Source organism: Duganella paludis (genome assembly GCF_054461335.1).
This window is the reverse complement of record NZ_CM136922.1, coordinates 5,055,948-5,111,220: the sequence shown is the minus strand read 5'-3', so window position 1 is coordinate 5,111,220 and position 55,273 is coordinate 5,055,948. Positions and strand designations below refer to the sequence as shown.

General features: G+C 60.3%; 58 protein-coding genes, 3 tRNA genes and 1 riboswitch (2 of these 62 only partly in view). Of the genes, 34 read left to right on the top strand and 27 right to left on the bottom strand.

Going from position 1 to position 55,273, the window contains the following annotated elements:
• Nucleotides 1–1,148, bottom strand: the 5' portion of a protein-coding gene (gene ubiD / locus ACXZ1M_RS22560; RefSeq protein ID WP_373991289.1) for a 4-hydroxy-3-polyprenylbenzoate decarboxylase. Its footprint begins 337 nt before the window's first position; only the first 1,148 of its 1,485 coding nucleotides appear in the window; it begins with the start codon at nt 1,146–1,148; its stop codon lies beyond the left edge, outside the window.
• A 464-nt stretch (nt 1,149–1,612) separates the two neighbouring features.
• Between ubiD and ACXZ1M_RS22555 the strand changes: the two genes are divergently transcribed.
• Nucleotides 1,613–2,506, top strand: a complete 894-nt coding sequence (locus ACXZ1M_RS22555; protein WP_459049850.1) for a transglycosylase SLT domain-containing protein — start codon at nt 1,613–1,615, stop codon at nt 2,504–2,506.
• A gap of 72 nt (nt 2,507–2,578) precedes the next feature.
• Here the strand turns inward: ACXZ1M_RS22555 and ACXZ1M_RS22550 are convergent, their stop codons facing one another.
• The 5 genes from ACXZ1M_RS22550 to ACXZ1M_RS22530 all read right to left on the bottom strand — a co-directional run bounded on the left by ACXZ1M_RS22550 (nt 2,579) and on the right by ACXZ1M_RS22530 (nt 6,355).
• Entirely contained in the window at nt 2,579–3,238 is a 660-nt protein-coding gene (locus tag ACXZ1M_RS22550; protein ID WP_459049849.1) for a hypothetical protein, read from the bottom strand.
• A gap of 128 nt (nt 3,239–3,366) precedes the next feature.
• The gene (gene nusB / locus ACXZ1M_RS22545) at nt 3,367–3,837 is read right to left on the bottom strand and encodes a transcription antitermination factor NusB (protein WP_459049848.1); all 471 of its coding nucleotides are present in this window, start codon (nt 3,835–3,837) and stop codon (nt 3,367–3,369) included.
• A 31-nt stretch (nt 3,838–3,868) separates the two neighbouring features.
• Nucleotides 3,869–4,357, bottom strand: coding sequence for a 6,7-dimethyl-8-ribityllumazine synthase (gene ribH / locus ACXZ1M_RS22540; protein WP_373991285.1), 489 nt, complete (start codon nt 4,355–4,357; stop codon nt 3,869–3,871).
• A gap of 27 nt (nt 4,358–4,384) precedes the next feature.
• Entirely contained in the window at nt 4,385–5,497 is a 1,113-nt protein-coding gene (ribBA, locus tag ACXZ1M_RS22535) for a bifunctional 3,4-dihydroxy-2-butanone-4-phosphate synthase/GTP cyclohydrolase II (RefSeq protein WP_459049847.1), read from the bottom strand.
• Nucleotides 5,498–5,629: 132 nt separating this feature from the next.
• The gene (locus tag ACXZ1M_RS22530; protein ID WP_459049846.1) at nt 5,630–6,355 is read right to left on the bottom strand and encodes a hypothetical protein; all 726 of its coding nucleotides are present in this window, start codon (nt 6,353–6,355) and stop codon (nt 5,630–5,632) included.
• A gap of 131 nt (nt 6,356–6,486) precedes the next feature.
• On the opposite strand from ACXZ1M_RS22530, the gene ACXZ1M_RS22525 reads away from it, so the two are divergent.
• A complete protein-coding gene (locus tag ACXZ1M_RS22525) occupies nt 6,487–7,101 on the top strand; it encodes a cysteine hydrolase family protein (protein WP_459049845.1) in 615 nt (204 codons plus the stop codon).
• A gap of 70 nt (nt 7,102–7,171) precedes the next feature.
• The gene (locus ACXZ1M_RS22520; RefSeq protein ID WP_459049844.1) at nt 7,172–7,543 is read left to right on the top strand and encodes a c-type cytochrome; all 372 of its coding nucleotides are present in this window, start codon (nt 7,172–7,174) and stop codon (nt 7,541–7,543) included.
• Nucleotides 7,544–7,579: 36 nt separating this feature from the next.
• Here ACXZ1M_RS22520 and ACXZ1M_RS22515 read toward each other — a convergent pair whose 3' ends face one another.
• The 11 genes from ACXZ1M_RS22515 to glyA all read right to left on the bottom strand — a co-directional run bounded on the left by ACXZ1M_RS22515 (nt 7,580) and on the right by glyA (nt 16,955).
• The gene (locus ACXZ1M_RS22515; RefSeq protein WP_459049843.1) at nt 7,580–8,065 is read right to left on the bottom strand and encodes an FxDxF family PEP-CTERM protein; all 486 of its coding nucleotides are present in this window, start codon (nt 8,063–8,065) and stop codon (nt 7,580–7,582) included.
• 106 nt (nt 8,066–8,171) lie between these two features.
• The gene (locus tag ACXZ1M_RS22510) at nt 8,172–8,810 is read right to left on the bottom strand and encodes a riboflavin synthase (RefSeq protein ID WP_459049842.1); all 639 of its coding nucleotides are present in this window, start codon (nt 8,808–8,810) and stop codon (nt 8,172–8,174) included.
• A gap of 14 nt (nt 8,811–8,824) precedes the next feature.
• Nucleotides 8,825–9,919: a bifunctional diaminohydroxyphosphoribosylaminopyrimidine deaminase/5-amino-6-(5-phosphoribosylamino)uracil reductase RibD gene (ribD, locus tag ACXZ1M_RS22505; protein WP_459049841.1), complete on the bottom strand. Its 1,095-nt coding sequence runs from the start codon at nt 9,917–9,919 to the stop codon at nt 8,825–8,827.
• 44 nt (nt 9,920–9,963) lie between these two features.
• A complete protein-coding gene (locus ACXZ1M_RS22500; protein WP_459049840.1) occupies nt 9,964–10,650 on the bottom strand; it encodes a GspH/FimT family protein in 687 nt (228 codons plus the stop codon).
• The gene (locus tag ACXZ1M_RS22495; protein ID WP_459049839.1) at nt 10,647–11,093 is read right to left on the bottom strand and encodes a type IV pilin protein; all 447 of its coding nucleotides are present in this window, start codon (nt 11,091–11,093) and stop codon (nt 10,647–10,649) included. Before ACXZ1M_RS22495 ends, ACXZ1M_RS22500 begins: the two co-directional genes overlap by 4 nt.
• Complete coding sequence (locus tag ACXZ1M_RS22490; protein WP_459049838.1) at nt 11,090–13,141, bottom strand: pilus assembly protein; 2,052 nt, start codon at nt 13,139–13,141, stop codon at nt 11,090–11,092. The genes ACXZ1M_RS22495 and ACXZ1M_RS22490 overlap by 4 nt, the downstream gene beginning before the upstream one ends.
• Nucleotides 13,138–13,638: a pilus assembly PilX family protein gene (locus ACXZ1M_RS22485; RefSeq protein ID WP_459049837.1), complete on the bottom strand. Its 501-nt coding sequence runs from the start codon at nt 13,636–13,638 to the stop codon at nt 13,138–13,140. Before ACXZ1M_RS22485 ends, ACXZ1M_RS22490 begins: the two co-directional genes overlap by 4 nt.
• Nucleotides 13,639–13,641: 3 nt before the next feature.
• The gene (locus tag ACXZ1M_RS22480) at nt 13,642–14,508 is read right to left on the bottom strand and encodes a PilW family protein (protein WP_459049836.1); all 867 of its coding nucleotides are present in this window, start codon (nt 14,506–14,508) and stop codon (nt 13,642–13,644) included.
• Nucleotides 14,505–15,041, bottom strand: a complete 537-nt coding sequence (pilV, locus tag ACXZ1M_RS22475; protein WP_459049835.1) for a type IV pilus modification protein PilV — start codon at nt 15,039–15,041, stop codon at nt 14,505–14,507. The genes ACXZ1M_RS22480 and pilV overlap by 4 nt, the downstream gene beginning before the upstream one ends.
• A gap of 93 nt (nt 15,042–15,134) precedes the next feature.
• Complete coding sequence (gene nrdR, locus ACXZ1M_RS22470; RefSeq protein ID WP_373991271.1) at nt 15,135–15,608, bottom strand: transcriptional regulator NrdR; 474 nt, start codon at nt 15,606–15,608, stop codon at nt 15,135–15,137.
• Nucleotides 15,609–15,707: 99 nt separating this feature from the next.
• On the bottom strand, nt 15,708–16,955 hold the full coding sequence (gene glyA, locus ACXZ1M_RS22465; protein ID WP_110849852.1) for a serine hydroxymethyltransferase: 1,248 nt from the start codon (nt 16,953–16,955) through the stop codon (nt 15,708–15,710).
• Nucleotides 16,956–17,051: 96 nt separating this feature from the next.
• A riboswitch (ZMP/ZTP riboswitch) is annotated at nt 17,052–17,188 on the bottom strand.
• A 140-nt stretch (nt 17,189–17,328) separates the two neighbouring features.
• On the opposite strand from glyA, the gene ACXZ1M_RS22460 reads away from it, so the two are divergent.
• The 21 genes from ACXZ1M_RS22460 to ACXZ1M_RS22360 all read left to right on the top strand — a co-directional run bounded on the left by ACXZ1M_RS22460 (nt 17,329) and on the right by ACXZ1M_RS22360 (nt 34,995).
• A complete protein-coding gene (locus ACXZ1M_RS22460; protein WP_459049834.1) occupies nt 17,329–18,075 on the top strand; it encodes an SDR family NAD(P)-dependent oxidoreductase in 747 nt (248 codons plus the stop codon).
• A 232-nt stretch (nt 18,076–18,307) separates the two neighbouring features.
• Nucleotides 18,308–18,721, top strand: a complete 414-nt coding sequence (gene ybgC, locus ACXZ1M_RS22455; RefSeq protein ID WP_373991268.1) for a tol-pal system-associated acyl-CoA thioesterase — start codon at nt 18,308–18,310, stop codon at nt 18,719–18,721.
• Nucleotides 18,722–18,727: 6 nt separating this feature from the next.
• Nucleotides 18,728–19,420 carry a protein TolQ gene (gene tolQ, locus ACXZ1M_RS22450; RefSeq protein WP_459049833.1) on the top strand — a complete coding sequence of 231 codons (693 nt, stop codon included), beginning with the start codon at nt 18,728–18,730 and terminating at the stop codon, nt 19,418–19,420.
• A 5-nt stretch (nt 19,421–19,425) separates the two neighbouring features.
• Nucleotides 19,426–19,863 carry an ExbD/TolR family protein gene (locus tag ACXZ1M_RS22445; RefSeq protein ID WP_459049832.1) on the top strand — a complete coding sequence of 146 codons (438 nt, stop codon included), beginning with the start codon at nt 19,426–19,428 and terminating at the stop codon, nt 19,861–19,863.
• A 9-nt stretch (nt 19,864–19,872) separates the two neighbouring features.
• A complete protein-coding gene (gene tolA / locus ACXZ1M_RS22440; protein WP_459049831.1) occupies nt 19,873–20,793 on the top strand; it encodes a cell envelope integrity protein TolA in 921 nt (306 codons plus the stop codon).
• Nucleotide 20,794: 1 nt separating this feature from the next.
• A complete protein-coding gene (gene tolB / locus ACXZ1M_RS22435) occupies nt 20,795–22,060 on the top strand; it encodes a Tol-Pal system beta propeller repeat protein TolB (RefSeq protein ID WP_459049830.1) in 1,266 nt (421 codons plus the stop codon).
• Nucleotides 22,061–22,087: 27 nt separating this feature from the next.
• On the top strand, nt 22,088–22,618 hold the full coding sequence (gene pal / locus ACXZ1M_RS22430; RefSeq protein WP_459049829.1) for a peptidoglycan-associated lipoprotein Pal: 531 nt from the start codon (nt 22,088–22,090) through the stop codon (nt 22,616–22,618).
• A 110-nt stretch (nt 22,619–22,728) separates the two neighbouring features.
• Nucleotides 22,729–23,484: a tol-pal system protein YbgF gene (gene ybgF, locus ACXZ1M_RS22425; RefSeq protein WP_459049828.1), complete on the top strand. Its 756-nt coding sequence runs from the start codon at nt 22,729–22,731 to the stop codon at nt 23,482–23,484.
• Nucleotides 23,485–23,541: 57 nt separating this feature from the next.
• Nucleotides 23,542–23,617, top strand: a tRNA-Lys gene (locus tag ACXZ1M_RS22420).
• A gap of 29 nt (nt 23,618–23,646) precedes the next feature.
• Nucleotides 23,647–23,722 (top strand) — tRNA-Lys (locus ACXZ1M_RS22415).
• A gap of 179 nt (nt 23,723–23,901) precedes the next feature.
• Nucleotides 23,902–26,277: an EcoAI/FtnUII family type I restriction enzme subunit R gene (gene hsdR / locus ACXZ1M_RS22410; protein ID WP_459049827.1), complete on the top strand. Its 2,376-nt coding sequence runs from the start codon at nt 23,902–23,904 to the stop codon at nt 26,275–26,277.
• A gap of 45 nt (nt 26,278–26,322) precedes the next feature.
• Nucleotides 26,323–27,798 carry a type I restriction-modification system subunit M gene (locus tag ACXZ1M_RS22405; protein WP_459049826.1) on the top strand — a complete coding sequence of 492 codons (1,476 nt, stop codon included), beginning with the start codon at nt 26,323–26,325 and terminating at the stop codon, nt 27,796–27,798.
• Nucleotides 27,795–29,576 carry a restriction endonuclease subunit S gene (locus tag ACXZ1M_RS22400; RefSeq protein ID WP_459049825.1) on the top strand — a complete coding sequence of 594 codons (1,782 nt, stop codon included), beginning with the start codon at nt 27,795–27,797 and terminating at the stop codon, nt 29,574–29,576. Before ACXZ1M_RS22405 ends, ACXZ1M_RS22400 begins: the two co-directional genes overlap by 4 nt.
• 1,334 nt (nt 29,577–30,910) lie before the next feature.
• Nucleotides 30,911–31,123 carry a hypothetical protein gene (locus tag ACXZ1M_RS22395; RefSeq protein WP_459049824.1) on the top strand — a complete coding sequence of 71 codons (213 nt, stop codon included), beginning with the start codon at nt 30,911–30,913 and terminating at the stop codon, nt 31,121–31,123.
• A 406-nt stretch (nt 31,124–31,529) separates the two neighbouring features.
• Complete coding sequence (locus ACXZ1M_RS22390; protein WP_459049823.1) at nt 31,530–32,189, top strand: hypothetical protein; 660 nt, start codon at nt 31,530–31,532, stop codon at nt 32,187–32,189.
• Nucleotides 32,158–32,742: a hypothetical protein gene (locus ACXZ1M_RS22385; protein WP_459049822.1), complete on the top strand. Its 585-nt coding sequence runs from the start codon at nt 32,158–32,160 to the stop codon at nt 32,740–32,742. The genes ACXZ1M_RS22390 and ACXZ1M_RS22385 overlap by 32 nt, the downstream gene beginning before the upstream one ends.
• 16 nt (nt 32,743–32,758) lie before the next feature.
• Entirely contained in the window at nt 32,759–33,274 is a 516-nt protein-coding gene (locus ACXZ1M_RS22380; protein ID WP_459049821.1) for a hypothetical protein, read from the top strand.
• 47 nt (nt 33,275–33,321) lie between these two features.
• Nucleotides 33,322–33,789 (top strand): hypothetical protein, encoded by a 468-nt coding sequence (locus ACXZ1M_RS22375; protein WP_459049820.1) that lies wholly within the window; start codon nt 33,322–33,324, stop codon nt 33,787–33,789.
• 181 nt (nt 33,790–33,970) lie between these two features.
• On the top strand, nt 33,971–34,411 hold the full coding sequence (locus ACXZ1M_RS22370) for a hypothetical protein (RefSeq protein WP_459049819.1): 441 nt from the start codon (nt 33,971–33,973) through the stop codon (nt 34,409–34,411).
• A gap of 40 nt (nt 34,412–34,451) precedes the next feature.
• Complete coding sequence (locus tag ACXZ1M_RS22365; RefSeq protein ID WP_459049818.1) at nt 34,452–34,580, top strand: hypothetical protein; 129 nt, start codon at nt 34,452–34,454, stop codon at nt 34,578–34,580.
• Nucleotides 34,581–34,737: 157 nt separating this feature from the next.
• A complete protein-coding gene (locus ACXZ1M_RS22360; protein WP_459049817.1) occupies nt 34,738–34,995 on the top strand; it encodes a hypothetical protein in 258 nt (85 codons plus the stop codon).
• A 41-nt stretch (nt 34,996–35,036) separates the two neighbouring features.
• Here ACXZ1M_RS22360 and chrA read toward each other — a convergent pair whose 3' ends face one another.
• Nucleotides 35,037–36,371, bottom strand: coding sequence for a chromate efflux transporter (gene chrA / locus ACXZ1M_RS22355; protein ID WP_459049816.1), 1,335 nt, complete (start codon nt 36,369–36,371; stop codon nt 35,037–35,039).
• Nucleotides 36,372–36,373: 2 nt separating this feature from the next.
• Nucleotides 36,374–37,519 carry an acyltransferase family protein gene (locus ACXZ1M_RS22350; protein WP_459049815.1) on the bottom strand — a complete coding sequence of 382 codons (1,146 nt, stop codon included), beginning with the start codon at nt 37,517–37,519 and terminating at the stop codon, nt 36,374–36,376.
• A gap of 158 nt (nt 37,520–37,677) precedes the next feature.
• Between ACXZ1M_RS22350 and ACXZ1M_RS22345 the strand changes: the two genes are divergently transcribed.
• Nucleotides 37,678–37,753 (top strand) — tRNA-Lys (locus ACXZ1M_RS22345).
• A 39-nt stretch (nt 37,754–37,792) separates the two neighbouring features.
• On the opposite strand, the gene ACXZ1M_RS22340 is transcribed toward ACXZ1M_RS22345, so the two are convergent.
• Complete coding sequence (locus ACXZ1M_RS22340; protein WP_459049814.1) at nt 37,793–39,775, bottom strand: helicase-related protein; 1,983 nt, start codon at nt 39,773–39,775, stop codon at nt 37,793–37,795.
• A gap of 93 nt (nt 39,776–39,868) precedes the next feature.
• On the opposite strand from ACXZ1M_RS22340, the gene ACXZ1M_RS22335 reads away from it, so the two are divergent.
• Nucleotides 39,869–40,465 (top strand): IMPACT family protein, encoded by a 597-nt coding sequence (locus tag ACXZ1M_RS22335; protein ID WP_459049813.1) that lies wholly within the window; start codon nt 39,869–39,871, stop codon nt 40,463–40,465.
• Nucleotides 40,466–40,525: 60 nt separating this feature from the next.
• Here the strand turns inward: ACXZ1M_RS22335 and ACXZ1M_RS22330 are convergent, their stop codons facing one another.
• Nucleotides 40,526–41,701, bottom strand: a complete 1,176-nt coding sequence (locus tag ACXZ1M_RS22330; RefSeq protein ID WP_459049812.1) for a DUF418 domain-containing protein — start codon at nt 41,699–41,701, stop codon at nt 40,526–40,528.
• A 255-nt stretch (nt 41,702–41,956) separates the two neighbouring features.
• On the opposite strand from ACXZ1M_RS22330, the gene ACXZ1M_RS22325 reads away from it, so the two are divergent.
• The gene (locus tag ACXZ1M_RS22325) at nt 41,957–43,606 is read left to right on the top strand and encodes a methyl-accepting chemotaxis protein (RefSeq protein ID WP_459049811.1); all 1,650 of its coding nucleotides are present in this window, start codon (nt 41,957–41,959) and stop codon (nt 43,604–43,606) included.
• A 91-nt stretch (nt 43,607–43,697) separates the two neighbouring features.
• On the opposite strand, the gene ACXZ1M_RS22320 is transcribed toward ACXZ1M_RS22325, so the two are convergent.
• Both ACXZ1M_RS22320 and ACXZ1M_RS22315 read right to left on the bottom strand, forming a co-directional pair.
• On the bottom strand, nt 43,698–45,236 hold the full coding sequence (locus ACXZ1M_RS22320; RefSeq protein WP_459049810.1) for a methyl-accepting chemotaxis protein: 1,539 nt from the start codon (nt 45,234–45,236) through the stop codon (nt 43,698–43,700).
• A gap of 12 nt (nt 45,237–45,248) precedes the next feature.
• Complete coding sequence (locus tag ACXZ1M_RS22315; RefSeq protein ID WP_459049809.1) at nt 45,249–46,037, bottom strand: transporter; 789 nt, start codon at nt 46,035–46,037, stop codon at nt 45,249–45,251.
• An 84-nt stretch (nt 46,038–46,121) separates the two neighbouring features.
• On the opposite strand from ACXZ1M_RS22315, the gene ACXZ1M_RS22310 reads away from it, so the two are divergent.
• The gene (locus tag ACXZ1M_RS22310; protein WP_459049808.1) at nt 46,122–46,655 is read left to right on the top strand and encodes a GNAT family N-acetyltransferase; all 534 of its coding nucleotides are present in this window, start codon (nt 46,122–46,124) and stop codon (nt 46,653–46,655) included.
• On the opposite strand, the gene ACXZ1M_RS22305 is transcribed toward ACXZ1M_RS22310, so the two are convergent.
• Both ACXZ1M_RS22305 and ACXZ1M_RS22300 read right to left on the bottom strand, forming a co-directional pair.
• Nucleotides 46,652–46,795, bottom strand: coding sequence for a hypothetical protein (locus ACXZ1M_RS22305; protein WP_459049807.1), 144 nt, complete (start codon nt 46,793–46,795; stop codon nt 46,652–46,654). The two genes, ACXZ1M_RS22310 and ACXZ1M_RS22305, sit on opposite strands and share 4 nt — an antisense overlap.
• Nucleotides 46,796–46,807: 12 nt before the next feature.
• Nucleotides 46,808–47,248, bottom strand: coding sequence for a hypothetical protein (locus ACXZ1M_RS22300; RefSeq protein ID WP_459049806.1), 441 nt, complete (start codon nt 47,246–47,248; stop codon nt 46,808–46,810).
• 159 nt (nt 47,249–47,407) lie between these two features.
• On the opposite strand from ACXZ1M_RS22300, the gene ACXZ1M_RS22295 reads away from it, so the two are divergent.
• Genes ACXZ1M_RS22295 through ACXZ1M_RS22270 form a run of 6 tightly spaced genes read left to right on the top strand, consistent with a single transcriptional unit; the run spans nt 47,408 to nt 54,583 of the window.
• Nucleotides 47,408–48,655, top strand: a complete 1,248-nt coding sequence (locus tag ACXZ1M_RS22295) for an efflux RND transporter periplasmic adaptor subunit (protein WP_459049805.1) — start codon at nt 47,408–47,410, stop codon at nt 48,653–48,655.
• A 14-nt stretch (nt 48,656–48,669) separates the two neighbouring features.
• Nucleotides 48,670–49,332, top strand: a complete 663-nt coding sequence (locus ACXZ1M_RS22290; protein ID WP_459049804.1) for an ABC transporter ATP-binding protein — start codon at nt 48,670–48,672, stop codon at nt 49,330–49,332.
• Between the two features lie 9 nt (nt 49,333–49,341).
• Nucleotides 49,342–50,580, top strand: coding sequence for an ABC transporter permease (locus tag ACXZ1M_RS22285; RefSeq protein WP_459049803.1), 1,239 nt, complete (start codon nt 49,342–49,344; stop codon nt 50,578–50,580).
• Entirely contained in the window at nt 50,580–51,776 is a 1,197-nt protein-coding gene (locus ACXZ1M_RS22280) for an ABC transporter permease (RefSeq protein ID WP_459049802.1), read from the top strand. The genes ACXZ1M_RS22285 and ACXZ1M_RS22280 overlap by 1 nt, the downstream gene beginning before the upstream one ends.
• Before the next feature lie 3 nt (nt 51,777–51,779).
• Complete coding sequence (locus tag ACXZ1M_RS22275; RefSeq protein WP_459049801.1) at nt 51,780–53,183, top strand: sigma-54-dependent transcriptional regulator; 1,404 nt, start codon at nt 51,780–51,782, stop codon at nt 53,181–53,183.
• Nucleotides 53,180–54,583 (top strand): sensor histidine kinase, encoded by a 1,404-nt coding sequence (locus ACXZ1M_RS22270; RefSeq protein ID WP_459049800.1) that lies wholly within the window; start codon nt 53,180–53,182, stop codon nt 54,581–54,583. Before ACXZ1M_RS22275 ends, ACXZ1M_RS22270 begins: the two co-directional genes overlap by 4 nt.
• Nucleotides 54,584–54,679: 96 nt before the next feature.
• Here ACXZ1M_RS22270 and ACXZ1M_RS22265 read toward each other — a convergent pair whose 3' ends face one another.
• Both ACXZ1M_RS22265 and ACXZ1M_RS22260 read right to left on the bottom strand, forming a co-directional pair.
• A complete protein-coding gene (locus ACXZ1M_RS22265) occupies nt 54,680–55,174 on the bottom strand; it encodes a hypothetical protein (RefSeq protein WP_459049799.1) in 495 nt (164 codons plus the stop codon).
• Nucleotides 55,175–55,219: 45 nt separating this feature from the next.
• On the bottom strand, nt 55,220–55,273 hold the 3' end of the coding sequence (locus ACXZ1M_RS22260; protein ID WP_459049798.1) for a methyl-accepting chemotaxis protein. It continues 1,635 nt past the right edge of the window; the window shows 54 of its 1,689 coding nt (coding positions 1,636–1,689); its start codon lies beyond the right edge, outside the window; its stop codon occupies nt 55,220–55,222.

The window sequence follows — 55,273 nt, the reverse complement described above, 5'->3', positions numbered from 1 at the left end:
TTGGCGTGGCCGGCGTACTGCTTCTTGATCTGCACCACCGCCATGCGGTAGCTGCAACCTTCGGACGGCAGATGGAAATCCGTGATCTCGCTGAACTGCTTTTGCAGCAGCGGCACAAACACCTCGTTCAGCGCCAGGCCCAGCACGGCCGGCTCATCCGGCGGTTTGCCGGTATAAGTCGAGTGATAAATCGGATCGCGCCGCATGGTGATGCGGTCGATGGTGAACACCGGGAAGTAATCCTGCTCATTGTAATAACCAGTGTGATCGCCGTAGGGCCCTTCCAGCGCATGCTCATATCCGGTCGGATGGTTCTCGTCCGGATAGATATGCCCTTCCAGCACGATCTCGGCCGACGCCGGCACGCGCAGTTCGCTGCCGATGGCCTTGACCAGCTCGGTGCGGCTGCCGCGCAGCAGGCCGGCGAACTGATATTCCGACAACGAATCCGGCACCGGCGTCACCGCACCTAATATAGTAGCGGGGTCCGCCCCCAAAGCGACGCAGATAGGATAAGGCTTCCCTTTGCTTTGGATGGCGTGCTCGCGGAAGTCGAGCGCGCCGCCGCGATGCGCCAGCCAGCGCATGATGACCTTGTTCGGCCCCAGCACCTGCTGGCGATAGATGCCGAGATTCTGGCGCTTCTTATTAGGACCCTTGGTAATTACAAGGCCCCAGGTAATCAAAGGCGCCACGTCGCCCGGCCAGCAATGCTGAATCGGCAATTTCGACAAATCGACATCGGCGCCTTCCCACACGATTTCCTGGCACGGCGCACCGCGCAATTCCTTGGGCGCCATATCCCATACGGCTTTCACCAGCGAGCCCAGGCCCATCAGGTCCTTGAAATCCTTCGGCGGCTCGGGCTCTTTCAAGCGCGACAACACGTGGCCGATCTTGCGCAGTTCACTGACGCTGTCGGCGCCCATGCCCAGTGCCACGCGGCGCTGCGTGCCGAACAGATTACCAAGCACCGGCATGCTGTGGCCGGTCGGATTCTGGAACAGCAAAGCCGGTCCGCCGGCGCGCAAGGTGCGGTCGCACACCTCGGTCATCTCTAAATGTGGCGAAACGGGGGTTAAAATGGGCTTAAGTTCGCCCATCCGTTGCAGCTGGGAAATAAAATCTCGTAGATCGGAATATTTCATCGGTTTTTAATATTTTCTTACATTAAAGCGTACTGTTTAAAAATACAGGTCAAGTGATTGATTTTATTGGTTTTACGCTGGACGCAAGGCAAAATTCTAGATTTAAAAGTTATAAAGACGTCCGGTGTTAGTATTGACTTGATATAAAACGCCTTCTACAATCCACCCTACTTGATGAGGTCTGGCTTTTGTTGCCGCTCATTCATTCACGGAGTCGGGGCTCCACATGACATTTTAAGGAGTGTTTTCGAAAGGCGTCTGCCTTCCTCCCCGAAAATAGTTGTATTGCATTCTGGTTGACTTCCGAGGAAGAGATCAGCAACGAGCAAGCAATGATGGCGTTCTCGCACGCTCCCTACAGCGGCGACGAACGAGATATTTCTGATGCACGGCATTAGCACCTGTTTAGCTGCGTATTGACGCTGGCGGGGTATCGCTTTTACGGTCATTTCAGGGGAAATTCTATGATTAATCGCATCACCGGGGCAACCACGTTTGCCCGCACCATGGCTCGCCAGCCAGTCGCGTGGTTCACCACGTCGAACATTTCGGCAAAGGGCGTTTTGACCACCGCCCAGCACACCCTGACCATTGTGGGTGTGACCGCTTTAGTCGTTATGGCAGTACTGTTTGTCCGTCCAGACCTGGCCAAAGCCCTCAGCGACTCGCTGAACGGCGCACCGGAACTGGAAGCCGTCGCCGTCACCGCACCACCGCTGACGGCCCTGATGGAGGCGCCAGCCTCCGGCACGGCCACCGCAGCCAATGCACAGCTGTCGGCCGAAGAAAAAGCCCTGCTGGGCACTGAGAAGCAGCAGAAATGGGTAACCACCTGGCTGTCCAAGCGTTACCGCGTTGCCGGCGACGCCGCCAACATGCTGGTATCGACCGCCTACCTGACGGCCCGCGAGATCAAGCTTGATCCGCTGCTGATCCTGGCGGTGATGTCGATCGAATCCGGCCTGAATCCGTTCGCGGAAAGCCCGATGGGCGCGCAAGGCCTGATGCAAGTCATGTCGAAGGTGCACCATGAGAAGTTCCAGGACATGGGCGGCCTGCAAGCCGCGCTGAACCCGGTCGCCAACATCCGCGTCGGTTCGCTGATCCTGAAGGATTACGTCACCCGTGGCGGTTCGGTGGAAGCCGGCCTGAAAAGCTATGTGGGCGCAGCGGCGTTTGAAACCGATGATGGTTACGGTTCGCGCGTTCTGGCCGAATACAACCGCCTGAAGCAAGTCTCCGCCGGCAAGAAAGTGCCGACCATCACCCCTGTGATGGCAGCTGTACAGCCGAAACCGGCAGCGCCGGTCGCGGTGGCCGAGAAGTCGGTGGGCGATACGCAAATCGCCGGCCTGTAATCCCCTCAAACAAGCCACGTGGCATGCGGCGCGCAAGCGCGCTGCAGCACACGTGGTTTTTTTTCGTCCATGTTATCCAGGGCAGGCGCGCACGGTCACCCGCCCGGTGTCGCGGAACGGGTCACGGCCGCCGCTGAAGGCGTTGGAGTCCTTGTAGTAGCAGACCACGCTGCCGCCCGGCAGGCGCCATTTGGTCACGCGGCTGCCGTCCGGCGTCGTGAACTCCCCTATCGCGCCACCTGAACCACCTTTGTAGGCCTTGCCGATGGCAGTTGCCAACGCGGTTTCATCGTTGACATATTTCCTGTCGCGCTGGGTCCAGGCTTCCTTGCGAAGCTGCCGGTCGGCCGCCGCCGCACCTTTGATTGAACTTTGCTTGAGGTCGTCCTGCGGCTTGGCCGGTGCGGCAAACGGATCGGGCGGCAACGTTGCCGGCTCGGCCTCTCGCACCACCTCGGCTATCGGCCCCGGCTCGGGCGTCTGGCTGGGCGCCGGCGGCACTGTGATCGCCTCCGGCCTGGCGCGCGGCGCAGTTGCGCTCTTCGGCGGCGGCTGGCCCGGCTCAGGCCGCCGTAGCGGCTTGAATGGCGTCAGAATGTAGGTAATCGGCTCATGGGGCTCCACCGAGGCCGCCAGCGGCCGCAGGGGCGGTTTCCACGCCATGAATGCCAGCAAGTGAACGCCGCCGATCAGCGCCAGCCAGCCGCGCCGGCGCCAGCCTGGTGTGTGCAATTCGATGATGGAGCCCCAGAATTATCTGAAAAGCAATTCTGACCACCATCCCCCTCCCCGGTCAACCCATAAATAAAAAAAGCCACCGCACGCTACCGTGGGTGGCTTTCAACGATACCGAAAGACGCTTAGCGCTTCTTGTCGGCAGCAACTTCGTCCGGACGCAGCTGGGCGGCCAGTTTGTCCAGCACGCCGTTCACGTACTTGTGGCCGTCGATACCGCCGAACGACTTGGTCAGTTCCACCGCTTCGTTGATGACGACGCGGTATGGAATCTCGTGGTTGTTCTTCAGCTCGTAAGCACCGATCAGCAGCACGGCGTGCTCGATCGGCGACAGCTCGGAGATGCCACGGTCGACCAGCGGCGCAAAACTCTCGCGCAGCTCCACCGAGGAACCGATGGCGCCGTTCAGCAGCACGGTGAAGTGGTCGGCGTCGGCCTTCTCGAAGCCGTGCGCGCCGCGGATGTGGTTGACCACCGTGGAGGCGGATTCGTTATTCAGCAGCCACTGGTACAACCCTTGCAGCGCGAACTCGCGCGCGCGGTGACGCGGCGTGCGGTTCTTGCTGGGGTTGGCGTGCAAAGTCTTCTCGTTCATGGTTCTACCTGTTTTATATAGTGCTTGTTGATTACTCGTCGTCGCCCTGGTCCTGGCTCAGCTCTTCCAGAGCGATGGTCAGGTTGGCCATTTCCACGGCCACGCGCGCGGCGTCGGCGCCTTTGATGGCCATGCGGACTTCGGCCTGCTCGTCGTTCTCGGTGGTCAGGATGGCGTTGGCGATCGGGATGCCATAGTCCAGGCCGATGCGGGTGATGCCCGCGCCCGATTCGTTCGACACCAGTTCGAAGTGGTAGGTTTCGCCACGGATGATGGCGCCCAGCGCGATCAGCGCGTCGAACTGCTGCGACTCGGCCATCTTCTGCAGCACCAGCGGCACTTCCAGCGCGCCCGGCACGGTGACGTGCAGGACGTCCTCGTCGGCCACGCCCAGATGCTTGAGCTCGGCCAGGCAGGCGGACAGCAGGCCGTGGCAGATGTCTTCGTTGAAACGGGCTTGTACCACGCCGATGCGCAGGTCTTCACCGTTCAGGTTGGTTTCGTAGCTTCCTACGGTCATGATGGCCTCTTATATATGTTGGTTGAATTAGTTCGGTTTGGCGACGTAGCCGGTCACTTCCAGGTTGAAGCCCGTCATCGACGGCATCTTGCGCGGGCTGGCCAGCAGCTGCATCTTGCAGACGCCGACTTCGCGCAGGATTTGCGCGCCGATACCGTAGCTACGCAGGTCCATGCTGGCCGCGCGGCCTTTCGGTTTCGATTCTTCCGGCTTGCACAGGGCGTCGAACTGGGTGAAGAACTGCTCGGCGGTTTCCTCGCAGTTCAGCAGCACGATCACGCCGCTGTCGGCGGCCTTGATGGCGGCCATCGACGACGACAGGTTCCACGAGTGGGTGGTCGCTTCCGATTCCAGGATGTCGAGGATGGACACCGGCTGGTGCACGCGCACTAGGGTTTCCTTGCCTTTTTCGATCTCGCCGTGCACCAGCGCCAGGTGCGCCGAGCCGCTCGGCTTGTCGCGGTAGGCGATCATGCGGAAGTCGCCGTGGGACGTCTTCAGGGTGCGCTCGCCGGCTTTTTCAACCAGCGACTCGTTGCGGCTGCGGTAGTGGATCAGGTCGGCGATAGTGCCGATCTTCAGGTTGTGTTCCTTGGCAAATTCCAGCAGGTCCGGCAGGCGGGCCATGCTGCCGTCGTCCTTCATGATCTCGCAGATCACCGAGGCGGGCGTCAGGCCGGCCATGGCGGTCAGGTCGCAACCGGCTTCGGTATGGCCTGCGCGCATCAGCACGCCGCCTTTTTGCGCCTTCAGCGGGAAGATGTGGCCGGGCTGGACGATGTCCGACGGCTGCGCATCCTTGGCCACGGCGACCTGGATGGTCTTGGCGCGGTCGGCGGCCGAAATGCCGGTGGTCACGCCTTCGGCCGCTTCGATCGACACGGTGAAGTTGGTGCCGAAAGCGGTGCCGTTACGGGACGACATCATCGACAGCTCAAGCTGGTCGCAGCGTTCTTCAGTCAGCGTCAGGCAGACCAGGCCACGCGCGTGCTTGACCATGAAATTGATGGCTTCCGGCGTGACGAAGTCCGCCGCGAGCACCAGATCACCTTCGTTTTCCCGGTCTTCTTCATCGACCAGGATCACCATGCGGCCTGCGCGCAGTTCGGCGACGATTTCTTCGGTGCTGGAAATTGACATTTTTAATCCTTCAAGGCTAAGCGAGAGTATTTCATTAACCCGCTATTTTAAAGGATTTACGCCATCCCTACCGCAAAAGCCGCTTTTTCCGCCTTATTCAGCGGCTCGCATGGTGTTCCTGTCAATCTTTTGCTATTGGTTGACCTTGCCGGGCAAGGTCAGCTTACCGGAAGCGACCTTGAACACGTCGACGATGCACAGCAGCGGCGCATGCACACTGGCGTTGACGCGCAGCGCCGAGGTCACGCCGTCGAAGCCGGACGCGGTCACCACGCCGATATCGTCGAACGGCACCTTCACCTCCAGCGTGGTGCCCTTGAAGATCGGACTCCAGCCCGGGCTGTCGAGCAGGATGGGGAAGCCGGGCCAGGTCTTCGGCACGCGCGGCTTGGCCCCTTCTGGAATGTCGACCACCTTCAACGCGCCTTTGCCACACTGCTCGTCCGGCGCCAGCACCACCCAATGCGAGTGCCACAGGTTGCCGTCGTTCTTGGGATCGCCGTCGCCGTTTTCATCGTAAAGCGGCGTGTCGTCGAAGTCGGGGTGCGCGGTCACGGCGAAGGCCAGGATGCCGGCCTTGGGCTCGAAGCCGACCACGGCGGGATCGATGGTGGTCGGCCACACGTAGGAGAACACCGAACTGCCGGCCAGCTTGCCGGTCTTGCTCGGCCGCGTGGCGCCCGCCTTGCCGGACACGGCGATGTGGAAGGTGGCGACATTGCCCTCGGTGGTGATCTTGGTGTGGAAGATGTCGAAGTCCGCCTGGACCGCCTTGCTCTTCCCGGTGGCGATGCCGCCCTCGTGCGCCTGGGCTGCGGCCGCCCACAACAGCAGCGCCGCGCTGAACAGTTTTTTCATGATGTCCTCATCGTGATGGTCGATGCGGCGCATTATCAAATTTACACCGGAAAGTGGCACACCCCGATGGTGGTAGATACCGCGCCCCGCTTCCGGCCTATACTCAAAGCACCTACCGATAAGGAGCCATCATGCCTGCCTATACCGCGTCCAACACCGGCCTGCTGCTGGTCGATCCCTATAACGACTTCATCAGCCAGGGCGGCAAGCTGTGGCCGCTGGTGGAGAAGGTCGCCAAGGAACAGCAACTGCTGGAACACATGAAACAGATCGTCGACCAGGCGCGCGCCGCCGGCATCCAAGTGTTCTACGTGCCGCACCACCGCTCCGAACCGGGCGACTTCAAGAAATGGAAGCACGCCACGCCCTACCAGTTGCGCAGCGCGCAGGCGCAGGTGTTCGCCAAGGACAGCTGGGGCGGCGAATGGCACCCGGACTTCCAGCCCACGCCGGACGATGTGATGATCAAGGAACATTGGGCGCAAAGCGGCTTCGCCAACACCGACCTCGATCAGCAGCTGAAACAGCACGGCGTGCAGCAGGTGATCGTGATCGGGCTACTGGCCAACACTTGCATCGAAGGAACCGGCCGTTTCGCCATGGAACTGGGATATCATGTGACTTTGGTAAGAGACGCCACCGCCGCCTTCACCCACGAAATGCTGCGTGCGGCGCACGAATTCAACGGCCCGACCTATGCCAGCGAAATTCTGACTACTGCGGAACTGCTGGCAGCCATCAACTAAGGAAAGTTGAATCCAGTGGATCCGTACTTGCGTATAAGAAATAAACGCAATGCAGATCCAGGGATACAACATGTTCACCACCACATTTTCGGTCTTGCTGGCAGCCCTGCTGCTGGCCGGGCCGGCGCAGGCACAAAACGGGCAGCAAATCGCGCAAGGGCAGCGCCTCTGGCAAAAACGTTGCTCGGAATGCCACGCCATCGACACCGACGAAACCGGTCCACGCCATCGCGGCGTGTTCGGCCGCCGTGCCGGCAGCATCAAAGGTTACGATTATTCACGCGCGCTGCGCGCCGCCCAGCTGCAGTGGGACGAGAAATCGCTGGATCGCTGGCTCAGCGATCCCGAAAAATTCATCCCCGGCCAGAACATGGACTTCCGGGTAAAGAGCGCGGCTGAGCGGTTGGCGTTGATTGCTTATCTGAAAAGTGTTTCAGACTGATTCAGCGTCCTGCGCGCGCCGCTCACCGTCAATTACTTAGCTCTTGCGGCGACGTTGCGCCAGAGCGCCAACAATGCCAAGGCCTGCCAGGAACATGCCATAAGTGGCAGGTTCCGGTACAGCCGTCAGGTTGGTGATTGCAATCCCGCTGTAACTACCAAAGCCATAATCGACCGCAAACGAAATGAAGCCGGTATAAGGGGTCTTGAACGAATACACGGTTTCTGGCTGAAAGAAACCTGGAGGCAGTTCGTCCTTCCCGAAAGTGGTGGTCACCGTGGCTCCACCTGGCAGGGAGTCACCACTCCAGGTAAACGACACCAAGTCTTTAACATAGCCACCCGCATTTGCGATTTCCCAGAGACTGATGTAATTCGGGGTAATCAGTAAGTTGCCCGGACGACCCTGCGACCCGCTAAACGTACTCAAATCGACTATATGCGTCCCAGGAGCTGCTTGTGCCGCGCCTGTAACCATCAGGCAAAGGCAAAAGAACAGTTTGAAAATTGGGAAGGATTTCATGTTCACACCTTAACAAAATTAATATAAATGAATATAAATATTGTAAGACTTCCCTGGCGACTTGGTAAAGTACTTTTATGTAAGTAAACGCTACAAACGATTCAGGTTACTGAGCGGTAGCAGCTGCCACCGACACCATGCGCTCGACGTAGCGGGCGATCAGGTCGATTTCCAGGTTGACCTTGCTGTCGACCTTGAGGTGCTTGAGCGTGGTCATGGCGATGGTGTGGGGGATCAGGTTGATCGAGAACTGGCACACCAGATCGGCGCCGGCGCCGATGTCGGTCACGCGGTTGACGGTCAGCGAGACGCCGTTGACCACGATCGAGCCCTTGTAGGCCAGGAACTTGGCCAGCTGATGCGGCGCCACCACCACCAGCTCCCACGACTCGCCCACCGGCGCGAACTTGCGCACCACGCCCAGGCCGTCCACGTGGCCGGACACCAGGTGGCCGCCGAGGCGCTCGTTCAGCGTCAAGGCTTTTTCCAGGTTCACTTCGGTCAACGTATCGAGGCCGACGGTGAGATTCAGGCTTTCGCGCGAGACGTCGACGCGGAAGTTGGTGGCGTCCTTCTCCACCACCGTCATGCAGGCGCCGTTGATCGCGATCGAGTCGCCCAGCGCGACGTCGGCCAATGGCAAGCCGCCGGCGTTGATGTCCAGGCGCACGCCTGCGAAAGAGCCGCCTTCGAGCGACTTGACCGATTCAATTTTGCCGATGGCGGCGACGATACCAGTGAACATATTGTGCAATCTTCTTAATGGGTGAATCGTGCAAGGATACGCAAATCTTGGCCGATCTGCTGAACCTCGTGGAATTTCAACTGCTTCTTCTGCGTCAGGTCGGTCAGCGCCGGCAGGGAGAACATGCCTTGCGCTTCGCCGATCAAAGCGGGCGCCAGATACACCAGCAGCTCGTCGACGCAGCCTTCGCGGATCAGCGAGCCATTGAGCTTGCCGCCCGCCTCCACGTGCAGCTCGTTGATCTGGCGGCGGCCCAGCTCGCGCATCAGCGCCGGCAGGTCGACCTTGCCGTAGGCGTTCGGCAGCAGGATGACTTCGTGGCCGGCCGCCTGCAGCGCGGCTTCCTTCTCGGGATTGCCGACGGCGGCGACGATCCATGTGCCGCCTCCCACGAATATCTTGGCGGACAGGTCGATTTCAAGCTTGCTGTCGACCACGATGCGGCGCGGCTGGCGCGGCGTTTCCACGGCGCGCACGTTCAGTTGCGGATCGTCAGCCTTGACGGTGCCGATGCCGGTGAGGATGGCGCAGGCGCGCGCGCGCCAGGCGTGGCCGTCGGCGCGCGCTTCCGGGCCGGTGATCCATTGGCTGGCGCCGTTGTGCAGGGCGGTCATGCCGTCCAGGCTGGCGGCGGTTTTCATGCGCACCCACGGCAGGCCGCGCGTCATGCGCGAGAAGAAGCCGATGTTCAGTTCATAGGCCTGATCGGCCAGCAGGCCGACGCTGGTGTCGATGCCATTGGCGGCCAGCTTGGCCATGCCCTGCCCGGCCACCAGCGGATTGGGGTCCTCCATGGCCGCCACTACGCGGCCGAGGCCGGCGCGCACCAGCGCGTCCGAGCACGGCGGCGTGCGGCCGTGGTGGTTACACGGCTCCAGCGTGACGTAGGCGGTGGCGCCGCGCACGTCGTGGCCGCGCGCCTGCGCGTCTTTCAGCGCCTGGATTTCAGCGTGGTCGCTGCCGGCCTGCTGCGTGACGCCGGCGCCGATCACTACGCCGTCGCGCACGATCACGCAGCCGATGTGCGGGTTGGGCGAGGTGGTGTACAAGCCCTTGGCGGCCCATTCCATCGCCAGCGTCATGCCTTGGAGATCGTTGCTGATGTTCACGGTGTTCCTGCGAGATTAATCTTCGCGTCATTATAAATGCTTGTTCAGTCCGTCGCGCTGCTGCAGTTAGAGGGTTCCACCTTGGGATCGCAGACGCGCACGCGGCCCAACATGTTGATGATGACGTTGCGGGCGTGTTCGCCTTGCGTGAGGGAGAGCGTTCCCCAGCGCGCGGTCAGGCTGTTGTCGGCGCGGCAGGTGCGGCCGGCGGCGTTGTAGGCGATGTAGGTAGGTGCGCCGCCGGAGGTGAAGCGGGAGGTGATGATCACGTCGTCGCGCAGCTTGTCGTGACGGTAGATGAGCGGTTCGCCGGGGTCCGGGCGGCGGTTGCTGTTGGTGTCGACAAAGACGGCCCAACCGCTTTGCCAGTTGGCGCCGGCCGGTTCCAGGGGCGCCATCAGGACTTTGCGTCCGCGCGCCATGGCCTGGGAGCGGGTCAGGTTGATGGCGGCTTGCAGGTCGTTGCCAGCGGCTTGCACGCGCAGGCGCTGCAGCGTTTGCTGAAACGCCGGCGCGGCCACGCCTAGCAGGATGACGGCCAGCACCAGGACGACGAGCAGCTCAATTAGCGTTAGCCCGGCGACGTAGCCGCAGCTCGGGCAGCGGGCGCGGCCGAGGCGATAGGCGCTGCGGGCGCATGATCGCGCGCCCCGCGCGGCGGCGGCCGGGGCCACGGCGGAGGTGATGGCGGAGGGAGCAGTGGCGGAGGCCATATCGATGGACGGGTTCATGGCCAGCATCCCACTGCGGGGCCGCTCGCCAGGCGCAGGCCGGTGCTGGTGAGCGTGAGCATGCGGCAGTCGTCGTCGCGGAACCGGCTGTCCACTAATGCCGTGCCAGGACGCGCGATCACTTGCACGCATTGCGAGATCAACTCGCCATCGCAGGCCTTGCCTTCGATTTCGTAGGCGCTGGTCGGCGCGCTGGCGCCGCTCCACCATTGAAACTGACGCGCCTCCTCATCCCCGCCGCCAGCGGAAAATTCGACGTAGGTGTTGTGCTGCGAGTGAAATCGCTCCTGCTGCATCATCAGCTTCAGCAGCGCGGAATGCGCTTCACCGCGCCGCGTGCGGATGATGTGCTGCTGGTAAGCAGGCGTTGCGTAGGCAGCCAACACGGCAACAATCACCAACGCCACCAGGAGTTCCATGAGGCTGAAGCCGGAGCGTTTCATTTTGTGGCCTCGTGCAGTTCGCGCCAGTTGATGATCTCACGCCAACTGAGGCGGCCGACGCGTCGCGTGGCGCGCATGCTGCCGACAACGGCCACCTGCCCCGCACCGGTCACCTGCACCACCGAATACGTTTTTTCCTGCTTCACGTGGCCCGCCGCATCGCGCTCGCCACGCGTGACGGATTGCGGCAGCAGCGATGGCGCCGGCACATAGCCCGGCACCGGCAAGCTCACGATCACCTCCTGGTTCGGCGTGGCGGTGATGATATTTCCATCCTTCGCCAGTCCAGTGGTGACATTCAGCACGTAGCTGCGGCTGTGCGTGGGACTGCACAAGTCAGCGCCTGGTTGGACGGTGTTGAACAGTACCGCGCCATCGGCCAGCAAGCCGGGCTGCACACTGCGTTCGGCAGGCTGCACAAAGTCCACGTACCAGCCTTTGCTGCCCGGGTCCAAGGGACCATCGCGACTATCGAGAAAGCGTTGCGTCAGTTGGCGGCGGCTGGTGATGGACTCGATTGGCGTTCGCAGGCTGTCGATGATGGCGTAGTAGGACTGCGTGCTTGCGGTGGCGGCGCTGCGGTCGGCCTTCTCGATTAATTTCCCGGTGCCGAACAACACCATGTAGCCGCCCGAGTTGGTATAAGCGAGCAACGGCTGCTGCATGATCGTCTGGCGCCTTCCATTGGCATCGCGCGCCATATACAAGGGCTTGCCGATGGCTTTATCCCACGGCGCACTGCCGCTAAAGTCGAAGCGCCAGAGCGCGCCTTGCAGATCGCCGGCGTAGGCATAGCGTAGCGCGCCGTCGCTGTCATTCACCAGGACTGGCGCGCTTAGCGCATTGGTCAGCGCGGGGTCCGAGACGGGCGTGATGATGCGGTAGTAGTTGCTGTTGCGCTGCCAGTTTTCGTTGTGAGGCTTGTCGAGTGCCAGCAGGAATAAGGCGCCCTTGCCATCACCTCCGTTGTTGACGCCGCTGGCGATGATGGCAAAGTATCGATAAACGTCTTTCCGCACGCGGAGCCTGGCGATTTGCGGGAGCGTGGTGACGTTGCCCATCATGAGATCGTCGCGGTCGGTGAATTCCCACAGTGCGCCGGCGAAGTTTCGAGGATCGGTGACGTCCAGTGCGAAGACGCCTTTCGCGCCGCCGCCCATGGCAGAGAGCAGTATGGTTTTCTTGGTGCCGCCGAAAGGAACTTCCGCCGCGCTGGCCGGCCCGTCGACGTAGGCGCGGTGGGTGTAGGCTGGATTGGTCAGGTGGTGCAGTTGGGCGACCAGCGCGTCCGGCACGTAGGCGAAGAGTTCGATGCCGGTGGTGGCGTCGAAGGCGTGCAGCATGCCGTCGTTGGCGCCGAGGTAGACGGCGGCGCGGTGGTCGGTAGTGCCGACGTAGACAGGCGTGCTGTGGACGGCATCGCCCAGCACGCTGCTGCGGCGACGGAACTGGATGCCTTCCAGCGAGCGGTCGCCGCGCAGATAGGCGAGGCGTTGTTCGCCGGCGAGGTCGTCAAGGTTGAGCAGCGCTTGCTGTGCGGTGGATAAGGCGCTCCAGGTGAACGGGATGGTCGTCAGCGCGCCGCCGGACTGCACGATGGCGGTGTAGATCTGGCGTTGTGCCGGCAGCGGCTCCGGCGGGCGACCGGCGGTGCCGCTCAGGGTTGCGCCGGCATCCCAGGCGAGAGAAGATGTACCGCCTGCGCCTGCCGCACCAGCGGGCAATATATAGCGGGAAAAATGTCCGCCCCAGTCAGCAATGTCCATCGTGGCCTGATACAGGTCGCCCGAGCTCGTTGAAGACGGCGCGCCGGCAAGCGGCGCAGATCGCAACAACGGCGCGCCCTCGGCTGTGCCTGCGAGTCCCTGCGGCGACGGCGAGGGCGCGGGCGGCGCGGGCGGCGGTTGTGGCGTGGGCGCAGCCGGCACGCCGGGGCGACAGGCGGCGGTGATGGGCAAACTGTCCAGCTCAATCAGGGCCGGCTCGGCTTGGGCCTGCATAGCCGCGGTGGCGAATATCCATACGCACCGCCATCTCATTCCGTTCATGGCGCCTCCTCCGGTTTGCTGTACACGCTTTGCAGCACCACCTCCATCTCCGGCGCGGAGGCAAATCCGATTGCAGTCACGCGGTAACAATAATTCGGCGGCGCGCCCGCAGACGCATCGTCACCAGCCTGATGACACACCATCCGCTCAACGATGTAACGCGGCTTCCTGAATGGCGCAAAGTCCGCACCGCTCGTCACCGCACAGGCACCGCCCGACAAATCCACTCGCTGCCAAACCGGTGTTTCCCCACGCGCCGTCCGCTCGTATCTGCCGGCAGCACAATCCTCCGCAAACGGACCGCCGCCGCCCTCGATCTCCCGCTCCGCATTCTTCACGGCATCCTCCGCCATCAGAAACGCCACATCCCGATCGCGCTCGCTGCGCGCAGCCTTCTCGCCCTGCAGACTCAACTGCGCCGCCGACATCCCCAACAGCATCACCATGATCAGCAACACCAGGCTGACCACCAACGCGATTCCCCGTTGCCTGTCCATGATTCAGCCATCCCGATTCCGCAACGCCACCGTCATCCCAAATACCCGCCGCGCCCGCAGCCGCTGCGACGCCGGCAGCTGCCCCTCCACCACGCGCACACCAACATCATCCCCATGCGCCTCGGAATACGCCGGCCCGAACAAGTCGTAACGCCCGTCCACCGTATCGGCCCGCGTGTTGTGTTCCCCATGCAGCAGCAAGGCCAGCTTGATGGAGCACACGCGCTTCCAGCCATCGATCGCCTTCACCGCCGTCGCATTCAGATACGTATTCGGCACGCCATCCATCGGCACATCGCTATCGACGCCATACAGCACCTGAAACGAATCCACACCGCGCACAATCGCATCGGCGCCCCAACCGCCCGCGCTGCGGTACTTGCAGCGCAACTCCGGTACGCCACCCGCATCGAGCGCGACGTAAAAAATGCTCCAGCCCTGCACACCGCCAGCCACGCCGAAGCCCCCGCAGTTCACACTCGAACCATCACCATTCGCCCCGTCGCCGGAACCGGAAAAGCGCAAGGCCAGCACATCGCTGCCGTTGGCCACCGCCGGCAACGGCGCGCTGATGCCATCGCTGCCGCGACTGATGCTGGCCGCATCCAGCCCGTCCACCGAAGCCGTCGCCAGCTCGGGCGGCGCCACATCGCTATCCCAATTGATGTAGGCACCCTGCCGTATCGCCTGCGCCATTACGCGCAAGGCATAGCGGCCGCCATCGCCAAGCCACTGCGATTCGCTGTGATTGCGCGAACCGCCGCCGGACGCGATCAGCAAGCCGCTCGCCAGCAAGCTCACCACCAATCCCAGCGCAATGGCGATCAGGAATTCGGCCAGTCCCCAGCCGTTGCAGCGCGCGCGGCTCACGGCGCCACTCCCACAGCCAAAGCCACGCCGGGCGCATATTCGCCGGCGGCATCCTTGAGCGGGGTGCCATCGGGATTCTTGCCGCGCCAGCCGACCTTCACCACCAGCGGCGAAGCCGCCCCACCCTCGCACGCCCAGCGTAGCTTGCCGCCGCTCCACACACCAGCATCGCGGCAGACCGCCACGCGGCCAGCCGGCATGGACTGGCGTACCATCAGCTTGGCCTCGTACATATCGGCCAGCGCCAACTGCGCCGCCGCGCAGGCATCGCCATGGCACAAGGCAGCCGGCGCGCCTGGCACCGGCTCGGCGTAGGCGTCGTAGTTGAGGGTGAGATAGAGATCGGTCTGCGCCGGGTTGGCGCGCACGCGTTCGGCCAGGGCTGCGGCCATGTGCGTCGCCTGCGACAGCAGCACCGCCTGATGCCGCGCCCGCAGCGCCGCCATTTGCAACGCGACGCCGCCGATGATGCCCAGGGCGAGCACCACCACCGCAATCAGGATTTCCGGCAAGGTATAGCCGCGTGCGCGCATGGCACACCTCCGCAAGTCGGGGAGACTGCGTTAGAAGTTAGCAGCGGCTACAGCAGAGTGTATGAGGTGTATCAATAGTGCGCCAGCAGTATGCTAGCTTTTACGCGGGACTTTACGCTCTTGGCCAACTTCGGCAATCGCGTTCTGGAACTCGGCCAGATCTTCGAAGTTTTTGTAGACGGAGGCAAAGCGGATGTAGGCCACGTTGTCGAGGCGCTTCAGTTCCTGCATCACCAGCTCGCCGATGTAGCCGGTTTCCACTTCGCGCTGACCGCTGGTCAGCAGCTTTTCCTCGATCGAGGCAATGGCGGCGTCCACCGCAGGAGCGGCCACGGGACGCTTGCGCAGGGCCAGCTCCAGACTGCCGCGCAGCTTGGCCGAGGCGTACTCGGTGCGGCTGCCGTTCTTCTTGACCACATATGGCATCACCAGTTCGATGCGTTCATACGTGGTAAATCGTTTATCACATTTACCGCAGCGCCTGCGCCGGCGAATGGCGTCCCCCTCCTCCGATACGCGCGTATCGAGGACCTGGGTATCTTCATGCTGGCAAAACGGACATTTCATAAGCGCTTACTTTAGTGCCGTCGTTCCCGCGCAGGCGGGAACCCATAGAACGCATGCTCGTATGGGTTCCCGGGTTCGCGGGAACGACGTGCGTTGGTATTACTTGGCGTAGACAGGGAACTTGTCAGCCAGAACCTTCACCGCCGCTTTGACGCGCTCGATGGTGGCCGCGTCGTGCGGGTTATCCAGCACGTCGGCGATCAGGTTACCGACTTGTTCCGCTTCCGCTTCCTTGAAACCACGGGTGGTCATCGCCGGCGAGCCCAGACGCACGCCCGAAGTCACGAATGGCTTCTGCGGATCGTTAGGAATACCGTTCTTGTTGGTGGTGATGTGAGCCGAACCCAGGATCGCTTCCGCTTCCTTACCGGTCAGGTTCTTAGGACGCAGGTCCACCAGCATCACGTGCGACTCGGTACCGCCCGACACAATGCGCAAGCCGCGCTTGATCAGGGTCTTGGCCAGCACGTCTGCGTTCTTCACCACTTGCTGCTGGTACTCTTTGAACGCAGGCTGCAGCGCTTCCTGGAAAGCCACGGCTTTACCGGCGATCACATGCATCAGCGGGCCGCCCTGGATGCCAGGGAAGATGGCCGAGTTGATGGCCTTCTCGTGTTCGGCCTTCATCAGGATGATGCCGCCGCGTGGGCCGCGCAGCGATTTGTGCGTGGTCGAGGTGACGAAGTCGGCGTGTGGCACCGGGTTAGGATACAGACCAGCAGCGATCAGACCGGCGTAGTGCGCCATGTCGACCATGAAGTACGCGCCAACAGCTTTGGCAACGGCGGCAAAGCGCTCGAAGTCGATCTTTTTCGAGAACGCCGAAGCGCCGGCGATGATCAGCTTAGGCTTGTGTTCCTTGGCCAGCGCTTCCATGGCGTCGTAGTCGATGTCTTCCGCAGCGGTCAGGCCGTAGGAAACGACGTTGAACCATTTGCCGGACATATTTAGCGGCATGCCGTGGGTCAGGTGGCCGCCTTCGGCCAGCGACATGCCCATGATGGTGTCGCCTGGTTTCAGCACGGCGAAGAACACGCCCTGGTTGGCCTGCGAGCCCGAGTTAGGCTGCACGTTGGCTGCTTCCGCGCCGAACAGTTTTTTAACGCGGTCGATGGCCAGTTGCTCGACGACGTCCACGTACTCGCAGCCACCGTAGTAGCGCTTGCCTGGATAGCCTTCGGCGTATTTGTTGGTCAGTTGCGAACCTTGCGCTTCCATGACGGCTGGCGAGGTGTAGTTCTCCGACGCGATCAGTTCAATGTGATCGTGCTGGCGGGTGTTTTCGTTTTGAATCGCGCCGAACAATTCCGGGTCAACGCTGGCGAGGGTGTGATCTTTTGCGAACATGAAAAAACTCCAATTGGATGAGTAGCTTGTGTTACTGGCAGTTGGATCGAAAGAGAGAAGCCATAGCGGACCGGCAGCCTCTTCGTGCTTTCCATCGAGGGCTGCCCAGGCGAACGGCTATTGAAATCTCACGTTTCCCGGTGGAGACCCACCTTTCGCCGGCTGAGCAAAACGCACCGTTACGGAGCGTTTTTGCGCATTTTTCCAGCTTTTCGCCAGTTACGTGAGACGTAATGGAAGCCAGATTGTATTTGATGCGCCAGATTTGAGCAAGAAAACGCGTTGCTTTATTGACAATTCTGCATCTAAGGGAATTTACGGATACAATTTTGCCACCCTCCCTACGCAATATCACCTCACACAAGGACAGATCATGATCGTCTTCATTACCGGCGCAACCGCCGGCTTCGGCGCCGCGATGGCCCGCATCTTCGCGCAAAATGGCCACAAAGTGCTGATCAGCGGCCGCCGTGAGGACCGTTTGCAGGCCCTGGCGGCCGAACTGGGCGACGCCGCCCTGCCGGTGGTGCTGGATGTGACCGACCGGGAGTCGATCAAAGCGGCGCTGGATGGTTTGCCGGCGGCATGGCGCGAAATCGATGTGCTGGTGAATAACGCCGGCCTGGCGCTGGGCGTGACCCCGGCCCACACTTCGTCGCTGGAGGACTGGGATACCATGATCGCCACCAACATCAGCGGCCTGGTGGCGATGACGCGGGCGATTCTGCCGGGGATGGTGGAGCGTGGTCGCGGCACGGTGATCAATCTGGGTTCGGTGGCGGGTGATACGCCGTATCCAGGCGGCAATGTGTATGGTGCGACCAAGGCGTTTGTGGAGCAGTTCACGCTGAATCTGCGTGCGGACCTGGTAGGCACCGGCGTGCGCGCGACCAACCTGGCGCCGGGTCTGTGCGGCGGCACCGAGTTTTCGAACGTGCGTTTGAAGGACGATGCGGCGGCGGCCAAGGTCTACGAAGGCACCCAGCCGCTGACGGCCGAAGACATCGCCGAGACGGCCTACTGGGTCGCCACCCTGCCCGCGCACGTCAACATCAACCGCATCGAGATGATGCCGACCTGCCAAGGCTACGGTCCGCTGAACATCAAGCGCAACCTGTAGCGTCATTCCCGCGCACGCGGGAATCCATGCTGAGCCCTCGTTCCATGGATTCCTGCCTGCGCAGGAATGACGGCATAGTCCACAATTCGTAAGCCATTGTTACAATCCTTGGCAAACAAGCAGGAAAACGCTTTACTCTCGTCAGGCACCTTTGCGCGCCAGTTGATAAAGTTCAACCAAAACAACAATATCGCGTAGAATCTTGCTCAATTACACTAGTAGTCAAAACAACATGCCTGCAGATTTCATCTGGAACGTCCGGGTCTACTACGAAGACACCGACGCCGGCGGTATCGTCTATTACGCAAACTATCTGAAGTTCTTCGAGCGCGCCCGCACCGAGTGGCTGCGCGCCCTTCACGTAGACCAGCACGCCCTGCTGGCCGAGCACGACGCCATGTTCGTCGTCAAAAGCGTCAGCGCAGAGTATCATGCGCCCGCAAAGCTCGATGATGAACTAAAATTAACGGTTAGTATCGAGAAGATCGGCCGCGCCTCCATCGTTTTCCATCAGGAAGCGTGGCGCGGCGAACTATTGCTGAACACGGCGCGGGTGAAGGTAGGCTGCGTCGATTCCGCTCTGCGTCCGCGCGCCGTCCCGGCGGTCGTCGCCGACAAAATGCGTCACAACACCAAAACAGACTGATAAACAATGAACGTCACTCAAGACCTTTCTTTCCTGGCCCTTATCACCAATGCGCACCTGATCGTGCAATTGATCATGGCGCTGCTGTTCGTCATCTCCCTCACCAGCTGGACCTACATCTTCAGCAAACTGTTCGCGATCCGCACCGCGCGCCGCCTGACGGTGGACTTCGAGAAGACCTTCTGGGCCGGCGGCAACCTGCACGCCCTGCACCAGAACGCCGGCAAGGACCGCGCCAACAGCGGCCCGCTGGCCCGCATCTTCGAAGCCGGCATGGGTGAGTTCATCAAGAGCAAAGCCTCCTACACCGCTAGCCGCGAAGACATGGACGCCGGCGCCGTGCTCGACAGCGCGCGCCGCGCCATGCGCGCCGCCTTCCAGCGCGAGATGGATGCGCTAGAATCGCACCTGGCCTTCCTGGCCTCGGTCGGCTCGGTGTCGCCGTACATCGGCCTGCTGGGCACCGTGTGGGGCATCATGAACGCCTTCCGTGGCCTGGCCAACGTGCAGCAAGCCACCCTGGCCGCCGTCGCGCCCGGCATCGCCGAAGCGCTGATCGCCACCGCCATCGGCCTGTTCGCCGCGATTCCGGCGTTCGTCGCCTACAACCGTTTCTCGTACGACGTGGACCGCCTGGCGATCCGTTTTGAGAGCTTTGTCGAAGAGTTCTCCAACATTCTGCAGCGTCAATCGCGTTAATCACTATGGCCTCTTCCTTCTCCAGCAGCATGCGCGGCGGCCGTGGCCGCAAGCTCAAGTCCGAAATCAACGTCGTGCCCTACATCGACGTGATGCTTGTGCTGCTGATTATCTTCATGGTGATGCCATCGGCCAACGACCCGAGCGTGGTCGATCTGCCGCGCGCGGAGAAATCGACCAAGCCGCCGAGCGACTACGTGCAGATCGTGCTCAAGCCGAACGGCGCGCTGTCGATCGGCATCAAGGGCAAAGGCGAAGACGCACCGGAAACCGCGCCCAACCGCGACGCCCTGGCGCGCAAGCTGCGCACCATCCACGCCGAACACCCGGACTATCCGGTGCTGATCGCCGGCGACAAGGAAAGCAAGTACGACGACGTGATTCAACTGATCTCGGAAGCGAAAAAGCTGGGCATCTCCCGCGTAGGCCTGTCCACCAAGTAAATGCAGACAATGAAACACGCAACCGCAGGCGGTCCGTACAGGGTTCCGCGACAACACGATGGTTTCCGCTCCGGCCTGCTGGCCGTGGTGATGCACGCCGTGCTGTTGCTGTTCCTGTGGGTCGGCGTCAGCTGGCAGAACAATGAACCGACCGAAGTGCAGGCCGAAATCTGGGACATGAAGGTGCAGGACGCCGCGCCGCCGGCGCCGACGCCCGAGCCGGCCCCGGAGCCGCAGCCCGAGCCGGAAGTGATCAAGCCACCACCACCGGCGCCGAAGGTTGAAGCGCCACCGGAGCCGAAGGAAGATCCGGAAATCGCCCTCCAGCGCATCAAGAAGAAAAAGCTGGAAGAAGAGAAAGCTGAAAAGCTGGAACAGGCACGCCTGAAGAAAGAAGCGGACGAGAAGCTGGCCAAGCTGGAAGCCAAGAAAAAGGCCGACCAGAAGGCCAAAGAGGAAAAAGAAAAAGCCGAAGACGAAGCCAAGGACAAAGCCCTGGCCGAGAAAGAGAAGAAAAAAGCCGCCGCCGAAAAACTGGCCAAGGAAAAAGCCGAGAAAGCCGCCAAGGAAAAAGCCTTCGCCGCCGAAATGAGCCGCATCACCGGTGCCGCCGCCAAAGGCACCACCGGCAGCGCAGCGCAATCGACCGGCGGTCGTGTCGACGGCGGCTATGCGGCGGCGATCCGGACCAAGATCAAGAGCAATCTGGTCTACGGTTCCGAGGACGACAGCCTGAGCGCGACCTACGTCATTACCCAGCTGCCGACCGGTGAAATCATCGGCGTGCGCAAGGTAAAAGGCAGCGGCTCGACCGCCTACGACAATGCGATTGAAAACGCGATTGCCAAATCGTCACCACTGCCCAAGAAAAAAGATGGTACGGTAGAACGCGAACTTAACCTGGATTTCAAGCTGAAGGACATGCACTGATATGAAAAAACTCACTATGCTCTACACCGGCCTGATCATCGCCGCCACCATGGGCACGGCCCAGGCCCAGATGCGGATTGAAATTTCCGGCGTCGGCAGCAACCAGATCCCGGTGGCCGTGGCCGGCTTCGCCAATGAAGGCGTGGCGCCGCAGAAAATCTCGGAAATCATCAAGGCCGACCTGGAGCGCAGCGGCGTGTTCAAGATCATCGACGCCGGCGTGGTCAACGACGTCAACAACATCGACTACAGCGGCTGGAAAGCCAAGGGCGCCGATGCGCTGGTGGTCGGCACCGTCGACGCGCTGGCCGACGGCCGCTACGACGTGCGCTACAAGCTGCTCGACACCGTCAAGCAAGCCAAGGTCTCGAACCTGGACAAGGCCGTTACCGCCCAGTTCACCCGCCTGTCGGCCCACCTGATCGCCGACGACGTCTACTTCAAGCTGACCGGCATCCGTGGCGCCTTCTCGACCCGCATCGCCTACGTCAAGCAGGAAGGCCGCAGCTACCAGCTGATGGTGGCCGACGCCGACGGCGAAAACGAACAACTGGCGCTGCGCTCGAACGAGCCGATCATCTCGCCATCGTGGTCGCCGGACGGCACCAAGGTCGCCTACGTCTCGTTCGAACAGAAAAAACCGGTGGTCTACGTGCAAAACCTGATCACCCGCGCGCGCGCCGTGGTGGCCAATGAAAAAGGCAGCAACTCGGCGCCGGCCTGGGCGCCGAGCGGCAACAAGCTGGCCGTGGCGCTGTCCAAGAGCGGCAACACGCAGATCTACACCGTCAACGCCGACGGCAGCAACCTGCGCCGCGCCACCAACAGCACCGGCATCGACACCGAACCGCAATGGTCGGCTGATGGCGAAAGCATCTACTTCACCAGCGACCGCAGCGGCGGCCCGCAGATCTACCGCATGAACCCGGACGGCGGCGACGCCAAGCGCGTGACCTTCGGCGGCAGCTACAACATCAGCCCGCGCATCTCGTCGGACGGCAAAACGCTGGCCTACATCTCGCGCCGCGACGGCAACTTCCAGCTGTACGTGCTGGACCTGGCCAGCGGCCAGGAGCAGCGCCTGTCGGACACCACCAGCGACGAGTCCCCGAGCTTTGCCCCCAACGGCAAATACATCATGTACGCCACGCAATCCGGCAGCCGCAAGTCGCTGGCCGTGGTTTCGGTCGACGGACGTGTAAAACAACGCCTGACCACTCAGGCGGGCAACATCAAGGAGCCCACCTGGGGTCCGTTCATGCAGTAATTTCGAATCATTACAAGGAGAATCACTATGCGTAAACTCAGCAGCCTGGCTTTCGCCATCACCACCGCCGCCATCCTGTCGGCTTGCTCGACCCCAGTCAAAGTGTCGGAGCCGGCACCAGTTGTGGAACGTCCAGTTGAAAAAGCTGTGACCCCACAAGCTGACACCCGCACCGTCGCGCCAGTGGAAACCAAATCGCTGGATCCGCTGGACGATCCAAAAGGCGTGCTGGCCAACCGCAGCGTGTACTTCGACTTCGACAGCTATGTCGTGCGCGCCGATGGCAAGCCAGTAGTGGAAAACCACTCGGCCTACCTGGTGAAAAACAAAGCCCGTTCGATCCTGGTTCAAGGTAACACCGATGAACGCGGCGGCGCCGAGTACAACCTGGCCCTGGGCCAGAAGCGCGCCGAAGCCGTGCGCAAAGCCATGAGCACCCTGGGCGTGCCGGAATCGCAAATCGAAGCGGTATCGCTGGGCAAAGAAAAGCCTAAGGCCACCGGCTCGAACGAAGAAGCATGGGCGCAAAACCGTCGTGCAGACATCGTCTACAAGTAATCAAAAGCACTACCTTTTTGCCGGGTCACAGGCATAATACGGGGCGGCGCGCGGAGATTCTCCGCGCCCTGCCCCGTTTCTTTTTATAGATTTGTGTGAAAGCGCCCGACATGATGAAATTCTCCAAATCCGGCCTGAGCGCCGCCCTGCTGGCCGCGACCGTCTGGCTGCCGCTGCAAGCCCATGCCGGCCTGTTCGACGACGACGAAGCCCGCCGCGCCCTGCTCGACCTGCGCGCCAAGGTCGAAGCCATGCGCACCGAACTGCAAGCCCGCATCGACACCAAGTCCGACAAGAACAGCACGCTCGACCTGGTGAGCCAGAACGAAAACCTGCTGCAGGAGATCGCCAAGCTGCGCGGCCAGATCGAAGTGCTGGCCAACGACATCTCCAACACCCAGAAACGCCAAAAAGATTTCTACACCGACCTCGACGCCCGCATCCGCAAGCTCGAACCGCGCGAAGTGACCATCGACGGCAAGACCGCGCAAGTCGACCCGAACGAGCAGCGCAACTACGAAGCGGCCATGCAGCTGTTCAAGGCCGGCGACTACAAAGCCGCCGGCAGCGCGCTGGGCGAGTTCGTGCAGCGCTACCCAGGCTCCAGCTACGCCTCCAACGCGCAATACTGGCTGGGCAATGCCTACTACGCCCAGCGCGACTGCAAAGCCGCCATCGCGGCCCAGCAGGTGGTGCTGAAGAACTACGGCGACAGCCCGAAGGCGCCGGACGCCATGCTGAACATCGCCAGCTGCCAGACTGAGCTGAAAGACAAGGCTGCCAAGAAGACACTGCAGGACTTGATCAAGCAATACCCGGATTCGTCGGCGGCGGTGACGGCCAAGGAACGCCTGGCCGGGAAATAATTACCGGTGGGTATTTGACAGTTGAGCTGACCTCCCCTATAATCTCGCTTCTTTCGGGGGTCGTTAGCTCAGCTGGTAGAGCAGCGGACTTTTAATCCGTTGGTCGCAGGTTCGAATCCCGCACGGCCTACCATTCCGAAAGAACCTAGGTTTCATACCTATGGGTCGTTAGCTCAGCTGGTAGAGCAGCGGACTTTTAATCCGTTGGTCGCAGGTTCGAATCCCGCACGGCCTACCAAGAATACTCAAAAAAGCCCACGAATTTCGGTTCGTGGGCTTTTTTGTTTCTGGTCGCTCTCTGGTCGCTTGCCTCGGATGAAGTGGTGGGAGGAATCCCACGACTAAACGTTGCTTTTGAGCTATGATCTTGCATATACTCAAACATCATAGCCAGCGCGTTCAAGGCCCCATATCCCGATGACCGACAAAAAAAGTCTTTCCGAACGCGACATCTGCACCAAGTACATCACACCTGCTATCACTACAGCAGGCTGGGATCTACATTCGCAGATTCGCGAAGAAGTAAGTTTCACCAAGGGTCGAGTCATCGTCCGTGGCAAGCTCCATGCACGCGGCGAGCAAAAACGCGCTGACTATATTCTGTATTACAAATCCAATATCCCAATCGCCGTTATTGAGGCCAAAGAAAATGGGCACAGCGTCGGCGCAGGCATGCAGCAAGCGCTGAACTACGCTGAAACACTGGGCGTACCGTTTGTGTTCAGCTCAAATGGCGATGCCTTCCTGATGCACGACAGGACCGGCTTGGCCGACAAAGTCGAACGAGAACTGGCGCTGGACGCCTTCCCGTCGCCAACTGAACTTTGGCAACGCTATTGCCAGTGGAAGGGCCTGGACACAACAGAAGCGCGCCGAACGGTCGAGATGCCCTACTACGACGACGGCAGCGGGCGTGCGCCGCGCTACTACCAAGCAAATGCGATCAACAACACGGTGGAAGCGGTAGCCAAAGGTCAGCAACGCATTCTGCTGGTCATGGCGACCGGCACAGGCAAAACCTACACCGCATTCCAGATCATCTGGCGTTTGTGGAAGTCCGGCACCAAGAAACGAATCTTGTTTCTGGCCGACCGCAATATCCTGGTGGACCAAACTAAGAACAACGACTTTAAGCCGTTCGGCGCGGCAATGACCAAGATCAGCAAGCGCCAGATCGACAAGAGCTACGAAATCTACCTGTCCCTGTACCAAGCGGTCACTGGCAGCGAGGAAGAACAAAACATCTACAAGCAGTTCTCGCCGGATTTCTTCGATCTGATCGTGATCGACGAGTGCCATCGTGGCAGCGCTGCTGAGGACTCAGCTTGGCGTGAAATTCTTGCGTATTTTTCGTCGGCCACACACGTCGGATTAACGGCGACACCGAAAGAAACCAAGGATGTGTCGAGCATTGTCTATTTTGGCGAACCGGTTTATAGCTACACCCTCAAGCAAGGCATCGAGGACGGCTTCCTCGCGCCATATAAAGTGGTGCGTATCGACCTCGATAAAGACTTGCAGGGTTGGCGTCCGAGCAAGGGCCAAGTAGATAAAAAAGGCCAAATGATCGAAGACCGCGTGTACAACCAGATCGACATGGACCGCACCCTGATTCTGGAGCAGCGCACCGAGTTGGTCGCCAAGAAGATCACCGAATTCCTGACGGCAACTGATCCCTACGCCAAGACAATCGTATTCTGCGACGACATTGACCACGCCGAGCGCATGCGCCAAGCCTTGGTCAACCTGAATCCAGAACGGGTTCAGGAAAGCCGCAAATACATCATGCGCATCACCGGCGACGAAATCGAAGGCAAGGCAGAACTGGACAACTTCATTAACCCTGAAGAACGCTATCCGGTGATTGCCACCACATCCAAGCTGATGACAACTGGCGTCGATGCGCAGACCTGCAAGTTGGTGGTGCTGGATCAGCACATCAAGTCAATGACCGAGTTCAAGCAGATAATCGGACGCGGTACGCGTATCAATGAAGACTACGGCAAGTTCTGGTTCACCATCATGGACTTCAAGAAAGCCACGGAGCTATTTGCCGATCCCGCATTTGATGGCGAGCCCATCTACGATCCCAAAGACGAAGACTCACTCGTACCGCCAGAGAATGATCCCGCCGAAATTGTAACTGGCGAAGACGGCAAGCCTATTATGCCGGGCAGTGCTGACACCGGCTATACAACTGGCGGGCCAAGCGACAGCGGCGAACCCGGCTCCGGACGAGTCAAATATGTACTCGGCGACGTAACGGTGTATGTCGTCGCGGAGCGTGTCCAGTATTACGGACCAGAAGGCAAGCTGATCACCGAATCACTTAAGGACTACTCACGCCAGACCATCCGCAAGGATTACTCATCCCTTGATGAATTTTTGCGCCGCTGGGAAAAGACTGAACGCAAAGCCGCAATCCTGCGCGAATTGGAAGAGCATGGCGTATTGCTCGAACCGCTGGCAGAAGAAGTCGGCAAGCATTTCGACGCCTTTGACCTGATCTGCCATGTCGCCTTCGACCAACCGCCGCTGACCCGCCGTGAGCGTGCCGACAACGTCAAGAAACGCAACTATTTTGCTAAGTACGGCGAGCAGGCGCGGAAGGTACTTGAAACCCTGCTCGAGAAATACGCCGACACCGGCATAGAGAATATCGAAGACATCAAAATTCTCACGATTGATCCATTCAAAAACATGGGCACAGCCAGCGAACTGGTATCGGCGTTCGGCGGCAAGCAAGGCTATACTACCGCCCTGCACGAGCTAGAGCAGCAACTCTACGCATAACAGCAAGGTTTCATACTTACACACCACAGTAAAGCAGTCTATTTCATGAGCATTTCCAGCACTATCAAATCCATCCAAGACATTATGCGCAAAGACGTCGGCGTCGATGGCGACGCCCAGCGCCTTAGCCAGCTGGTGTGGATGCTTTTCTTGAAAATTTTTGACGACCGCGAGAGCGAATGGGAACTGCTGCAAGACAACTACAAATCGCCACTGCCTGAGAAATACCGCTGGCGAAACTGGGCGGCAGACGCCGAAGGCAGCACCGGCGAAGCGCTCAAGCAGTTTCTCGACAACGACTTGTTTCCCGCACTGCAACAACTGGAAGCAAAAGGTGGCGACCAGCGCGCCTATGTGATCCGCTCTGTGTTCGAGGATGCATACAATTACATGAAGTCCGGCCAGTTGATCCGGCAAGTCTTAAACAAGATCCAAGAAGGCATAGACTTCAACAAGGCGCAAGAGCGCCACATGTTCGGCGACATGTACGAACAATTACTGCGTGACTTGCAGGCCGCAGGCAACGCAGGAGAGTTCTACACTCCTCGCGCCGTGACCGAATTCATGGTTCGTATGGTGAACCCACGCCTTGGAGAAAAGGTGATGGACCCGGCCTGTGGTACGGGCGGCTTCCTAACCTGCTCGATCGAACACATCCGTAAGCAAGATGTGAAGACCGTCGAAGACGAGGGCCGACTGCAAACGGGCATATTAGGCATCGAAAAGAAGCCGATGCCCCACTTGCTCTGCACCACCAACATGATCCTGCACGGCATTGATGTGCCGATCAATATCCGTCACGACAATACTCTGTCCCACCCGCTGATCAGTTGGGGGCCACAACAACGCGTCGACGTCATCATCACCAATCCGCCGTTCGGCGGCATGGAGGAAGACGGCATCGAAACCAACTTCCCCGTCGCCTTCCGTACTCGCGAAACCGCCGATCTGTTCCTTGTATTGATCATGCAAATGCTCAAAGCCGGGGGCCGCGCCGCACTAGTTTTGCCGGATGGGTTTCTGTTCGGCGAAGGCATCAAAACGCGGATCAAGGAAAAGCTGCTGGAAGAGTGCAATCTGCATACCATAGTCCGCCTGCCCAATGGCGTATTCGCCCCGTACACCGGTATCAAGACCAACCTGCTGTTCTTCAGCAAGGGCACCCCGACCCAGCACATCTGGTTCTATGAGCACCCTTACCCGCCCGGCGTAAAAAGCTACAACAAGACCAAGCCGATGAAGATCGAAGAATTCGATACCGAGACAGCGTGGTGGGGCACGGAGTCGGATGGCTTCAAGCACCGGGTCGAGAACGAACAGGCTTGGAAGGTCAGCCTAGAAGAAATCAAGGCACGCAACTACAACCTCGATTGCAAGAACCCGCACATCGGCGAGCAGAAAATCCACGACCCCGATTTGCTACTGGCGCAATACAAGTCCATGCAGGACGACATCGCCAAGCTTCGTGGAGAACTCAAGGACGTACTAGCCGAAGCACTGCAACGCGAGGTCCAGGCATGAGCGAGATTCAGCAATTGCTGACCGAACATATCGAGATCTGGACGGCGGCAGAAACCGAGAGGAAATCCGGACGAGGCCGGGCAGCCAGCAATGCCGCGAGCGTGCATGGCATCAAGAAAATGCGCGAGTTGATTCTGGAACTCGCCGTGCGCGGCAAGCTCGTACCCCAAGATGCTAACGATGAGCCTGCGATTGGATTGCTCAAACGCATACAAATTGAAAAAAGCAAACTTTTGGCTGAACAAAAGGTCAAGGCCGAGAAGGAAGTGCTTGCGGTAACACCTGAATTACACCCATTCCCAATACCGCCGAGTTGGGAATGGGTCAGACTTGGCACCATTTCCAGCGGAGTTCAATACGGCTACACCGATTCAGCGAACCATGAATCAAGAGATGTACTATTTTTAAGAATAACTGATATCCAAGATGATTCAGTAAACTGGGCCACTGTTCCGGGGTGTAGCATTTCACTTACAGACGCAAGCAATTGTGCTCTTGAAAATAATGACATAGTGATCGCACGCACTGGCGGAACGATCGGGAAGTCTTACTTGGTTACTGGTTTGGACCAGAAGGCCGTTTTCGCATCATATTTAATTAGAATTGGAAATTTAACTTCAACCTCACCAGGATACAAGAAGGTTTTTCTAGGCTCGATCTTATACTGGCAACAGTTGATGGCCAATTCCATGGGCACCGGGCAACCGAATGTAAATGGTACCGCACTAAAGAATTTAATTGTTTCACTACCTCCACTTGAGGAGCAATATCGCATCGTCGCAAAAGTCGATGAACTGATGGCTCTGTGCGACCAACTGGCAACCCAGCACAGCGACGCCTCCGACGCCCACGAACAACTAGTCAGCTATCTGCTAGGCACGCTCACGCAATCGCAAAGCGCAACAGAATTCAAAGCCAACTGGCAACGCGTCGCCGCGCATTTCGACACCTTGTTCACCACCGAAGCAAGCATCGACGCTCTCAAGCAAACCTTGCTGCAACTGGCTGTCATGGGGAAACTGGTAGCACAAGACGCCAACGATGAACCAGCCAGCGAATTACTCAAACGCATACAGGCTGAAAAGGCAAAGCTCGTTTCGGAGGGTAAGATAAAGAACGAGAAGCTACTGGCGACGATCGGTATGGATGAAAAACCCTTTGATTTGCCAGAAAATTGGGAGTGGATCCGACTAGGTACGTTAGTCGAAAAGAGCGGTGCTGGTTGGAGTCCAAGCTGTGAGGGACATGCACGCGTAGGAGATTCATGGGGAGTGCTTAAAGTAAGTGCGGTGTCATGGGGGCAATTTTTGCCTGATGAAAACAAAGCACTTCCGAAAACATTGGCCCCCAAACTCGACTGTGTTGTCGAATCTGGCGATTTTCTTATCACACGCGCTAATACTGATGAGCTAGTGGCGCGAAGTGTAGTTGTCGAGAATTGCCCTCCAAACCTAATGCTATCGGATAAGATTGTTAGACTTCGCCTTTCCTTGTTATGCAGCAATAAATTTATTAATCTTGTAAATTTATCGCCGTTCTCAAGAAATTATTACGCTCTAGCAGCCGGTGGAACCAGTAGCTCGATGAAAAATGTAACGCGAGAACAAATATTGAATTTGGTCGTAGGAATTCCACCACTTGCGGAACAACATCGCATCGTGGCAAAAGTGGAGGAATTGATGGCATTTTGCGACCAACTTAAGTCGCGCATTACTACGGCCAACCAACAACAGAAAAAGCTGGCGGACGTTCTAGTTGAGCACGCTGTTTTGGGGTGAGATTGCACTTTGATCCGATGTGGCACCTGTTGCGATGAATTCTGTACTTCGCGCCGCTTTTCCCCGGCTTCCGCTACTGTCGGCGCACATCTAAACCTGAAGTACCGCGCCGTCTCGTTTTTCGCTAATCACAAAATTGCTACGGCCATTTCCGGAAATTTGGCGTAAATTGACCCACGCACGTCTTCGGACAAAAATCCAATGTGACTGACTCCACAGGTTGCGGACACGTTTCTATCAAGCGCCAGTCCATATGAACTGGCGCGCCATAGTTCAAACGAATTAGGCTACCTGTAGAGCCGACTATTACATTCGACCACTCGATGCTGAGTATTCCCGGTAGATTTAACGGCAGTTTGTCGTCAAGACTGTCTGATCGAAGGTATATTTGCAAGCAAACTGAGCCCGCAGAAAATATAAAAACAATACGAGGTCGCACATCGTGCTCGATGGTGCGCCTCAACAGAACACCGACAGCAAGCTGAGGCGCGTTACCTACAGACGCGAAGGACAGACCAACCTCAAGAAGCGAGCAACAACTATTATCACTCGGGTCGAGAATCCACGCTCGAAGCTTTTTGTAATTCTCTAGTTCATCTTCAGGGAGCAACGCGATGGCCATTTTCACCAGCGCTTTGTAGGCATGTAAGGGCCTAAATGGAACACCCGCAACCGGGTACAGTATCCTGATTTTTCCGGTCGCAGGATCCGCAAACACGTGCTCACTCGCGTTCACCCCTCGAAGTAAAACAGAAATTCGTGATGGAGCATGAGGTGCCTGACGGGATAACACCGACGTTCCTTGTGATCGCCCTGTTTGGCGGATCTTGTTGTCTTTTCCCTTGACACCACCTAGGGTTAAAAACGGGCTCACGCTATTTGACAGTGCATCATCGTAAATCGAAAAGACCTTGTTACATCCATCACATTCATCGAGCGATACGATCCATTTATTCCCAAGAGATTCGGGAAACGTGTGGGATACGTTCTTGAATTTAGCGACATCTCTACAGCCGCAGTATCGGCACACGCCTTTCCGTCCGATAAGGATACGACTTGAACCCACGGAACCCTTCACTTGTTCAAGTAGCGTGTATCTATCGCCAAGGACGCGGTCGCCAATCTGTGGCCCAGCGTTGTTAGCTCTCAAGCTCATACGTCACCAGACCCCAAACCTCGTCGCTTATCGTAATTAGTAGGTAGTACACGAATTATTTCCCTTGATCTTTTCGGCGCCAATTGCCGAACCTATACCGATACTAAGCCCCCCGCCAATCAGTGTGCAAGGTGTGCAGAAAAATCCTGCTCGCCCAGAACCATGACGTCCAATCACTATGGAAAAACAAGACACTCCCCCCACGCCCTTCCGCCTCGGTGCCATCTACATAACGCCCGGCGCGCAAGCTACGCTGATGGCCCACAGCGTCAACCCTGCGACATTACTGGAGCGTCACGTTACCGGCGACTGGTCGAACCTGTCGCCCGACGACACCAAGGCGAACCGCGATGCCGTCGCGGGTGACGCTCGCGTGTTTTCCTCGTACTAAATCGCGCCAAGAATCCGCGTCTGGATCATCACGGAGGCCTCGCGCGCATCAAGCACGATCCTGCTGCCCGAAGAATACTGACCTGGCATCGGTCCGCCACGCAATGGGGGCCGGCAAACTGCCACTCTGACCGGAAATAGACCGGACACGATCACGGCAGCGCCGTCGAAAAAGTGTGACCCGCAATGCGTCGCGCCCAGCCTCACACATCAGACAGTGCCCTCTTTCGCACCGGCCAGATCCACGGATTCGAACTCCGTGTCTCCAATCACGACCTCGTGGTTGAGCGAGCGCAAATCACGCTATTTCCAGCGGCCTAAGCTGAGTAATCTTTCTTCACTCAATGGTGTTCACCATGACTTCCGCAAATACCAGATCTGACGACCGACTTCACTTCGACCGGGCCATGAAAGCGCTGGAAAGCCAGGTGGCCAATGTCGGTGCACATATCACGATCGACTCCACCACTCGGCTCGCCTACGCGCGAGAAATCAAGGCAATGGCAAAGAAATTGGAAGGTGATGCGCTCGCAGGCAAAATCACTTGGACTGAAGCGGCAAACCAAGCGCAAGAAACCAGAAATGTCGTCATGGAGATTTTCCGTCGACGAAGTACGCCGGTGGGAAGAGCTATGGCCCAGGCCATCAAGATCAAAGGCTATTCATTAAACGAGCTCATCGCTCGCCATACGATGCGTCACTACGGCGAGAACGCCGTATTCGCAAGGCTGTCTGCCTCACAGAAAAATTTTGTCTACGCTTCAATCGTGAGATCCGCCGGGAGCGCACGTCAGGAAGTAAGCACCATCTTGGCGCGGCTGTCGTATGCAGGACGTGGGTTGATCATTATTTCGCTGGGCATCTCAGCATATAAAATCGCCACATCCACAGACAAGGTCGCGGCCACAGGGAAAGAAGTGCTATCCACCAGCGCTGGCATTGGCGGCGGTATCGCAGGCGGCGCTATCGCTGGTCTCGCGTGTGGCCCCGGTGCGCCCATTTGCGTCACAATAGGAGCGTTTGTAGGTGGTACGCTTGCTGCGTTTGGCATCCATTCTCTGTGGTAAGTATGTCGTGAAGCTCGTTCAAACATCTGAATTTGCACTGCGCCGAGTGGCGACGCCGCACAGCGACGACATGCCCAAAAGCGAGATGGTGCTGCACGGGCTCCCAACTGGAAAGATCATCGACGGCGCAGTGTTGGAGGCGGCGTTTAGATGGCATGACTTCCTGCTCGTTTTTGTCACCGACGACATCATGCACGAAGAGACGCTGCGCGTTTATCTGTTCGATGATTGCTTGAATATCGTCGACTCCGCTCAGCTTGGCTGGATGTATGCCACTGGCGTTTTCTCATTACTTGAGCTCCGTCCCCCCAACACCGTCCGCTTTCTTTTTTTCGGCGACACGGATTGGACTTTGGAGTTGTTCGACGACGAGGTCTTTGCGATTCCTTTTTTCACCGATCCTCGCGGCGTGAGCAGGCCATTCAGACTTCGCCGCCGGTTTCAGATTTCTGGCAATCCCAAACCTGAGCCGCGACAAAGCAGCGGTTCGCAATTAAAGAGGACCAAGGCCGCAACCGCAAACCGCCGGCAAGAACCCGTGGACCTCGATTGAAACCCCGATATCGCTCATGAGATTGCTTTCATCCTCAGAATTCACGGCACGGTTGGCGTCACCCAATACAGATACCGAGACAGCATCTTCCGAGCTGCTGGTGGATGGCAAGTCCACAGGACTGATCGTAACCGGCGTGATACTTGAAGCGGCTGTTGAATGGAACGGTGGTCGCATCGTTTTCTTCACCGACGACATTCCCTTCGAAGAAGTTCTAAGAATTTATATGTTCGACGCCAACATGGCGTTGCTCGACGCAGCTCGCCTTGGAACGATGTACTCCACCGGCACCTTTGCCAAGCTGAGCCTACTACCACCAAATGAACTGACATTTCGTTTCTTCGGCGGCACGGTCTGGCGCTTGGTGCTGCTAGCTGAGCGGGAGTTCGCTTTCCCCGTCCTTTCCGATCCGAGCGGCGTCAGCCGCAAGTTCAGATGCTTTAGGCATTTTCGAGTTCAAGGCAAGCCGCAGCCTGAACGAACGCAAGCCATTTCAGAAGCTCAAGTCAATGAAGCTCATTCGAACTTTTGACGTTGCACCCAATCAGCTTGCCACTCAGCGAAGAAGCTCCGCCTTCCATGAAATTAGTACACGCTCCAGACTACTCGATACGCGTCATCACCGCCTCGACCTCGGAGATCGAGCCGGTATGTGAAGTTGTTGTGGCAGGCATAGCTACGGGTAAGTTCCTCGAAGGGGCCGTGTTCGAGGCTGCCCTCAGATGGAACGGATTTGTTCTGCTCTTTCTCACCAATGACGTGCCTTTTGAAGAGACGCTCAACATCTACCTGCTCGACCAGCATCTGAATGTCGCAGACTATGCGCGGATGTACTTCATGTATTCAACAGGAATTTTTTCCGATCTGGATTTGGCGGAAGACGATGCCGTTTGGTTTAAATTTTTCGGCGAGACAACCTGGAAGCTTAAGCTCTTCCCAAAGAAGGGATTGGTCATTCCCATATTCTCGGTGCCCTTAGGCGCACATCGCCCGTTCACGTTCTTTCAGCGATTTAAACTTTCAAAGCATGCACAAGCACGCACATGAAACCTGGGCCGAGCCGCTTAGTTGAGCCGGCGCAAAACATGACTCTCAGTCGAGAAGAAACTGGCACCTTCAAGCCCACGCTTAAAGGTGCTGATATGAGATATCTACTCCACCGCTGGGGCATTTCAATGGAAACCTAGACGCAGACGACGGTGGCGGCGGTTCTTCGACGGTTGCTAACATGCTCGCATTCTATTTCTCGCAAATACAAAACCAACCAGGATGGGCGGCTTTCAACGTGCTCGTGCCCGTGCTGCTGCCTTTCGCTGTCATCGCTGCGGTCGCCACCGCGACGGACGGCTGGCATGCGTTCATCCGCATGCTGAAGAAAACCGTTGATCAGGGCCAGCTATTCTGGGTTGCGCTCAGTATGTTGGCATCGGCTGGGTATGAAGCGTTTTCCGCTTATGATAGGTGCCCCGAACTGAAAGAAACTATTTCATGGACGCTTGGTCTTTGCATACTCGGCGCCTTCTTTAGCTCGATATTCATTGCATTGAATACTTCCCGCACATTGCGAGAGCAACGAGTTCGTGTGATCGTGGTGTGGATTTCAATAGTCATGGCGGCGATCATGTCCTGCTATTACCCCCTTCTACACGCCATGCTTTCAGAGTGCTAAACTTAAATCACAAATCGCGATGCACATCGGGAGAATTTCCATGAGAGATTTCATCCGCCGACTCATCATCAGCGACAGGTTCCATGACCTGTTTGCTGGAATTTTTGGTGTCGCATGGTCGATTGGCATGATCGTATTGATGCTGGTTCTGTTATCACACCACAAATGATCCCTACTAGGCCGGCACAGCCGCAAATCAGGCCATTTCAGCAGGCATGGTAAAATCCGCGTTTGCGATGCCTGCCGCTTCACTACCGGGATGCTCGAGAAAGCCAGCCTGCGGGTTGGCTTTCTTGTTTCCTGGCCATTCAATAGAGAGCACTACCATGACTTACGAAGAATTCCTGGACGAGGTAACCACCCTCCTCACCGAACTGTACGAGCTGACCGACGAAGCCGCCATCAAGCTGGTGGTCGATGCGCAGGCGAACGATTATTTCGTCACCCACGACGACAAGGAAGAGCTGCGCACCTTCGCGCAAGCCAAGCTGGAAGCGGCCGCCATCTACCAGGCCAAGCAGAACAAGAACGAGACCCAGCGCAAACAGCAGCAGCGCCAGGTGCAGAAGAAAAAAGCGCCTTGATCAGCTAAGCGTTAGCAAATGGCCGGCCGCGCCGGTCCAGCTCACATCACGCGGATGATCAACCCCGCCACAGCGCACACCGCGATCACATGCGTGACCTTGCGCTTGTAGCGGAACAACGCCACGGCCGCGCCGATGGCGAGCGCGGCCGAAGTCCAGTCGAACGCACCAGCGAGGCCCTTGGGCCACAGCACGTGGAAGCCGAAGAACAGCGCCAGGTTCAGGATCACGCCGACCACCGCAGCGGTGATCGCCGTCAGCGGCGCCGTGAAATTAAGCTCGCCATGCGTGGACTCGACCAACGGCCCGCCGGCCAGGATGAACAGGAACGACGGCAGGAAAGTGAACCACGTCACCAGCGACGCCGCCACCGCGCCCGCCAGGAACAAGGTGTCGGGCCCGAACACGGCCTTGACGTAGCCACCCACGAAAGCGACGAACGCCACCACCATGATCAGCGGGCCTGGAGTGGTTTCGCCCAGCGCCAGGCCGTCGATCATCTGCGTGCCGTTCAGCCAGCCGTAATGTCCCACCGCACCCTGGTACACATACGGCAGCACCGCGTAGGCGCCGCCGAAGGTCAGCAGCGCCGCCTTGGTGAAGAACCAGCTCATTTGCGTCAGCGTGTGGTGCCAGCCGTAGCAAGCGGTCAGCAGGCCCATCGGCACGGCCCACAGCACCGCGCCGGCCGCCACCACACGGGCCAGCCGGGACCAGCGGAAGGTCGCGTGTTCAGGAATGGGCGTGTCGTCATCGATCAGCGCCGAGCCGTAAGACTGGTCCGCCTTGCCGTGCGCGCCACCGAGCGCGAACTTGTCCGGCGCGACGCGCCCGCCGACATAGCCGATGGCGGCAGCCGCCGCCACGATCGCTGGGAACGGCACATTGAGCGCGAAGATGGCGATAAAGGAAGCGGCTGCGATGCCCCACAGCCAGTTGTTCCTCAGCGCGCGTGATCCGATGCGATGCGCGGCTTGCACCACGATGGCGGTCACGGCGGGCTTGATGCCATAGAACAGCCCGGCCACGATGGTCAATTCACCGAAGGCGATATACAGCCAGGACAAGAAGATCAATATCACCAGCGACGGCAGCACAAACAGCACGCCCGCCACGATGCCGCCTTTGGTCTTGTGCATCATCCAGCCGATGTAGGTGGCCAGCTGTTGGGCCTCCGGGCCGGGCAGCAACATGCAGTAATTGAGCGCGTGCAGGAAGCGCCGCTCGGAGATCCAGCGCCGGTTTTCAACCAGCTCTTGATGCATGATGGAGATTTGCCCAGCCGGCCCGCCGAAACTAATCAGCCCCAACTTGAACCAGAACCGGAACGCCTGCCAAAAACTGATCGAAGGCGGCAAAGCGTTCGGCTGATGCATGATCAGGTTTTAAGCGGACGCGGCATGTGGACGTCGCGCACCACCACCTGTTCCGTGAGGAAGTGGATGGCGCGGCCCAGCGGATCCTCCACCCAGCGGTGGAAGGCGGCGCCGGCGGTCAGGCTGCAGCCCCACGCCACCAGCATGCCCAGCGCCTGCCACAAAGGCTCGGCGGGCATGAAGCGCGTGAAGGCGGCGTTGATCAGCAGGCATACCGGGAAGTGTATCAGGAATACCGAGTACGAAATCTTGCCCAGGCCGTTGATGGTGGTCCAGGCGCGGCCTTCGGATGTGGTCCGCACGCGGCCGAACAGGAACAGCACGCCCGCCACGCATGCGGCCAGCGCAATGCGGCTGCGGAACTCCAGCGCCAGCCCAGCCACCGCCGGCAACAGCGCCATCATCATGAGCATCACGGCGATGCCGGGCTTGCGGCGCGGATCGCTGGCCCACCAGGCCATCACGCCCAAGCCGTAGCTGCCGAAGAAGTATGGCGCCCAGTTGTCCCAGCTGGCGTCCACATTGAAGTACAGCAGCGACCAGGTGACGCCGAGCGCCACCGCCAGCGGCATCAGCCACGCCAGGGGACGCCGGCCTTCGACAATGCCGGCCACCCACAGCGCCATTACCATCAAGGCGTACAGCTGGAAGTCGATGGCCACATACCAGGCGCCCGCCGACACCGAGGCGTAACCCAGCACGCCATGCAGCAACAGCGCGTGCGCGCCCATTTGCGCCAGCGTGGCGGGGGAGGAAATCGAATCATGCGTCATCCACATGGCGGCCCCGGCCGAGGCGACGGCGGCGATCAGCGTGGCCGCCACGAACGGCGGCGCCAGCTTGACATAGCGGCGCCAGATGGCCAGCAGCGGATAGGAATAGCCGGCATGGCCGGACGGCGCCAGCGATTTGGCCGCCAAAAAGCCACCGATCACCAGGAATACCTGGACGGCGATGCGCGCGCTGTCACTCAGCCATTCGATCAGCGACGGGAACAACACGCGCGCGTGATCGGACATCGGGCCGTAAAATGCCAGATGATGCAAGACGATCAGCTGCGCTGCGCCTGCTTTCAACAGATTGATCAAACCAAATTGCGACGGGGCCGGCTTACCCATGCCAAGCGTCGCCTCTGCAACTACTTTCATCCCTATTCCTTGCGATGCAACGTTTTACGTTTAAAACATTGCTTTTAACGACAGGGCGACATCATAGCTGAGGTTGCCCCATTAGTGGCGCGCAGATACAAATGAATAACGTCCCGCCCTTGAATTTTTTGTCGCAAGGCATTAGAATTCCGGCCCTTGGGTCGTTAGCTCAGCTGGTAGAGCAGCGGACTTTTAATCCGTTGGTCGCAGGTTCGAATCCCGCACGGCCTACCAAGACACACAAAAAAGCCAACCGTCCGGTTGGCTTTTTTGCTATCGGCGGAACTTGCGCGGCTGGCGTTTGCGCGCCGCCGAGTTCTGGTCCTGCAGGATGGCATCCACCCGCTCCGAGGCCTCGCGCGACAGGCGCAGCGCCAGTTCGGTGTCGGGGAAATACTCGGGCTGGCGGTAGGCCAGCCAGGCGTAGGCCGAATACAAGCGGCAGGCGTCCTCCACCTCCTGCAGATTCATGTAGTGCAGCGGCGTATCGCCGCCCTTCAGATGCGTAACCTTCTTGTGCGCCAACGATTTGGCCCAATTCTCCCAGGCGTTCTGCAACGACGGCACCTTGGCCGAGATCGGCACCAGCGACAGCGCAAACTTCTCGGCCACGGTCAGCTGCAGGGTGTCGAGCCAGGCGGCGCGCTCGAACTGGTCCTCGGTGATGCGCGGGTAGAAGAAGCCGTCCGGCACGTCGATGTTGTGCACGAAGCGTTTCAGCAGCTTGGCCAGCGCGTGCTCGTGCGTCACCGACGAGATGCGGTGCAGATGCTCCAGCGTCGGCGCCACGGCGAAGCCGGTGGTTTTCAGCGGCACCGGTTTTTCGCGCAGCAGCGAGCGCATCACTTCGTGCGTCTCGTTGTCGTAGCCGGCCACCAGGCCTTCCTCGTGCACGCCATAGCGGCCCGCCCGGCCGGAGATCTGACGCGCCAGCGCGGCCGGGATCTCTTCCTCTTCGTAACCGTTGTACTTCACGCTGGTGGTCATCACCACGCGCGCGATCGGCATGTTCAGGCCCATGGCGATGGCGTCGGTGCCCACCACCACGTCGGCCGCGCCATCGCGGAAGCGCTGGGCCTGCGCGCGCCGCACTTCCGGCGACAGGTTGCCGTACACCGTGGCCACCGATAGCCCTACTTCCGTCACCATGTCGCGCCACATCAGCACTTCACGGCGCGAGAAGCAGATCACGGCGTCGCCCCGGCGCAGATTGCTCAGCTTGCGCACGGCGGTCGGTTCCATCGACAGCGGCCCCTTGCGCTTGAGCAGATGCACTTCCAGCTCGCACTCCAGCCGCGCCGCCAGCACTTCGATCGCGCGCCGCGCCTCCGGGGCGCCGACCAGGTAGACCACGCGCGCCGGCGCGCCGCAGACGGCGGCGGTCCAGGCCGCGCCACGGTCGCGGTCGGCCAGCATCTGGATTTCATCGATCACGGCCACGTCCACCGGTGTTTGCGTATCGAGCATCTCCACCGTGCTGGCGATGTGCGTGGCGCCCGGCGCCAGCCGACGCTCCTCGCCCGTCACCAGGCTGACCGCCAGCGGCTTGCCGCGCTGTTGCACTTCCTGCAATCTTTCGTAGTTTTCCAGCGCCAGCAGACGCAGCGGCGCCAGATACACGCCGCTCGGCGCCTTGCCCAGCGCTTCCATCGCCAGATGGGTCTTGCCGGAATTGGTCGGCCCCAGCACGGCGATGAACTTGCGCTTCATGCGCCGCGCCACTTCGAACGAAGCCGGATACTCGGCCAGGTTGATGCTCTGGCGGGTGCGCTCGGCGTGCTGCTCCTCCATCTCCCGCTCGACCGCGTGCTCCAGGCGCTGGCGGATGCGATCGAACACCAGGCCGGCCGGCTCGGAAATCTGCATGTCGCTCAGCGCGTTCAGGAAGGGCTCGGCGTCCATGTCGCAATCGTCGCAGGCGTCGGCCAGTTCTTGTACGAAGGCAACAACGAAGCCATGCAACTCGGCGATGACCTCGTCGCTGGCGCGTTCGCGCAGCAATGCGCCGCGCGTACCTGCATCCATCTTGCGCCATTTGGACGGCTTGGCCAGCACGCCCTGGGCCGGCACCAGATCGTAAGGCACGCGACGGCCGCCGTACTCAACCACGCCGGTGATGCGCAGGAACACTCGGCCTTCGAGCCGGGACAGGGACACGCCTTTGTCGGCCAGGCCAAGCTGGCGTATCAGTTCATCGTCCTCGCCCGGATCGCCGTCTGAGGCTGCAAGATGTGGCGCTGGGGAAGGATGGGTCATGGCGTTATACTCGGTTGGGATACTGACCGGATTATACCGTGCCGTCCCATTCGCCCTCGTCTTTACGGCTAAATTCTGGCACCATACGCCCCCATGCCTCAAACCATACTCACGGCGGTTCATCACGAATTGCTGATTAAAAAAAGCCGCTTTATCGCCCGCGTGCAGCCGATGACCGATCGCGCCGCCGCGCAGAAAATCGTGGCCGAATTAAAATCCCAGCATCCCGGCGCCGCCCACGTATGCTGGGCATTATTAGCCGGCGGCCAATCCGCAGCGGTGGATGATGGCGAACCGAGTGGCACCGCAGGCCGTCCCATGCTCGACGTATTACGTCACCAGGATCTGGAAGGCGTATTGGCCACCGTGGTGCGTTATTTTGGCGGCGTTAAATTGGGAGCCGGCGGCCTGGTGCGCGCATATACCGACAGCGTGGCACAGGCATTATTAACAGCCGATAAAATCGCGATTATCAAACAGCGATTCCTGATCTGCAGCGCACCTTATGCCATGGAGGGCATGGTAAGACGGGAAATTGAATTGGCCGGCGCCAGCCTGGATAATGTCCTGCACGCCGATGATGTTAAATTCGAACTCAGCCTGCCCGCCACCGCAGCCGAAGCGCTGATTACCCGCCTCAATGAATCCGGCCACGGTCGGATTACCTGGACCAATCCCGACGACGAATAAGCGGGCCGGCCGGCATCGCTGCCGGCCGCCCTTTGCAAGCTCAATTCTGGTGTGTACGTGCTAATTCTTGGCATGAACCGGGGATGCGATACCGGCCCATGTCATTCTGTGCCACAGCGTTTCCAGCGGTCCTTGGGAATGACGGGCCAGCCACCACACGCTGAACTGTCGCTGCACCAGCGCCAGGGCGATGCCGATCGCCAAAGCGAAACTGGCGCCGGTGTACTTATACATGCCGAGGCCAAAGCCGTAATAAATCGACGTACCGATAATCGACTGCACCACATAGCTGGTTAAACTCATGCGCCCCAAAGGCGAGAATACCGTGAGCCAGCGGCGTGAATAAAACAGCAGCGTAAATGTGGAAACCAGCACCACCATGAATGCAACGTTGGACCACGACGTAATAATCGTCAGCAGCGGACGTTCCAGCGCTGGCCCTACTCCCCACGTCTGCGGAAACGTTTTCAATAGATAAAGTGGAATAAATGCCACCACCGCGACCAATAAGGTACGGCGCCAGAATGCACCATTGCCTTCCTTGAATACGCCCTTGCGGCCAGCCAGCATACCGAGCATAAACAATGCAGGGATCTGGAATATGCGGCCATTCTCCCAGCTCCAGCGTATTACACCGATTTTTCCATTGGTCAGATTACCCCACCAAACCTGCGCCGCCGAGCCGTTGGCGAAATAGTCATTCGCGACACCGAAATATGCCCACGATGCAGGATTCGGCAATTTCTCATTCGGATTCGGCAAAGCCTGAATAACTTCCAGCCATGCATATGGCTGCAACAATAAAACAATCGCGATCGCCACCACCCAGCGATTGCTCAATCGCGCCACCGGTATCAGCGCAAAGCCCAGCACCGCGTAAATACTCAGAATGTCGCCGTGATAAAACATGGAATTGATCAGTCCGAAGCCCAGCAGCAGCACCAGCCGCCACGCGAAACGCGCCCGGAAATCCTCGCCGCGCAGCTCGCGGTTGTGGAACTGGATGTAGAAAGTCATGCCAAAAAGCAACGCAAAGATGGCGTAGGACTTGCCGCCGAACAAGAAGAACAGGCTGTCCCAGATCACCTTGTCGATGGCCTTCAGCCAATCCGGCAGGCCGCCCGGCGCGAAATAAAAGTCAAAGTGCTCGATGTTGTGCAACAGCATGATCGATACGATGGCGAAGCCGCGCAGCGCATCGATCACATCCAGCCTTGATGCATTATTGTTAGTCATGGGTCTCCACCATTTCCTGACATAAAAGTGAACAGAAAGCCAAGTGTAATGGAAACGGTCCCAAGCAACACGCATATGGATGAACAAAGCATGGCATTTTTATTTTGTTGCCATACGGGAATTCAAAGTGTATATTGGTGACAATTCACAGCACTATTGATCGCCAAACTCTCGCGATCCCCAACTTCCTCTCCGGCCTTATTCCCGCCAACGTTCCCAGCGGAACGCGAGTTACCTCGACTTCGGAATATCAACATGAAACTCAACAACCTCAAGGTAGGCACGCGGCTGGGCCTCGGTTTTGGCGCCGTTTTGCTGATGCTGGCGATCTCCACCGGCCTGAGCCTCTACAGCCAGAGCGAACTGGCGCGCAGCAGCGACGAAATCGTCACTGAAACCTATCCAAAAGTGTTGCAGGCGCAGCTGATCATGAATCACAACAACAAGATCGCCCGCTCGCTGCGCAACGCGCTGCTGATCCACGACGACGCCAAGGCCGAAAAGGAATTGACCGTCGTGGCGGAAAAGCGCAAGGAGATCAACGAGGCCATGACCAAACTGAGCGAGACGGTCAAGTCCGCCAAAGGGCAGGAATTTTTCCAGGCCATGCAAGCGGCACGCACGCCGTACAATGAATCGCTGGATGAAGTCATGCGCCTGCGCCGCGAAGACAACGTCGATGCCGCAGTCGACGAAATGCTGGGCAAAATGCGCGGCCTGCAACTGGCCTACATGGGCGCCATCGACGCCATGATCGCGCACCAGAGCGCCAGCATGGAACGCGCGCGCGCCGACGCCGAGGCAACCTATGTGCAATCGCGCAATCTGGCGATCATCCTCGGCCTGGCCTCGCTGGCACTGGGTGCGGCGCTGGCCTGGCTGATCTCGCGCCAGCTGTTGCGCCAATTGGGCGGCGAACCGAATCACGTGGCATCGATTGCCGGCAAAATCGCCGGCGGCGACCTGGCCGTGCCGATCATCCTGCGCGACGGCGACCAGCACAGCCTGCTGTTCGCGATCCAGGGCATGCGCGACAGCCTGGCGGACATCGTCGGCCAGGTGCGCAGCGGCGCCGACTCCATCGTCACGGCAGCCACCGAGATCGCCTCGGGCAATATGGACCTGTCGTCGCGCACCGAGCAGCAGGCCGGCTCGCTTGAAGAGACGGCCTCGTCGATGGAAGAACTGACGGCCACCGTCAAGCAAAACACTGAGAACGCGCGCCAGGCCAACACGCTGGCGCAAAACGCGTCCGACATTGCGGTCCAGGGCGGCACCGTGGTGGCGAACGTGGTGCAGACCATGGATGCGATCAACGAATCGGCCAAGAAGATCGTCGACATCATCGGCGTCATCGACGGCATCGCCTTCCAGACCAACATCCTGGCCTTGAATGCGGCGGTGGAAGCGGCGCGCGCCGGCGAACAAGGCCGTGGCTTCGCGGTCGTGGCGTCGGAAGTGCGGGTGCTGGCGCAGCGTTCGGCCGAAGCGGCCAAGGAAATCAAACACCTGATCGACGACTCGGTCGGCAAGGTCGGCGCCGGCACGCAACTGGTGGGTGAAGCCGGCGCGACGATGAAAAAAATCGTCGCCGCAGTCCAGTCGGTGACCGCCATCATGAGCGAGATCAGCACCGCCAACCACGAGCAGGAAGCCGGCATCGAGCAGATCAACCACGCAATCGCCGAAATGGACACCGTCACGCAGCAAAACGCCGCGCTGGTGGAAGAAGCGGCGGCAGCGGCCGAAGCGCAGCAAGACCAAGCGCAGCAGCTGGTGCAACTGGTAGGCGTCTTCAAACTCAGCGGAAGCCAGGCCAGCGCGGCCGCGCCGGCCCAACTATCGAGCCGCCGCAAGCCGCAAAAGCCGCAGCCCACCCGCCACCTCCACCGCCTCGCCGCCTAAACTTCAGGGTCAGCTCTGTCATTCGGACATTGCGGAACTTTTTGGCTGGCCAAAAGTTCCGCAATGTCCGAATGACAGAGCTGACCCTGAATTACAGCCGGAAAATTTTGACGGCTTCGGCCAGGCGCGCGGCTTGTTCTTGCAGCGCGCCGGCTGCGGCCGCCGCTTGTTCGACCAGCGCCGCGTTTTGCTGTGTGGCGCTGTCGATGGTGCCGATCGCCTGATTCACTTGGTCGATGCCCATTTCCTGCTCGCGGCTGGCCGCCGCGATCTCGCCGACGATCACCGTCACCCGCTGGATGCCGCCGACGATTTCCTCCATCGTCCCGCCCGCCTGCCCCACCAGCGCACTGCCCTCGCTCACCTGCGCCGCCGATGCTTCGATCAGTTGCCGCACTTCTTTGGCGGCCGCGTCGGCCCGATGCGCCAGGCTGCGCACTTCCGACGCTACCACCGCGAAGCCCCGCCCTTGCTCGCCCGCACGCGCCGCTTCCACCGCCGCGTTCAAGGCCAGGATGTTGGTCTGGAAGGCGATGCCTTCAATCACCGAGATGATGTCGACGATCTTTTGCGACGCGGCGTTGATGCCGCCCATGGTTTGCACCACCTGCGCCATCACCGCGCCGCCGCGCGTGGCCACTTGCGCCGCCGACGAGGCCAGCCGGTTGGCGTCGCCCGCGTTGCTGGAGTTCTGCCGCACCGCCGAGGTCATCTCCTCCATCGACGACGCCGTTTCCTCCAGCGAGCTGGCCTGTTCCTCGGTGCGCGCCGACAGGTCCAGGTTGCCGGTCGCGATTTCGCCCGACGCCAGCGCGATCGCGTCCGTGCCGCTGCGCACCTGGCTGACAATGCCGTGCAGGCTGCTGTTCATGTCGCTCAGGGCCCGCTTGAGCTGGCCGGTTTCCGTGCGGTCGTCCGCGTCCACCGCGATCTGCGACGACAGATCCCCTTGCGCCACGCGCGAGGCGAAGCCCACCGATTCCTCCAGCGGCCACAGGATGGAACGCGAGACGATCTGCCCCAGCACCAGCGACACCACCGCCGCCAACAGGCCGAAGCCGATAATGTGGATGCGTGATTTGACCACCGCCGCATCCCCCACATCGCGCGTGGCGTCCGTACTCTTCTCGATCAAATCGCTGAGCGCCGCCATGCTCTTTTCCAGCACCCGGAAGCTGTCCATGAAGGCCGGGAATTTCGCCTGCGCCGCCGCCGCGTTGGTCAGCGACAGGTTCACCATTTCTTCGGCGCTGGCAAGATACCGGTCTACGTCCGGCCGCACCTTTTCCATGGCCTGGCGCACCTCGGCGTCCGTATTGGCCGCGTCCATGTCTTTGATGAGCTTGCGGAACAGGGCGATGTGCTCGGCCGTGTCCTGCCGCACTTCCTTGACCTCGGCCGGGTCGTTCTTTTCGGCCGCCAGACGCGCGGCCAGCACGTCGGCGCGCAGGGCGTCGTGCGCCTGGTCCGCCTGCAACTGGTCTTTCATGGCCGCGCTGTTGGTGCTGATGGCGTCCATCGACTCATCCAGCACGTGCACCGCGTAATAGCCCACCAGCCCGACCAGGCTGACGAACACCAGTGTCGCCAGGTTAATCAACAACAGGCGCTGCTTGATCGTGAATCGCATGGCACTCCCTGCTTAGAATTTGATGGACAGGCCCACGGTCCAACTCCAGTCCGGCGTGTTCCGGTTGAGCCCGCGCGACAGCGCGCTATCGACCTGTACCAGATCCGTCAGCAGATACGCCGCGCCGACATCGAAGGTGGTGACCGTGCCGCCGTGACGGCCACGGGCGATCTGCGGCGCCGAGTATTCGATGAAGCTGCGGAAGCGCTCGTTCCACTCCTTGCCCAGCACCACGCCGAAGATGGCGCTGGTGTAGCGCGCGCCGTTGTCGTCGCGCTGCCAGGCCAGGCCCGGCATCACGCCCAGGCCCAGGTCGCCGGGCAGTTCCCATTCTGCGGCCAGCCGCAGCGAGCCGCCCTTGCCGGGCGCGCGGAAGGCGGCCGTGCCGCTATCGAGGTCGAGGTGGGCCAGCACGCCCATCGACGGCAACGAGCCGTCGGCATCAGCCATGTGCCATTTCACGCCAAGCGAGACGTCGGCGTAGCCGTTGTCGGTTTGCCGGCCGCCGCCGGGATCGTCGGTGACGACGCGCATGCGGCCATCGGTTTCTATGCGGGCCTCCCAGTTGTCGCTGAGGCCGAAGCGCAGCAGGGTCGGCGTCGAGTACGTGCGCTGCTTGCCGCCATTGGCTTTGTCGCGCTCCAGCGCGAAGCTGGTTTCGATCTGGAAGCGGCCGGCGCCCACCACGTTGCTCGATTCGACGAAATCCGGACGATCGGTGACGATCTGGTCTTTTTCCTCAGCGCCCTGGGCCAACAGCGGCACGCCAAGCAGCAATGCGGCAGTCCACAAACGAGGCATACTTCCTCCGCTTCATGATGCACAATGGACATCACCCTAACACATTGGTATAAATCAATCGTTGGAAAATTCCCACATCGAAATATGAACATAGAAAAACTGGCGCTGGCGGATTTCGAGCTCTTCCTGAACTACCTGAACGATCACCTGTCCGACAACGGCCGCGACGGCACGGCCTATTTCCAGCCGTTGCCGCGCGCCGACTCGCGCTTCCCCGTCGAGAAGGCCGATGGGTTCAAGGCCGGCATGGGAATCGAGGTGGGCCAGCCCGGCTGGCGCCGCGTGTGGGTAGTGCGTGACGCCGACGGCCAGATCGCCGGCCACATCGATCTGCGCGGCCATCCGGAGCGCCACACCGGCCACCGCTGCCTGCTCGGCATGGGCGTGGACCGCGCCTTTCGCCAGCAGGGCCTGGGCGGCGCGCTGCTGGCGCACGCCGCCCAGTGGGCCTTGGTGTCGGGCATCCAATGGATCGACCTGCAGGTACTGTCGGTGAACACGCCGGCCATCAACCTCTACCAGCGCCACGGCTACCGCAAAACCGGCGAGATCCCGAATATGTTCCACATCGACGGCCACTACTTCAGCTACACCAGCATGACCACGCGCCTGCGCTAGCGGAGGACAAAATAAGCGACAACGGCAACCGCATAGCTCGCGGCCATGACAATCGACGTGACACCAATCCACGTCATGACGCGTTCGCGCTGCTTGCGAACAGCCACATAGTCGAAAAATGCGTCGAGCAGTTTAATCATCGCAGCCTCCGGTTAGCTAAAATCGATGAAGTAGTGCGCGAAGCCAAGCAGCATGGCGGCAGCAGTCGTCAATAAGACCGATATCACCAATATCCTGGAGGGTTCTGCACTTTTCGCGTCAAATTCCTCGTCCAGCCCGTCTATCGCGCCAAGCATCACTAATACCGCAGAAAAGACCATAAAAAATATGCCTGTTGCCAAGCCGATCCAGCCATATGCCCGGCCAGACACAGAAGCGTGCTCCAAATATACGCCGATCTCGTAGCAGGTCCCTGCACTCATCGCAATGGCAACCCACAGCAGTTGCCCATTCTTGACCGCGTTGTACACAACGGCGTGGGCAGAGGAACGAAATCTTCGTCCTATCGCCAACAATGGAAGTAGCGCAATTGGTGCAAATATTGGAATAGCGATGTACACAAACGCCCAGGCAAGAAATTGAAGCCACTCCATGGATTCTCCTTTTCTACGGGTGTCCGGTTTCGGACGGTGGTGAGCGGGTACGGGCAACCGGGAATATGGTTGGGCCTGGCAGGATTAGCTTAGTCCCTTGATTTACAACGTTTTGTCCTTTTATCAAACAGGTGGCACGGGGCTTGCAATGAGCCGGGCATGGATACCAATATCAGCCCCACCATCATCGCCAGCCGCAAGCGCAAGACCGCGCTGGCGGTCGCCGCCCTGCTCGCCACGCTGAGCCTGACCGCCTGGGCCATCAACCGCGCCGTCAGCCCCAGCGTCGATGCCGACAGCGTCAGCCTCGCCACCGTCCGCAGCGGCGCTATCGCCAACACCATCAACGCTTCCGGCATCGTGATCCCGGTGCATGAGGAAATGGTGTCGAGCCCGATCCAGACCCGCGTCGCCAAAGTCCACGCCAAGCTGGGCCAGCAGGTGCAGGCCAACGAACTGCTGCTCGAACTCGACAACCGTACCATCCAGCTGGCCATCGATTCGCTCAAGGAACAGCTGGCGCAGCAGGAGAACCGCATCCTGGCGCTAACGCTGGAAATGGACCAGAAACGCAAGCAGCTAGCCAGCGCCATCGAGCTGCTGGAGTTGGACCTGCAAGCCACCCGCGTCAAGCTCGGCCGCTACCAGACCTTGCGCAAGGCCGGCGGCGTCTCGGCCGAAGATTTGCTGACGGCCGAACTCAACGTCCAGCGCAACGAGATCCAGCTGCGCCAGCACCGCGAACTGATCGAAGACAGCAAGCGCGTCACCAACAGCAATATCGAAGGTGCGCGCCTGCAGAAGAGCATCCTCCAAAAGCAACTGCACGAACAGCAGCAACTGCTGGCGCAAACCCAGGTGCGCGCGCCCTTTTCCGGCATGCTGACCTGGCTGCTGGCCGACGAAGGCGCCAGCGTCAACATCGGCCAGTTGGTGGTCAAGGTCTCCGAGCTGAACAACTACAAGGTCGAGGCCTCGCTGTCGGACTTCCACGCGCGTGCGCTCAGCGCCGGCCAGCAGGTGCTGGTCGAACAGGGCAACGTCAAGCTGCGCGGCGAAGTACAGACCGTGCTGCCGGAAATTCAGAACGGCACCGTCAAGCTGCTAGTCAGCCTGGCCGAACCGCACCACGCCATGCTGCGCAACAAGCTGCGGGTCGAGGTCAACATCATCACCGAACAAAAACAGAACGCCCTGTTGGCCGACAACGGCCCGGCCTTCAACGGCCGAGGGCAGCAAGACATTTTCGTGGTGCGCGACGGCATCGCCCGCAAGACCACGCTCACCATCGGCGCCAGCGATGGCAAGGCCGTCGAAATCCTCTCCGGCGCGCGCGCCGGGGACCGTCTCATCATTTCCGATACCAGCCGCTACAAGGACCGCGACAGCGTCCGCGTGGCCCAATAACGAAGGAGCCCCACATGATCCGCCTGAACAAAGTCAGCAAAACCTACCAGACCGACAAGGTCGAAACCCTGGCCCTGAAAGACATCGACCTGCACGTCGAGAAAGCCGAGTTCGTCAGCATCATGGGCCCCAGCGGCTGCGGCAAGAGCACGCTGCTGAACCTGATCGGCCTGCTCGACGAGCCGGGCAGCGGCGCCATCCACGTCGGCGGCACGCCGGTCGCCTCGTACAAGGATAAGTACGTGGCCAAACTGCGCAACAACACCTTCGGCTTCATCTTCCAGAGCTTCCACCTGATTAACGACCTGCGCGTGATCGACAATGTCGAACTGCCGCTGTTGTACCGCGATATCTCGGCCAAGAAGCGCCAGCGCCTGGCGCGCGAGGCGCTGGAAAAAGTCGGCCTCGGCGCGCGCATGGACCACTACCCGAACCAGCTCTCCGGCGGCCAGCAGCAGCGCGTGGCCATCGCCCGCGCCATCGTCGGCCAACCGCAAGTGCTGCTGGCCGATGAACCCACAGGCAACCTGGACAGCAAGATGGGCCAAGAGGTGATGGACATCCTGCTCAAGCTGCACAGCGAAGGCACCACCATCGTGATGGTCACCCACAACGAGCAGGAAGCCCGCATGGCCACCCGCATCGTGCGCGTGTTCGACGGCCAGCTGGTCGCTTAAGGAGCTCGCATGTTCAGGAATTATCTGCTCACGGCATGGAAAGTCTTCATGCGCCGCAAGCTGTTCACCGCGATCAATCTGCTGTGCATCGTGCTGACGCTGGTGGTGCTGATGGTGGTGACCGCGTTGCTGCAAAACACCTTCTATCCCACCGGCGTCGAAGGCAAAAGCGAGCGCTACGTGCAAATGCTGATGATGCAGTCGACCCACACCGACAAGGGCGGCCGCCGCACCGGCACGCTCGGCTACAAGCTCATCGACCAGTACCTCAAGCCGCTGAAAAACGCCGAACTGGTGTCGGCCTCCAGCTTCCCGATGTCGGTCTCCGTGTATCAAAAAGACCAGGTCAGCAGCCTGATGATGCGCCACACCGACGCCGAATACTGGCGCATCCTCGACTTCACCGTACTCGCCGGCCGCGTCTTCAACGTCGACGACGTGGCGCATGGCCGCATGGTGGCCGTACTTAATCAGTCGACCGCACGCAAGCTGTTCCCCGGCGAGAGCTACCTCGGCCAGAAGTTCAGCGCCGGCGGCCAGATCTTCACCGTGATCGGCGTGGTGCAAGACGAGATGCACATCAACGCCTTCTCGGACATCTGGGTGCCGGTCACCTCGCAGCCGTCGACCGACTACCGCAAAACCCTGTTCGGCGGCTACACCGCCATCATGATGGCGCGCTCGGCCGACGAACTGCCGGCCCTAAAGAAGGAAATTATGCAGGCCGCCACCACAGTGCAGTTCGACGACCCGAACGTGTTCAACACCGCCAAATTCTGGGGCGACTCCAAGCTCCAGGTGTTCGCCCGCTCGTTGCTGAGTGACCAGACCGAAGACGGCGGCGCTCCCAAGCTGGTCGCCAGCATCGTGGTGCTGATGGTGCTATTCATGATGCTGCCAGCGCTCAACCTGATCAATCTGAACGTCGGCCGCATCATGGAGCGCAGCAGCGAGATCGGCGTGCGCAAGGCCTTCGGCGCCACCAGCCGCCAGTTGGTGGCCCAGCTGGTGCTGGAAAACGTGCTGCTGTGCCTGATCGGCGGCGCCATCGGCCTGGTGCTGGCAGCCGGCGTGCTGTGGTGGCTGGAAGGCTCGGGCTTGATTCCCTACCTGCAGGTGCACCTCAACCTGCCGGTGTTCGGCTACGGCCTGTTGATCACGCTGGTGTTCGGCGTGCTGTCGGGCGTGATCCCGGCCTGGAAAATGTCCCGGCTGGCTCCGGTACACGCCTTGAAAGGAACCGCATAATGCTGCGCCATTTGTTCAAACTGATCTGGAAACGCAAATCCCGCAACCTGATGCTGAGCCTGGAGATCCTGCTGGCCTTCGTGGTAGTGTTCGCCATCGCCGCCTTCGGCCTGCGCTACTGGCAGCTGTACCAGATGCCCACCGGCCACGGCTGGCGCGACCAGTGGTCGGTCAGCATTCGCGCCGCGCAGGACCTGCCCAATGACGCCGCCATCTTCGACAGCATCAAGCGCAGCCTGCTCGACCTGCCCGAAGTGGAGTCGGTCGCCTTCAGCTCCTTCGGCACCTACGAGATGTCGCGCTGGACCGAGGAATACACCCTGCCCGACGGCAGCAACGTGCTGACCATCGATGGCATGGGCGTGACCGACGACTACTTCAAGACCATGGACATGACGCCCTCGGCCGGCCGCTTCTTCTCGAAGATGGACGACGGCGCCGACGCCACGCCGGTGGTGATCAACCAGCGCCTGGCCGACAAATACTTCCCGGGCAAGGATCCGATCGGTCAGTTGTACATGGTCCAGGCGCGCGGCAAGGAGGCACCACAGCGCTTCCGCGTCACCGGCGTGATGGCCCACTTCCGCTCGCATGGCGAACTCATGGACCCGGTTTACTTCATGCTCCCGCGCTACATCCCCGGCGTGGGGCCGAGCGCGGCCAACAACATCATGCTCAAGGTCAAGCCGGGCACGCCTCGCATCTTCGAGACACGGCTCAACGCCAAGCTCAAGCAGATCCGTAACGACTGGACCTTCGTCATCACACCACAGACCGAAGCGCGCAAGTCCATGCTCAGCGCGCAGCTGATACCGCTTATCATCCTGTCGGTGATCTCCTCCTTCCTGCTGGTGATGGTGGCCTTCGGCCTGTTCGGCGTGCTGTGGCAAAACACCACGCAGCGCATTCCGGAAATCGGCCTGCGGCGCGCGCTGGGTGCCGATTCCGGCCACATCTACCGGCAGATCATCGCCGAGCAGATGCTGCTCAGCACCAGCGCCATTCTGGTCGCGCTGGTGCTGCTGGTGCAGCTACCGCTGACGGGCGTGTTCGGCGAAAGCCTGAACTGGCCGGTGTTTTTCGGCGCGGTGGTGCTATCGGCAAGTGTGATCTATCTGCTATCCTTGCTGTGCTCACTCTATCCCGGCTGGCGCGCCGCGCGCCTGAGTCCGACCCAAGCGCTGCACTACGAATAAATAATGGAATCCACTCGCAAGCAACGCATCCTCATCATCGACGACGACAGTGCGGTGCAAGTCTCGCTGGCCCTGCTGCTCAAGCAGGCCGGCTACGACGCCCTGTGCGCCGACGCGCCCAAGCAGGCGCTGGCGATACTCGCCCAGCAGCCGGTCGACCTGGTGCTGCAGGACATGAACTTCTCGCTGCAAACCAGCGGCGAGGAAGGCCTGCAGCTGTTGGCCGACCTCCGCGCGGCCTATCCGGCGCTGCCGGTGCTGCTGATGACGGCCTGGGGCTCGATCGCGCTGGCGGTGCGCGGCATGCAGGCCGGCGCCGCCAACTTTTTCACCAAGCCCTGGGACAACACACAGCTGGCCGAACTGGTCCGCTCCACGCTGGACGCGGCCACGCCGGCGCCGTCCGGTAACGCCTCGCGCCAGGCGCTGGATGCGCAATTCGATTTCAGCGGCATCGTCGGCGAACACCAGCGCCTGCTGAAGGTGCTGGCCACCATCGGCCAGGTGGCGAACACGCGCGCGCCGGTGCTGATCCTCGGCGAAAGCGGCTGCGGCAAGGAGCTGATCGCCGACGCCATCCACCGCAACAGCCCGCGCAAGGGCCAGGCCATCGTCAAGATCAACATGGGCGCGATCACGCCGTCGCTGTTTGAAAGCGAAATGTTCGGCCACGTGCGTGGCGCCTTCACCGACGCCAAGGCCGACCGCAAGGGCCATGTCGCCACAGCCAACGAAGGCACGCTGTTTCTGGACGAGATCGGCGAACTGAATCGCTCGGACCAGGTCAAGATGCTGCGCGTGCTGCAAGACCAGACCTACCAGCCGGTGGGTGCCAGCCGCAGCGAAAAAGCCGACGTGCGCGTGGTCTCGGCCACCAACCGCGAGCTGGCCGAACTGGTGGCCAGCGGCGAGTTCCGCGAAGACCTGTTCTACCGCCTGAACCTGATCACCATCCGCCTGCCGCCGCTGCGCGAGCGGCGCAGCGATATTCCACTGCTGGCACGCCACATCATCGGCGAGGTGGCGGCCAGCTACGGCCTGCCGCCCGCCACGCTCACGCCGCAGGCGCTGGAGTGGCTCAGCGCGCAACCGTGGCCCGGCAATATCCGCCAGCTCAAGCAAACGCTGGAACGCACCCTGCTGCTGGTCGGCGGCAGCGAACTGCGGCAGGCCGATTTCGTCGCGGTGGAACAGCACGAACATGGCGGCGCGTCCGGTGGCCAGCGCCTGGGCGTCGATGGCATGACGCTGGAACAAGTGGAGCGCCACATGATCGTCCACGCACTGGAGCAACACCAAGGCAACATCTCGCGCGTGGCCAAGGCACTGGGCCTGAGCCGCACGGCGCTGTATCGCCGCCTGGAACGCCACAACCTCGGCGCGGCCGACGGCGCGGCGCTCTCATGAGTTTGCGGCGGCGGCTGTACGCCTACCTGATCGCCGCGCATGTGCTGTTCCTGGCGATCACCGTGCTGCTGTTCCGCAGCCAGCCTATGGTCATGCTAGCGCTGGAAGCGGCGGTGCTGCTCAGCCTTGCGCTAGGCATCCGCCTGGTGCGGCGCGCGCTGGAACCGCTGGGCTACACGCGCCACTTCCACGACCTGCTGCAGGACCAGCACTACGCGGCCCGTCTGCAAACCAGCGGCGACGCCGAATTGAACGAGTTGGTCCAGCTGTTCAACACCATGCTGGGCGCGCTGTACCAGGAGCGGCTGCAGATCGGCGAACAACAAGGCTTCCTCGACCGCCTGCTGGAAGCGACGCCCAGCGCCGTCATCGTGTTCGACTTCGACGGCCGCATCAGCCTGTTGAACGCCAGCGCGCAAGCCCTGCCCGGCCTTGGCGACGCGCGCGGCCAAACGCTGTCGGCCTGCGCAGCGCGCGGCGGAGAAGGCGGCACGGCGGGTGCGTCCGACGGTGCCGACCGGGTCGGCGAGGCCGACAGTTTCGGCGGGGCTGGCGGGGTCGGCCACAGCCTGCTGGTCCAGCTGGACGCCCTGCCGCTGGGCGACTCGCAGCTGCTGACCGACGCCGACGGCCGCCGCTATCGCGGCCAGCGCGGCCAATTCTACGATCGCGGCTTCGCGCGCCACTTCCTGCTGGTGGAGGAACTGACGGAGGAACTGGAAAGCTCGGAAAAAGCCACCTACGAAAAACTGATCCGCGTGCTCGCACATGAAGTCAACAACACGGTGGCCGCCACCGGCTCGGTGCTGGACTCGCTGCTCTACTACCGCAGCCAGCTGGCCGAGCGCGACGGCGAAGACTTCAGCACCGCCATCCTGGCGGTCCAACGGCGCAACGCCAGCCTGGGCGAATTCATCGAGCGCTTCACGCGCGTGGTCAAGATGCCGGCGCCGGAGCTGCGGCCGAACGCCGTGCGCGACATCATGGACGACATCGTCTACCTGTACCGCGAACAATGCCGCAGCCGTGGCATCAGCATCGCGTGGGAGCGCTGCGACGACGTGCCCGCCATCGCCATGGACCGCCAGCTGATGGAGCAGGCGCTGCTGAACGTGGTAAAAAATGCGATGGAAGCGGCCGAAGCCGGGGCGGGCGAAGACAAACGGATCGCGCTGGTGCTGGCGCGCGAGGATGATGGCGTGCGTCTATCGGTGATCGACTCGGGCAACCTGCTGGGCGACGTCCCGGCGCGGCAGCTGTTCACGCCCTTCTTCACCACCAAGAAAGGCGGCCAGGGCATCGGCCTGCTATTCGTGCGCGAAGTCCTCAACCGGCACGGCTTCGCCTACCGGCTGGCGGCCACCGGCAAAGGCACCACCAGCTTCGATATCTGGCTATAACTTCGGGGTCAGTTCCGACATTCGGACACGAGCCCAACCGTAGCGACCGCTACGGTTGGGCTCGTGTCCGAATGTCGGAACTGACCCCGAAGTTGTTTATTGAACGCGTTGCACTTTCGGATTGCGGTGCGCGCCTTCGATGTCGAGGAAGATCGCGCCCAGCAGGCCGCGCTTGACCGTGACCTTGGGATTGTTCAGTTCCACCACGTCTTCCGTGTCATCCACCACTTTCCAGACCTGGCCGTTGGCCAGGCGGATGCGCTGCCCGCGCACCCAGCCGTCAAACGGACCGGCGATACTGGTTTCAATCGCGTTCAGGCGCGCCGACTTGATGGCCTCCGGCTCGCGGCCGAACATGGACTCCATTTCAGCCTTGGTGGGCGCGGCCACCATGGTGTAGCCCGCCGCAGCCGGAGCTGCAGGCGCTGCTGCAGCAGCAGGGGCGCTTGCAACGGAGACCGGCGCCAGCGGAATGGCGTTGTAGCAGGCCAACCGCACCGGACCATCTTCCAGCTGGCGGCATTTCTGCAGCGCGGCATTATCGGCCAGGGCGGCCGTCGAAACCAACATCAGGGCAAACATGACTTTCATCGCGACTCATCCATAAAGGTTATCCTGCCGCGATTATAGACAGATTCAAAACTCTTCCCAATCCTCTTTGCTGCCGGCGCCCGAATTGGCCAGGCGCTG

Bases quoted from the DNA above. Each gene is read 5' to 3' on its own strand.
- ACXZ1M_RS22555 (WP_459049850.1), top strand. From the start codon at position 1,613: ATGATTAATCGCATCACCGGGGCAACCACGTTTGCCCGCACCATGGCT.
- nusB (WP_459049848.1), bottom strand. From the start codon at position 3,837: ATGAACGAGAAGACTTTGCACGCCAACCCCAGCAAGAACCGCACGCCG.
- ribH (WP_373991285.1), bottom strand. From the start codon at position 4,357: ATGACCGTAGGAAGCTACGAAACCAACCTGAACGGTGAAGACCTGCGC.
- ribBA (WP_459049847.1), bottom strand. From the start codon at position 5,497: ATGTCAATTTCCAGCACCGAAGAAATCGTCGCCGAACTGCGCGCAGGC.
- ACXZ1M_RS22530 (WP_459049846.1), bottom strand. From the start codon at position 6,355: ATGAAAAAACTGTTCAGCGCGGCGCTGCTGTTGTGGGCGGCCGCAGCC.
- ACXZ1M_RS22525 (WP_459049845.1), top strand. From the start codon at position 6,487: ATGCCTGCCTATACCGCGTCCAACACCGGCCTGCTGCTGGTCGATCCC.
- ACXZ1M_RS22520 (WP_459049844.1), top strand. From the start codon at position 7,172: ATGTTCACCACCACATTTTCGGTCTTGCTGGCAGCCCTGCTGCTGGCC.
- ACXZ1M_RS22515 (WP_459049843.1), bottom strand. From the start codon at position 8,065: ATGAAATCCTTCCCAATTTTCAAACTGTTCTTTTGCCTTTGCCTGATG.
- ACXZ1M_RS22510 (WP_459049842.1), bottom strand. From the start codon at position 8,810: ATGTTCACTGGTATCGTCGCCGCCATCGGCAAAATTGAATCGGTCAAG.
- ACXZ1M_RS22500 (WP_459049840.1), bottom strand. From the start codon at position 10,650: ATGAACCCGTCCATCGATATGGCCTCCGCCACTGCTCCCTCCGCCATC.
- ACXZ1M_RS22495 (WP_459049839.1), bottom strand. From the start codon at position 11,093: ATGAAACGCTCCGGCTTCAGCCTCATGGAACTCCTGGTGGCGTTGGTG.
- ACXZ1M_RS22490 (WP_459049838.1), bottom strand. From the start codon at position 13,141: ATGAACGGAATGAGATGGCGGTGCGTATGGATATTCGCCACCGCGGCT.
- ACXZ1M_RS22485 (WP_459049837.1), bottom strand. From the start codon at position 13,638: ATGGACAGGCAACGGGGAATCGCGTTGGTGGTCAGCCTGGTGTTGCTG.
- pilV (WP_459049835.1), bottom strand. From the start codon at position 15,041: ATGCGCGCACGCGGCTATACCTTGCCGGAAATCCTGATTGCGGTGGTG.
- nrdR (WP_373991271.1), bottom strand. From the start codon at position 15,608: ATGAAATGTCCGTTTTGCCAGCATGAAGATACCCAGGTCCTCGATACG.
- glyA (WP_110849852.1), bottom strand. From the start codon at position 16,955: ATGTTCGCAAAAGATCACACCCTCGCCAGCGTTGACCCGGAATTGTTC.
- ACXZ1M_RS22460 (WP_459049834.1), top strand. From the start codon at position 17,329: ATGATCGTCTTCATTACCGGCGCAACCGCCGGCTTCGGCGCCGCGATG.
- ybgC (WP_373991268.1), top strand. From the start codon at position 18,308: ATGCCTGCAGATTTCATCTGGAACGTCCGGGTCTACTACGAAGACACC.
- tolQ (WP_459049833.1), top strand. From the start codon at position 18,728: ATGAACGTCACTCAAGACCTTTCTTTCCTGGCCCTTATCACCAATGCG.
- ACXZ1M_RS22445 (WP_459049832.1), top strand. From the start codon at position 19,426: ATGGCCTCTTCCTTCTCCAGCAGCATGCGCGGCGGCCGTGGCCGCAAG.
- tolA (WP_459049831.1), top strand. From the start codon at position 19,873: ATGAAACACGCAACCGCAGGCGGTCCGTACAGGGTTCCGCGACAACAC.
- tolB (WP_459049830.1), top strand. From the start codon at position 20,795: ATGAAAAAACTCACTATGCTCTACACCGGCCTGATCATCGCCGCCACC.
- pal (WP_459049829.1), top strand. From the start codon at position 22,088: ATGCGTAAACTCAGCAGCCTGGCTTTCGCCATCACCACCGCCGCCATC.
- ybgF (WP_459049828.1), top strand. From the start codon at position 22,729: ATGATGAAATTCTCCAAATCCGGCCTGAGCGCCGCCCTGCTGGCCGCG.
- hsdR (WP_459049827.1), top strand. From the start codon at position 23,902: ATGACCGACAAAAAAAGTCTTTCCGAACGCGACATCTGCACCAAGTAC.
- ACXZ1M_RS22405 (WP_459049826.1), top strand. From the start codon at position 26,323: ATGAGCATTTCCAGCACTATCAAATCCATCCAAGACATTATGCGCAAA.
- ACXZ1M_RS22400 (WP_459049825.1), top strand. From the start codon at position 27,795: ATGAGCGAGATTCAGCAATTGCTGACCGAACATATCGAGATCTGGACG.
- ACXZ1M_RS22395 (WP_459049824.1), top strand. From the start codon at position 30,911: ATGGAAAAACAAGACACTCCCCCCACGCCCTTCCGCCTCGGTGCCATC.
- ACXZ1M_RS22390 (WP_459049823.1), top strand. From the start codon at position 31,530: ATGAAAGCGCTGGAAAGCCAGGTGGCCAATGTCGGTGCACATATCACG.
- ACXZ1M_RS22380 (WP_459049821.1), top strand. From the start codon at position 32,759: ATGAGATTGCTTTCATCCTCAGAATTCACGGCACGGTTGGCGTCACCC.
- ACXZ1M_RS22375 (WP_459049820.1), top strand. From the start codon at position 33,322: ATGAAATTAGTACACGCTCCAGACTACTCGATACGCGTCATCACCGCC.
- ACXZ1M_RS22370 (WP_459049819.1), top strand. From the start codon at position 33,971: ATGCTCGCATTCTATTTCTCGCAAATACAAAACCAACCAGGATGGGCG.
- ACXZ1M_RS22365 (WP_459049818.1), top strand. From the start codon at position 34,452: ATGAGAGATTTCATCCGCCGACTCATCATCAGCGACAGGTTCCATGAC.
- ACXZ1M_RS22360 (WP_459049817.1), top strand. From the start codon at position 34,738: ATGACTTACGAAGAATTCCTGGACGAGGTAACCACCCTCCTCACCGAA.
- chrA (WP_459049816.1), bottom strand. From the start codon at position 36,371: ATGCATCAGCCGAACGCTTTGCCGCCTTCGATCAGTTTTTGGCAGGCG.
- ACXZ1M_RS22350 (WP_459049815.1), bottom strand. From the start codon at position 37,519: ATGAAAGTAGTTGCAGAGGCGACGCTTGGCATGGGTAAGCCGGCCCCG.
- ACXZ1M_RS22340 (WP_459049814.1), bottom strand. From the start codon at position 39,775: ATGACCCATCCTTCCCCAGCGCCACATCTTGCAGCCTCAGACGGCGAT.
- ACXZ1M_RS22335 (WP_459049813.1), top strand. From the start codon at position 39,869: ATGCCTCAAACCATACTCACGGCGGTTCATCACGAATTGCTGATTAAA.
- ACXZ1M_RS22330 (WP_459049812.1), bottom strand. From the start codon at position 41,701: ATGACTAACAATAATGCATCAAGGCTGGATGTGATCGATGCGCTGCGC.
- ACXZ1M_RS22325 (WP_459049811.1), top strand. From the start codon at position 41,957: ATGAAACTCAACAACCTCAAGGTAGGCACGCGGCTGGGCCTCGGTTTT.
- ACXZ1M_RS22320 (WP_459049810.1), bottom strand. From the start codon at position 45,236: ATGCGATTCACGATCAAGCAGCGCCTGTTGTTGATTAACCTGGCGACA.
- ACXZ1M_RS22315 (WP_459049809.1), bottom strand. From the start codon at position 46,037: ATGCCTCGTTTGTGGACTGCCGCATTGCTGCTTGGCGTGCCGCTGTTG.
- ACXZ1M_RS22310 (WP_459049808.1), top strand. From the start codon at position 46,122: ATGAACATAGAAAAACTGGCGCTGGCGGATTTCGAGCTCTTCCTGAAC.
- ACXZ1M_RS22305 (WP_459049807.1), bottom strand. From the start codon at position 46,795: ATGATTAAACTGCTCGACGCATTTTTCGACTATGTGGCTGTTCGCAAG.
- ACXZ1M_RS22300 (WP_459049806.1), bottom strand. From the start codon at position 47,248: ATGGAGTGGCTTCAATTTCTTGCCTGGGCGTTTGTGTACATCGCTATT.
- ACXZ1M_RS22295 (WP_459049805.1), top strand. From the start codon at position 47,408: ATGGATACCAATATCAGCCCCACCATCATCGCCAGCCGCAAGCGCAAG.
- ACXZ1M_RS22290 (WP_459049804.1), top strand. From the start codon at position 48,670: ATGATCCGCCTGAACAAAGTCAGCAAAACCTACCAGACCGACAAGGTC.
- ACXZ1M_RS22285 (WP_459049803.1), top strand. From the start codon at position 49,342: ATGTTCAGGAATTATCTGCTCACGGCATGGAAAGTCTTCATGCGCCGC.
- ACXZ1M_RS22280 (WP_459049802.1), top strand. From the start codon at position 50,580: ATGCTGCGCCATTTGTTCAAACTGATCTGGAAACGCAAATCCCGCAAC.
- ACXZ1M_RS22275 (WP_459049801.1), top strand. From the start codon at position 51,780: ATGGAATCCACTCGCAAGCAACGCATCCTCATCATCGACGACGACAGT.
- ACXZ1M_RS22270 (WP_459049800.1), top strand. From the start codon at position 53,180: ATGAGTTTGCGGCGGCGGCTGTACGCCTACCTGATCGCCGCGCATGTG.
- ACXZ1M_RS22265 (WP_459049799.1), bottom strand. From the start codon at position 55,174: ATGAAAGTCATGTTTGCCCTGATGTTGGTTTCGACGGCCGCCCTGGCC.